Raw genomic sequence first — 56,850 nt, 5'->3', positions numbered from 1 at the left:
TCATCCGCACCCTCGCGGCCTACCTGACCCTTGAGCCCGGTCAGGCTCCGGACGTGCTCCACGAGCAGGGCGAACGGGAGGCGCGGGCCGCGCTGCGGCGGCTCGAGCGCGCGTCGTCGCCGCCGGCAGGTCGCTTGATCAGGTTTCTCGGCAGCCGCGTACGGGGACTCTTCGGCGCCCGGGAGACGCCGAAGTTCGTGCTCGTCCAGTGCCTGGGATTCCTGCGCGAGGCGCTCCTGCGTACGGGCGAGGACCTTGTCGAGCGTGGACGGCTGGAGCGCGCCGAGGACGTGTTCCTGCTCCACCTGGAGGAGTTGCGGGACGCGTTCACGCTGCAGGGACTGGCCGAGCGTGTCGACGAGCGTCGTTCCCTGCGCGCGCTCGAGGAGCGACGGTCCCGGGTCCCGGTCATCATGGTGGGCGATGGGCGCACCTTCTACGACGCCGGCGTGCCCGGCGACGGGGACCTCGCCGGACTGGGCGTCTCGCCGGGCATCGTCGAGGGGCGCGCACGCGTGGTGGAGCATCCCGGCAGCTCGGCGCTGGAGCCGGGGGAGATCCTCGTCTGCCGGGGCACCGACCCGGCTTGGACGCCGCTGTTCCTCACCGCCGCGGGGCTGGTGACGGAGGTGGGCGGGCTCATGACGCACGGCTCGGTGGTGGCGCGCGAGTACGGGCTCCCGGCCGTCGTCGGCGTCGCCAACGCGACGGAGGCGCTGGCACCCGGGCAGCGGATCAGGATCGACGGCACCACGGGCGCCATCACGTTCCTCGACTGAAGCGACGGCGGCGTACCCACAGGAGGGAATACGCCGCCGTCGCTTTCCGGGAGAGGGGGGAGGGTCAGCCCTTGACCGCGCCCTCGGTGATGCCCGCCATGAACTGCTTCGCGCCCAGCGCGAAGATGATCAGCAGCGGGACCACGGCGATGAGCGACGAGGCCATCAGCATGCCGTAGTCGGTGCCGTGGGCGGTCTTCAGCTGGCTGAGCGCCACCTGGAGGGTGAGCTTGCTGGGGTCGGTGAGGACGATCAGCGGCCACATGAAGTCGTTCCACGAGCCGATGAACGTGAACATGCCCAGGAATGCCAGCGCGGGCCGGATGGTGGGAAGGCACACGTGGACGTACTGGCGCCAGAACCCGCACCCGTCGATCGTCGCGGCCTCCAGGAGCTCCTTCGGGATCGCGCTGGTGGCGTACTGGCGCAGCCAGAACACGCCGAACGCGCTCGCCAGGCTGGGGAAGATGAGTGCCTTCAGGTCGCCCACCCAGCCGAGCTCCGCCATCAGCAGGAACTGGGGGATCGTCGCCAGCTGGGACGGGAGAAGGAACGTCGCGAGCACGATGCCGAAGAGGACGTTCTTGCCCGGGAACTCGAACTTCGCGAACGCGAACGCCGCCAGAGAGGCGACGAGCAGGACGAGCACGGTGACCGTCAGCGCGACGACCAGCGTGTTGGACATCGCGCCCCAGATGTTGATCTTCGACAAGATGGAGCCGACGTTGTCGTCGAGCCGGTCGCCGGGCACCATCACCGGCGGGTACTGGTAGATCACTGCCGACGGATGCGTCGAGAGCACGAACATCCAGTAGAACGGGAACAGCGAGATCAGCCCGCCCACAATGAGCAGGACGTGGCGCACCACGTCGGCCGGGCGCAGCTTCCTGCGCCGCTGGGGGCGGCGGCCGCTCGTCTCGATGGCGGCCCCGGCCAGGGCCGCGGGAACGGCGCGTGCGGACATGCTCATCGCGCGATCCTTTCCTTGCGTTCCTTCGTGACGATCCAGTTGATCGCGGAGAAGAACATCACGACGACGAACACGCCCCACGCGATGGTGGCGCCGTACCCGTACCGGTTCTCCTGGAAGGCCACGGAGTAGAAGTAGAGCACCATCGTCAGACCCGAGTTGCCCACGCCGCCCGCGGATGCCGCCCCGGAGGAGAGCGACGAGGTGAGCACCTGCGCCTCGGTGAAGCTCTGCAGGGACCCGATCGTCGACATGAGCGTGATGAACAGGACGATGGGGCGCAGCTGCGGCAGCGTGATGTGGAAGAAGGTCCGCCACCCGCCCGCGCCGTCGAGCGCAGCCGACTCGTACTGGGTCTTGTCGATCGCCTGCAGCCCGGCGAGGATCAGCAACGAGTTGTAGCCGACGAACGACCAGGTTGTGAGCGCCGAGATCGCGATCTTGATGCCCCACTCGTTCTGCAGCCAAGCGATGTTGCCGAATCCGAACAGGTTGACGATGGCGTTGGCGAGGCCGAACTGGCTGGAGAAGAGCGAGCTGAACAGGATGCCCATCGCCACCAGGGAGGTGACGTTCGGGATCAGGTAGATGACCCGGTAGGTCGTGGAGAAGCGCAGCGTGGAGTTGAGCATCAGCGCCACGATCGTCGCGAACGTCAGCGTCGGGACCGTGCCCATGACCCAGAGGATCAGGGTGTTGCCCAGCGCCTTGTAGAAGAGGGGGTCGGTGACGAGGTACCGGAAGTTCTCGATCCCGATGAAGCGGATGTCACCGAGCCCCGACCAGTTGGTGAAGGCGAGCGCCATGGTGAACAGCATGGGCATGGCGCCGAACGTGAAGAAGAGCAGGAAGTACGGCGAGAGTGCTCCGTAGATGGGCAGCGACTTCCTGGCGCGCTGACCGGTCGACAGCGTGCGGAAGCCGTCGACCGGCGGGGAAGCGACGGTCTCGCTTCCCCGCCGAAGTGTCGAAACGCTCATTTCACGGACAGGCCGACCTGCTGGGCAAGCCGCTTCGCGGCCGTGACAGCGTCGTTCCAGGCCTGCTCCGGGTCCTTGCCGGAGGCCTCCACGAGGTCGATCTCGGCGTAGAACGGCGCGTTGACCGTGTTCTCGTTGGGATCCTCGAACAGGGTCTGCACCGTCTCGGCGGCGTGACCGAAGACGTCCGCGGCCACCTGGCCGCCGAGGAACTCGACGGGGCCGGCTACCTCGGGCATGGACCAGGCCTCGGGGGTGGCGGGGAAGTTGCCCTTGTCCTGGAACTCGTGGGCCTGGTTCTGCGGGTTCAGGATGAACTTGATCAGCTCGAACGACGCGGCCGGGTCCTTCGCGCCCTCCGGGATCGCCAGGAACGAGCCGCCGTAGTTGGTCGCCTCGCCCGGGTGCTCGGCGACGTGCCACTTGCCCGCGGTGTCCGGGGCGTCGACCATCAGGTCGGACAGGTGCCAGGAGGCGCCGAAGTCGGCCGGGAGCTTGCCCTCGTTGACGGCCGCGGCCATGTCGGCGGTGTTGGACTGCAGCGTCGCGACGATGCCGGCGTCGAGGCCGCGGATCGCGGTGTCCCAGGCCTGGCGGATGTGGTCCTGGTCGCCGATGAAGGTGCCCGTCTCGTCGATGAAGCCCTTGCCGCCCTGCTTCCACATGATGTCGAACATGCCGCCGGTGTTGCGGATCAGGTAGGTGCCCGGGCGTGCCGCCAGCAGCTCCTTGCCGAGCTCGAAGTACTCGTCCCAGGTGCGGATCGCCGCGGCCAGTTCCTTCGGATCGGACGGGAGGCCCGCCTCCTCGAACACGTCGAAGCGGTAGAAGAGGGCGGTGGGGCCGATGTCGATCGGGATGCCCAGCTGCTTGCCCTCGGAGTCGGTGGCCTGCGCCCACTTCCAGTCGAGGTAGGTGTCCTTGACGTCCGCCGCGCCAACGCTGTTGAGGTCGACGAAATACTTCGACTGGGTCTTGAAGAACGCGATGTCCTCGCCCTTCACGCCGGTGATGTCCGGCAGGCCCGAACCGGCGGTGAACGTCGTGGTCAGCTTCTGCTTGAAGTCACCGCCGATGACGTCCTGGCGCAGCGTGTACTGCGGGAACTGCGACTTCACCGCGTCGAGGACCTCCTGCCCGAAGCCCTCCGGCCAGGTCCACAGGACCATCGAGGTGGCGCCTGCGCTGCCGCCTGCCGAGGCCCCGCCCGCGGGGGTGGGTGCCGTCGTCGAGCACGCCGCGAGGCTGCCCAGTCCGAGCAGGCCAAGGCCGGCTGCGCCGCCCTGCATGAGTGAACGTCGTGAAACCTTCATATCGAACTCCCTTGGTTCGTGTGAGTGGGTTGGTGCTGGAGGGGACCAGCGTTGGACCAGCAAGGTTGATCAAAGTCGAGCGATCGGCTCGCATCCACTGCGAGACGTTCGCTCATCGCCACGTCCCCGCGACGAGGAACCGGGTGACTTGAGGTGGTCGCCCGACGTGCGCCATCGCGCGTCCCATGCATGTTGACTATAGGTTTTCTCATTTGATTGCCTTGACCGTCTGGTCGTAGACGCAAACGTAGCACCACCTCGCCGCTTTGTGAAACAAGTTGATCGAGATGATCGAGAACGAGCAATTTCCGGAAACTTGTTGTACGTTTATCGCGTGTTCAAAGCCGTACGCCACGAGAAGATCCTCCAGTTGCTCCAGGTCCGGGGCCTCGTCGGCATCTCCGAGATCGCCGAGCAGCTCAAAGTGAGCCCGGCCACCATGCGTCGCGACCTCGCCGAACTCGAGGAGCAGGACCTGGTGCATCGTACGTGGGGTGGCGTGCGCCTCGCCGGCGACGTGGACGACCCGTTCCAGGACGCGCTGGCCCGCTCCGGTGCGTCCAAGGCGCGGATCGCGGCCGAGGCTGCCCGGATGGTGCCCGACGGTGCCACCGTGATCCTGGACATCGGCACCACGGTGCACCACCTCGCGATGGAGTTGAAGGACCGCGACGTCACGGTGCTGACCGCCTCCCTCCCGGCGTTCGAGCACCTGCGCTCCGGATCGCACGCCAACCTCATCGTCCTGGGCGGCCACTGGTCCGAGCAGTACCAGTGCTTCGAGGGCATGCCCGTGATCGACGCGCTCCAGCGCCAGCAGGCGGACCTCGCCTTCCTCGGTTGCTCCGGAGTGTCGGAGAGCGGCCGCATCCGCGACACGTCGTACTCGCAGAGCGGGGTCAAGCGCGCCATCCGGGCCGCCGCCACCAAGGCCTTCCTCCTCGCCGACGCCACCAAGTTCCCCGGCAAGGGCGGCAGCTCGCCCTTCGACGTCGAGGCGCTCGACGGTGTGATCACCGACGCCGAAACCCTTGCACCGCAACTCCTGGAGCGGTGCCGCATCAACCAGACAGAGGTCAAGTTCGTATGAAACTCACAATCATGGGTGGCGGAGGCTTCCGCGTTCCGCTCGTCTACAAGGCATTGCTGGCCGACGAGTCGCCGCACCGCGTGACGGAGGTGCGCCTCTACGACACCGACCGCGCCCGGCTCGACGCCATCTCCGGGGTCCTCGCGGAGCTCGCGGACCGTGTCGATGAGGCGCCGCGCCTCGTGGCGACGCAGGACATCGGGGAAGCCCTCTCGGACACCGACTTCGTGTTCTCGGCCATCCGCGTTGGTGGCACCACCGGACGCGCCCTCGACGAGCAGATCTCGCTGCGCCACGGCGTCATCGGGCAGGAGACCGTGGGCGCAGGGGGCATCTCCTATGCGTTGCGCGGCATCCCGGCCGTGCTCGACCTCGTCGAGCAGATCAAGCGCTTCGCGCCAGACGCGTGGGTCATCAACTTCACGAACCCGGCCGGCGTCATCACCGAAGTCATGCAGCGCCACCTCGGGAGCCGGGTGATCGGGATCTGCGACTCGCCGGTGGGCCTGGCCCGCCGCATCATCGACTCCCTGAAGTCGGCCGGCCTGCTGCCCGCCGACCTGCCCACCGTCACCGCCGGCAGCGAGCGGATCCGCCTCCGCTATGCGGGGCTCAACCACCTCGGCTGGCTCACGGGGCTGATCGTCGACGGACGCGACGTGCTTCCGCTGCTGCTCGAGCGCCCGGACGTCATCGAGACCTTCGAGGAGGGACGCCTCTTCGGCGCCGACCTCATCCGGGCGCTCGGCGCGGTGCCGAACGAGTACCTGCACTACTACTACTACGCGCGCGAGGACCTCACGATCGACCAGTCCTCCGACAGCACGCGCGGCGTGTTCCTGGCCGAGCAGCAGAAGGGCTTCTACCAGACGGCCAACAACTCGGCGTCCGGGCTCTACGATCTCTGGGAGCGCACGCGGCTGGAGCGGGAGACCACCTACATGGCCACCAACCGGGAGGCGGCGGGCAGCTTCGAGCGTGACGACGCGGACCTCGAGACCGGCGGCTACGACAAGGTGGCGCTGGCCATCATGCATGCGATCGCCAACGACGTGCCGGCGGAGCTGATCCTCAACGTGGCCAACAACGGCATCCTCCCGGACCTGGACGACGACGCCGTGGTGGAGGTGCCGTGCCGCGTCGACGGCTCGGGCGTGACGCCGTTGCCTGGCGCCAGACTGCCGGAGCACGGGCGTGGGATGGTGGTCAATGCCAAGTACATCGAACGCCGTACGATCGATGCAGCTGTCCACGGGTCCCGACAGGATGCGCTCCTGGCGCTGACGCACCACCCGCTCGTCGACTCCTACGACGTGGCCGAGGCCCTGCTCGACGACCTCATCAAGCACTTCGACGCGCTCGACTACCTGAAGGACACCGCCGATGCATGACGACCGCGAACTCGTCGAGGACCGGATCGAGAAGCTGCGCGAGCGGATCGCGCGGCGGGAGGTCAGCGTCGTCACGAAACTGTCCGCCGAGGCCTGGCGGGCGCCCGGCGAGCCCGTGCCGTTCGACGTGGCGGCCGACGGCGACTACGAGCCCTTCCCGGCCGGCACCTGGTGGGGCCCCGCCTGGAGCACCTGGTGGCTGAAGCTGCGGGGCGAGGTCCCGGCCGAACTCCGCGGCTCGCGCCTCGAGCTCCGGATCGACCTCGGCTTCGTGGGGGACTGGGCCGGCAACCAGTCCGAGGGCATGGTCTTCACCCCCGACGGCACCCCGCTGAAGGCCGTCAACCCGATGAACCGCACCGTTCCGCTCAACTTCGGGCGGCTCGCCGACGATCTCGCCGCGGCCGGTCGGCCGCTCGTCCGGGACGACGGCACCGTGGAGTTCGTCGTGGAGGCCGCGGCCAACCCCGACATGACCCACTACATGGGCACCCCCACCCAGCAGGGCGACCGCCTCACCGCCTCCGACGAGCCCGTCTGGCGCTACGGCGGCGCGGAGGTCGTCGTCCGCGACGCGAACCTCTTCGGTCTCGCACTCGACCTCGACGTCCTCGACGGCCTCATGCGGCAGCTACCCGAGCACTCGACGCGGCGCGCCAAGATCCTGCGTGGCCTCGAGCGCGCCGCCGACGTCGTCGACTCCGGAGACATGGCGCAGACCGCGGGCGCAGCCCGCGACGTGCTGGCCCCGCTGATCGCCGGCGGCGCCAACGCATCGGCCCAGAGGATGACCGCCATCGGCCACGCGCACATCGACTCCGCCTGGCTGTGGCCCATCCGCGAGACGAAGCGCAAGGTGCTGCGCACGTTCTCCAACGTCACCGCCCTGGCCGACGAGTACCCGGACTTCCATTTCGCCTGCACCTCCGCGCAGCACTACCAGTGGCTCAAGGAGGCCTCCCCGGAGGTCTTCGGCCGGGTCCGTGACGCGATCGACCGTGGGCAGTGGCACGCGGTCGGCGGCATGTGGGTCGAGTCCGACACCAACCTGCCCGGCGGGGAGGCGCTGGTGCGCCAGCTCACGTCGGGCCTGCGCTGGATGCGCGACGAACTAGGCGTCCGGCCCGACTGCCTGTGGCTGCCCGACTCGTTCGGCTACACCGGCGCCCTGCCGCAGATCGCCCGCCTCGCCGGCATGCGCTGGTTCTTCACGCAGAAGCTGTCGTGGAACCGGCTGAACAAGCTGCCGCACCACACCTTCTGGTGGGAGGGCATCGACGGCACCCGGATCTGGACCCACTTCCCGCCCGTCGACTGCTACGACAGCATCGTCAGCGCCGAGGAGATCGTGCGCGCGGAGCGGAACTTCAAGGAGAAGGGCGCCACGGCGCACTCCCTCCTCCCATTCGGCTACGGCGACGGTGGCGGCGGTCCCATCCGCGAGATGATGGAGCGGGTGCACCGCTTCGCGGACATGGAGGACGCGCCGGTCGTGACGCCGGGTTCCCCGGACGAGTTCTTCCGCGCGGCCGTGGAGGACTATGCGGAGCCGCCCGTGTGGAGCGGCGAGCTCTACCTCGAGTTCCACCGCGGCGTGTACACGACGCAGGCGGAGCTCAAGCGCGGCAATCGCCGCACGGAGCACGGCCTCGCCGCCGTCGAGTTGCTCGCCAGCATGGCGGTGCGCGCCAACCCGGACTACCGCTACCCGCAGGAGGCGCTCGAGCAGTTGTGGCGGCGGATGCTCCTGCTCCAGTTCCACGACATCCTGCCCGGGAGCAGCACGTCGTGGGTCAACCGCGAGGCCGCTGCGGAGTACCGCGCACTCGCCGGCGAGATCGAGACGCTGCTCGACGAGGCGTGGGTTGCGCTTCGCAGCGACGCCCCATCGCGGTCCCTGCTGAACGCCTCGCCGTTCGACCGGCGCGAGGTGGTGGCCGTCGGGGACGCCCTGACGCTCGTCGAGGTCCCGGCGCTCGCCGTCGCACCGGCAGAGAGCGCCGGCGCCCCGGAGCACCCGGTGACGCTGCGTCGCGACGGCGACGTGACGGTGCTGGACAACGGACTCGTCCGGGTCGGGATCGGCGCCGACGGCACGGTCGTCTCCCTGCGGGACCTCGTCGAGGACCGCGAGGTGCTCCTGCCCGGCGGGCGCGGAAATCTGCTCCGCCTCCACCCGGACCACCCCAGCGCCTTCGACGCCTGGGAACTGGAGGACCACTACGACCACCAGGGGACCGACGTCGACGGTGTGGCCTCGATCGAAGCCACCGTCGTCGACGACCTCCGGGTGCGGGTGGAGGTCACGCGGGAGTTCGGCAAGTCCCGGGCGATCCAGTCCATCTCGCTGGACGCCGATTCCCGCACCGTGGACTTCGGGCTCTGGATCGACTGGAAGGAACGCGAACACGTCCTCAAGGTGGGATTCCCCCTCGACGTGCGGGCGGCCCGGACGTCGTCGGAGATCCAGTTCGGCCACATCGAGCGCCCGATCGCCCCCAACACCTCGTGGGACAAGGCGCGCTTCGAGACGAGCGGCCACCGCTGGATGCTCCTGGAGGAGCCCGGCTACGGCGTCGCGCTGGCCAACGGGTCCAGCTACGGGCACGACGTGCTTCCCGCGGGCGGCTCGTCGGGCGCGCCGACGTCCGGCGTGCACGCGCGGCTCACCCTCCTCCGGGCGCCCCAGGCCCCGGACCCGCTGGCCGACCTCGGCGAGCACAGCATGGACTACAGCCTCACCCTCGGGGCCGACGTGCCCGCCGCCTCCCGGGCGGGTCTTCGCGTCAACCAGCCGCTGCACGTGCTGGAAGGCGCCGCGACCGTCGAGTCCGTGGCCCGCATCCTGCCCGCGGACGCGAAGTCGTTCGCGGTCATCGACTCGGTCAAGCGGGCCTTCGACGACTCGGGCGACCTCGTCGTCCGGCTCCACGAGGCGGCGGGGGCACGCAGCAAGGTGGCGCTCGTTCTGTCCGGCGAGGCGACGAGCATCACGGAGGTCGACCTCCTCGAGGACCCGGTCGACGAGCCGACGCAGGCGCTCCCGGACGGGGGAGTGGCGTCCGGTGAGCGGATCGCGCTGCGGCTGCGGCCGTTCCAGATCCTCACCCTCCGGATGAAGGTCGACCGATGAAGCTCCTGTTCATCTGCCTGGACGGGGTCCGCGTCGACCTCGCCCTTCCCCACGCGGTCGCGGCCGATCCCGCCTTCGCGGCACCGGACCATGCCGCCGATCCGCGCTTCAGCGCGGGAGGCGCCGACGGCACCCTGCCGCCCGAGGAGGCGGCCGACCTCGGGCCGATCGCCCCGACCCTCGCGCGGCTGGCCGCCGGGGACAGCCGCTCGGAGGGGACCATCATCCCGATGTGGATGACGCCACCGACGGACTCGGGTCCTGGCTGGGCGTCGATCCTGACGGGCTCCAGGCACGAGGAGTCCAACGTCTGGTGGAACGAGTTCGTGGGGCACCACCTGGCCAAGCGCCCGGACATCCTGTCCCGGATCTTCTTCGCCAACCCCTCGGCCAGGACGCTCGCGGCCGCCACGTGGGACGCCTTCGTCGCGCCGCACGGGCCAGGGCCGATCATCCACCAGCGGGTGGACCAGCAGCGCACCGGCCAGCACCAGCTGTTCCTGCCTGACCAGAGCCGGGGGATCGACGCTGCGGACGCCGCCGTGTGCCAGTGGGCGACGTGGCGGCTCTCGCACGAGGGCCCGGACGCGGCCGTCGTGTACTTCGAGGGGGTCGACGCCACGGGCCACGAGCACGGCGCCGACTCCGAGCAGTACCGCGAGGCGATCAAGCGGGTCGACGAGTGGACCCGCCACATGGTGAAGGCCGTCTCCGAGCGCCACGAGCAACTCGCCGAGGACTGGCTCATCGTCGTCACCACCGACCACGGCCACAAGGCCGGTGGCGGGCACGGGGAGGACGAGGTGGAGGTCCGCCGCAGCTTCGTCATCGCCCACCGCGTCGGCGGAGCGCTGCCGGAACCCATCCGGGCGGCGCGGTCGCTGCGCAGCCACGAGGTGATGGACCTCCTGCTGGACTCCATCGGCGTGCGTCAGGGCTGGATGGAGGCTCCCGGGGTGGGGGAGCTGCGCGACTTCGACACCACCGGCCCGACGCGCGACCTCCACTTCGAGTGGTGACCGCCGGCGCCGGCTACAGCCCTGTCAGGACGACCACGCCCTGACCCGCGTGACGGTGCCCTGGAACGGGTCGGCGGAGGCGCCCGCGTACTCGCCGGAGCCGACCCGCCACCGCCAAGGCCCCGGCACGAGCGCGTGGCCCAGCCTCGCGTCCCGCCGGCCGACGGGGTCGCCGTCCACCCAGAGCCCGCCGCCGTCGCGGTTGGACAGCACGACGACGACGGACGTTCCCGGCGCGTACTCGTGCGAGGTGGCCCATGTCTCGCCGCCCTCGACGTAGGCCATCCAACCGAGGAAGTTCTCCGTCGAGAGGCTCAGCGCCGCGAGGGGTTCGGGGGACCCGTCGGGCGCCTCGCCCAGGCGCGCCAGCAGCACCTGCCAGGAGTCGTGGAACCGTTCGGGCAGCGTGGCGGTGGCCTCGATGGTGAAGTCCCCGGGCAGCGCCAGCTCGATCTCGCCCGGGCCGCGGTGGTCGGCGACGAGGGTTTGGCCGCGCGCCTGCCACGGCGTGTCCGGGCCTCCACCCAGGGCCGCGGGCAGCGGGAAGGCGAACTGGTCCTCGGGCCTTGCGAGGCCGAGCCGGCGGCGGGCTGCGACGCTGCGGAGCACGTCGGGGTGGCGGAGCGCCGGCGAGAAGGTGATCGCCTGGCAGGTGCCGCTCGGGGGATCGAAGTCGTAGACCCGGGCCGTGCCGGCGCCGCCGAAGGGCAGTTCCTGGTAGTTGATGGCGTGGTACTCGCGCCCAGCAGTGACCACGCGGGTGCTGGGCCAGTGGTGGCCGCCGAGCACGAGGAACACCTGCGAGTGGCCGGCGAGCGCCTCCTCAAGCTGCAGCCCGCGCTGCGTCAGTGCCGAGTCGTGGGCGACGTCGTGGCAGACGACGACGGTGGGGACGGTGGCGTTCCCGGTCAGGGTTTCCGCGGCCCAGCGCCAGCCCGCGTCGGTGGGGTCCCAGTCCAGTGCCAGGACGCCGAGTTCGGACCCGTCGGGGAGGGCCACCCGGCGCCACGACGAGTAGCCGCCGGGGCCGTGCACGACTGCCGACGCGAGATTGGCGCCGCGGAGCAGTTCGGAGGCGGGACCGAAGGCGGCCAGGAACGGCGTCTCCCCGCGGTCGTCGCGCGAGCCGGCCTCGACATCATGATTGCCGGTCGCGATCGTCATGGCCAACTGGCCGAGGATCTCCCGGCCGGCCGCCAGGGCGCGGTACGCGCGGCTGCACTCCTGCGCCCAGCCGTGCTCCGTGACGTCGCCCACGTGGACGACGTGCCGCACCGGGGAGATGGCTCCGCTCGCCTCGAGCCGGGCCACCTCCGCGAACGTCTCGGCGAGCAGGTCGGGCCGGTTGCGATCGCCGTCGAAGAGGTACTGGGTGTCGCCCAAGACCAGCAGCGAGTAGCCCGATGCCATCAGCTGCGCATTCCGCTGGTGAGCAACTCCCGGATGCGGGGCAGCCGGGCGTCCGTCCCGGAGTCGGTCCGCGCGACGAGCTCGTCCAGCGCCGGCGGCCGGGCGGCTCCTTGGGGGCGCTCGAGGATGGAGCCGGCGATGAAGGCGGCCAGGTCGAGGCGGTCGGTGAGCCCCGCGCCGGGCACGAGCCCCGCGTAGGCGAGTGCGGCCAGCGTGGAGTCGCCGGCGCCGGTGAGGTTCAGCGGTTGCACGCGGAAGGCGTCGATGGAGGCCTCCTCCCCGGTGGCGCAGTCGACTCCCACCATGCCCGCCGCGCCACGGGTGACGACCACCATGGGCACCCGGCCGCTCAGCATCCTGGCTGCGGCGACGGGGTCGTCGAGGCCGGTGAAGGCGCGCGCCTCGAGGTCGTTGAGCATCCACACGTCGCAGGTGCCGTCGTCGGCGAGACTCTCCGCGCTCCACTCGCCCGTGGGGTCGAAACCACGCGAGGCGTAGACCTTCGTGCCCCGGGCGCGGGCCCGCTGGAGCCAGCCCATGGCGGGGTCGCGCATGTCGACGATCACGGCGTCGGCGGTGAACGCGGTGTGTTCCAAGTGGTCGGTGACGCCGGCGGGCGGGGGCGCCTCGACGGTGACCATGGCGCGGTCGTCGGAGGTGGAGAGCGCCACGGTGACGGGCAGCGCCCAGCCGGGGTGGCGCGCCGTGAGGCTCGTGTCGACTCCGGCGCGCGCCATGTCGTCGAGCAGGCGCGCGCTCGCCGCGTCGTCGCCCACCGCCGTAGCGAGACCGGTGGCCAGTCCGAGAGCGTTGCAGACGCGGGCCATCGTCGCGACGCCGCCCCAGGTCTCGTGGAGCGCGGAGGCGTAGATCTCCTCGCCCGGTCGGGGCATCGTCTCCAGCCCGGTCATCACCAGGTCGCGGTACGTCATGCCGACCGCCAGTACCTGCACGTGGCGCGGGTTTTCGTCGCTGGTCACTTGCCGCCTCCTTCTCTCGACGAGGCCAGTATGCTCGGAATCGCGCACTGATAGCCAGCCTGCTCCATCAAAGTGAGCAAAGGTGCGCAAACTCAGCCAAATCTGGCTATGCTCTGCGGCATGATTCCAGCCCTGCGCCACCAGAGCATCATGAGCGCATTGCGCGAGCGTGGGGGCCTCTCCGTGGGAGAGCTGGCCCAGGTGCTCGAGGTGAGCCCTTCGACGATCCGGCGGGACCTCAGCCTCATGGAGGACGAGGGCATCCTGCGCCGGACGTTCGGCGGCGCCGTGCTGTCGCCGGAACGCGACGACCCGATCGACGAGGTCCGGCTCGCGAACGCCGACGCGAAGCGACGCATCGCCGTCGCGGCGGCGGATCTGGTCGAGGACGGCATGACCGTCATCCTCGACGTCGGCACCTCGGCCCTCGCCGTGGCGCACGAACTCCTCGGGCGTTCCCTCACGATCGTGACGGCCAGCGTCCCCGTGTTCCTGTTGTTCGCCGAGGAGCCGGCGGCCCGGCTGCTCCTGCTCGGCGGCGGCTACCGCAGCGACTACCGGTGCACGTCGGGGCACATGACGGAGGAGGCGCTGCGGGAGGTGCGCGCCGACCTCTCCTTCATGGGGTGCAGCGGGATCGCCGGCGACGGCATGACCCGCGACACCACGCTCGACCAAGTGAGCGTCAAGCGCGCCATCGCCCAGTCCAGCAGCGCCAACGTGCTGCTCGCCGACGCCACCAAGTTTCCCGGGAAGGGCTCCTACGCCGTCCTCCCGGTCACCACGATGAGCCACATCGTGACGGATCTCGACGACCTGGGCGACCTCACCGAGACGCTCGCCACGGCCGGAACTGGAGTGCTTCACGTATGACCGATTCGCTTGCCCTGCAGACGCTGCCGCCCCGTGCGGCCGCCGTGTTGTTCGACATGGACGACACGCTCGTCGACTCCGAGTTCGCGTGGTTCGCCGCCATCGAGGAGCTTTGGACCGAGGCCGGTGGTGACCCGTCGGGGAGGGGCATGCTCGGCGGCAGCCTCGCCGACCTGACCCGCGAGTACGTGGCCGAGTACCCCTCCGCGGACGAGGCGGCCGTGGAGCGGCGCCTGCGTGAGCTCCTCGCCAAGCATCTCGACGGTGCGGTCCGGCCCATGCCCGGCGCGCCGGAACTGCTCGGGCGGCTGAGCGCCATGATGCCGATCACCATCGCGTCCAACTCCCCGTCCGACATCGTCGCCCAGGTGGTGCGCGCGCTCGGCTGGGCGGGACTCTTCACCGCCGCCCTCGGCACGGAGGACGTGGCGGCGCCGAAGCCGGCCCCGGACCTGTACCTGGCCGCCGCAGCGGCCTGCGGCGTCGACATCGCCGACTGCGTGGTCTTCGAGGACTCGCCGGTGGGGGCCGCCGCCGCAAGGGCTGCGGGGGCCTTCGTCGTCACCGTCGGTCCTGCCGCCGTGGGGCTGGGGGACGTGGCCGTCGGCTCCCTGCTCGACGACGCGGTCGCGGGCTGGCAGCCGGAGGTCATCCGATGAGGCTGCTGCCCACCCCGTCGGTGGTGCGATGGGGGACGGGGGAGTTCGTGCTGCCCGACCCGCTGCCGATCTCGGGGGGCGGGCCCGCCCGCGGTGTCCTCGCCGAGCGACTGCTGGTGGCTGCCGGTGTCCGCTCCGCGGGGGCCGCCGCGGGTGAGCGGGGCGTCCGGTTCGAGGTCGACGCGTCATTGGAGGCGGAGGCGTACCGACTCACGGTGGACGAGCACGGTGTGCGGATCGTCCACGGCGACGATGCCGGCGCGGGCTGGGCGGTGCAGACGCTCCTGCAACTGCTGCCGGTGTTCGTGCACGGGCCGGGGCCGATGGAGGCGGCGGACCTTCGGGTCCCCTTCGTGGAGATCGAGGACCGGCCGAGGTATGCCTGGCGCGGGTCGCTGGTGGACGTCGCCCGGCACTTCCTCCCGATGGAGGGGCTGTTGAAGCACCTCGAGGTGATGGCGATGCACAAGCTCAACGTGTTGCACCTGCACCTCACCGACGACCAGGGCTGGCGTCTGCCCGTCGCCAAGTACCCGTTGCTCACGGAGGTCGGGGGCTGGCGTCCGGGCACCCTGCCCGGCCACCAACCGCCGCCCGACGAGAACGACTGCGACGACTTCCCGCAACACGACGGCCGGCCCCACGGCGGAAGCTACACCGTCGAGGAGATCGGGCGGCTCGTGGCGCGTGCCGGCGAGTTGGGCATCACCGTCGTCCCGGAGGTGGACATGCCCGGCCACATGGAGGCGGCCATCGCGGCGTATCCGTGGCTCGGGGCGTGCGACCACGTGCGGCACCCGCGCACGTGTTGGGGAATCTCGGAGCACGTGCTGCGGCTGTCCGAGGAGACCCTGCAGTTCTGTCGTGACGTGCTCGACGAGGTGATGCGGCTGTTCCCCGGGTCACCGATCCACGTGGGTGGCGACGAGTGCCCCGGCAGCGAGTGGCTGGCCGATCCCGTGTCCCGGGCGACGATGGCGGAGGTCGGTGCCGACGGCCCGGCCGCCGCGCAGGCCTGGTTCGAGCGCGAGGTCTGCCGCCACGTCCTCGACGCGGGGCGCCGCGTCATCGCCTGGGACGAGGTGCTCGACGGTGGCGTCCCCGAGGGCACCACCGTCATGGTGTGGCGCGACCGCCGCTCCATCCAGCGGGCGGCGCGGCTCGGGCACGACGTCATCGCTGCGCCCGGAGACCTCACCTACCTCGACCACAGCCAGTTCGACGGCGACGGCCATCCCCTCGCGATCACCGGACCCACCACCCTCGCCACCGTGGCGGGGCTCTCCGAGGAACTGGACGCGGTCGACGGACCCGAGGCCGCGCGCCTGCTGGGCGGCCAGTTCCAGCTGTGGACCGAGTACATCCACGACTGGCGTCGGCTCGAGTACTTCGCGTGGCCGCGCGGCAGCTCCATCGCGCAGCAGCTCTGGGCCGGCCACCCGGCCGAGAGCGGCCACGTCGACGGCCTCGGCCGCCACCTCGACCGGCTCACCGCCGCGGGCGTGAACTGGTGCCGGCCGCCCCGGCACGAATCCCACTGAATTCCAAGGAGCACTGATCATGCGTCCCATCACCAACCCTGCAGGCGAGCCCCTCCTCGCCGCTCTGGACCTCTGGGCGGCCCGCATCCGCGACGCGGTCGGCGAGACGGCGGCGGAGCGATTCCACAGGATGATGCTCGACACCTGGTGCACGACCATGTCGCGAAACGGCGACGGCATGTTCGTCATCACGGGCGACATCCCGGCCATGTGGCTCCGCGACTCGTCGGCCCAGGTGTGGCCGTTCCTGCGGCTCGTCGACGTGCCGGAGGTGGCAGGGACGCTGCGCGGGATCGTTCGGGAGCAGTGGCGGTGCATCGCCGTCGACGCGTACGCCAATGCCTTCAACGCCGGCCCCACCGGCGCACACTTCGACCCCGAGGACCTCGACCTCGACCCGGGGGTGTGGGAGCGCAAGTACGAGATCGACTCGTTGGCGTTCGCCGTCCAGTTGGCCCACCGGCTCTGGCGCGCCACTGGCGACGCGGGACACCTCGATGAGCAGGTGCACGACGGCTGCCGCGCCATCCTCGAACTCTGGCGGCGCGAGCAGCGGCACTTCGAGCTCTCCGACTACCGCCACGTGCGTGACTCTGAGCCGTGGGACACCCTCGGGGAGGACGGTCGGGGCACACCCGTCGCGGTGACCGGTATGACCTGGAGCGGCTTCCGGCCCTCCGACGACGCCTGCACCTACGGTTACAACATCCCTGCCCAGCTCATGGCCGTCATGGCGCTGCGGCTGGTTGCCGAGTTCGCCGGGCACTGGGGTGACGACCAGCTGGGCTCCGACGCCCGCGCACTCGCGGGCGAGATCAGTGATGGCGTCGAGCGCTTCGGAATGGTCGACGGACGGTTCGCCTACGAGGTGGACGGTCTCGGCGGCGTGTTGGAGATGGACGACGCGAACATGCCGTCGCTCCTGTCGCTCCCACTGACGAGTGACATCCCGGCCGAGGACGCGCGCTACCGTCGCACCCGCGAGTGGGTGCTCAGCGACGAGAACCCCTTCCATCACCGCGGCGCCCATGCCGAAGGCATCGGCAGCCCACACACGCCGTCGGGTTACGTCTGGCACATCGCGCTGGCGGTGCAGGGTCTCACCGGGTCCGTCGAGGAAGGCCGCCGCTGCCTCGAGACGATACTGGCCACCGACGGCGGCACCGGCTGGACACACGAGTCCTTCGATCCCGACGACCCCACGCGGTTCACGCGACCTTGGTTCAGTTGGTCGAACTCGATGGCGTGCGAGCTGATGATGCGGCTCGTCGACGAGCGGGACTGACGTGGAGCTCTTCGCCGGCCTCGTCGACTGGTCGAAGGTCCCGCTCCAGTTCGGGCTCGTCGGTCTGGCGTTCTTCCTCTGCTCCCTCATCGGGATGGAGCGGCAGTTCCAGCACAAGTCGGCGGGCATCCGCACGCACGCGCTGGTGGGGCTGGGCAGTTCCGTGTTCACGCTCATCTCGGTGGAGGGTTTCGTCGGGCTGGCTGAGTACCACGTGACGCGCGACCCGTCGCGCATCTCGGCGCAGATCGTCTCCGGTATCGGTTTCCTCGGCGCTGGCGTGATATTCGTCAACCGCGACGTGGTTCGGGGGCTCACGACTGCGGCGTCCATCTGGCTCGCTGCTGCCATCGGCATGGCCTGTGGCGCGGGGTTGTTGCCGCTGGCGATGTTCGCGACTGTCCTGCACTTCGTCGCAGTGCTGGTCATCGCGCCCCTTGCGCGGTTGATTCCCCGCGCGGGGGAGCGCTCAACAGTCGCCGTCACGTACGAGGACGGTCGCGGTGTTCTCCGGCAGGTGCTCGCCGAGGCCGCGGCGCTCGGCTGCGAGACGACCCTGTCGAGCACGAAGACCGCGACCACCGATGGAACCCGGATGGTGCGGGCAGAAATGCGGTTCCGCTCTGGACCGGCGTTGCGCGACGTGATGGCGCAATTGGCCGACGTGCCGGGCGTGGTGGGTGTGGAGCTCGCCGGGCGGAACGACGAACTCTGACGCTTGAGGCTCCTCCGTGCCTATTGACGGGACCCCACCAGTGGCGCAGTCTTTGCGCATGAGCTGGCTTCCTGAGGACTGGCAACACCCGACTCGACTCGACCTCGAGACGGGGCACCATCTGAGGCCCATCCGCGAGAGCGACGCGGAGGTGGACTACCCGGCCGTCATGGGCTCCCGTGAGCGGCTCTGGGAACGTTATGGCGAGGCCTGGGGCTGGCCGCCGGCGACGATGACGCTAGAGCAGGACCGCGAGGACCTGGCGCACCACGAGCGCGAGATCGAGGCGCACGAGTCCTTCAACTACGCCCTGTTCGGCGACGAGGCGGAGCCCGAGCTGCTGGGCTGCGTCTACATCGACCCGCCGGCGAAGGAGGGTGCGGACGCGGAGATCTCCTGGTGGGTGGTCGACGAGCTGGTGGGCAGCGAGGTGGAGGAGACGCTCGACGAGGCGGTGCCGACGTGGGTCGAGGCAGTGTGGCCGTTCGACAACCCGCGGTACGTCGGCAAGGACATTTCCTGGAAGGAGTGGGTGGCCCTGCCTGACCGGCGGATGACGTGAGGCCTACGAACGCAAACAGCCGGGGAACGTGAAACACGTTCCCCGGCCGCCCGCTGCCGGCGGTGCCGTCCGCTTGCCGGACGTCGCCCACGCGGGCTCGATGCTACGAAGCTAGAAGACTCGACGTCGGGTGCCGCCGATCGGCACGAGATTCAGGATCAGTCCGACGATGATGAGGATGATTCCGATCGTGATGACGATGCTGGGGACGTCGAGCAGTAGTCCGACGAGCAACAGGATTACACCGAGGGTGATCATGCGACTCCTCCTTCTTGTTGGGCCGGCGCCAGCGGACTGTGCCGACGGTCAATAGGTTTTCACCGTAGCCGCCGAGGGGTTCGTTTCGAGCAAGTTCCGTAGCGGGAGTGGGAATCAGCGTGCCGAAAAACGGTTTCCTGAGAGCGGTTCGGGGGCCGGCGTGGTCATGGGAGTGGCCACTCGCGGTCCGGAGGACATCCGGGCTCCCTACGATCCGGCGGCCGCGAGTATGACGTCCTCACCGGAGAGGGATGCGCGGAAGCCATCCCGCTGGACCTCCACGTGGCGCAGTTCCAGGTTGGGGGGCAGCCCCTCGATGGGCTGCTCTATCGTGACCAGCTCGCGCACCAGCGTGCCCAGCGTGCGGGACAGGATCTCCGGCCCGCCTATGTCGATCGACCGCGGTTCGACCACGAGCAGGCCGGCCCGTACTCCCACGCTGCCCGTGGCGACGACGTTGAAGCGGCGGCCGAACGCCTCCACCGACCGTTCCACGGCTGCCTCCCCGTTGTCGGCGGCCCGGACCGTGCTCCCGCCACCGAGCTCGGTCGCGACCTCGTCGAACGGCACCGTGGCCTCGACCTCCAGTCGCTCCACGATGAGCCCGTCCGGGCCCGAGCGTGCGCCCTGGCCCGTCGCCACGACGTCGCGAAGCGTCGAGTCCGGCAGGAGGACCAGATCCGACTGCAGGTCGAGGTCACCGATCCATACCTCGTCGACGTCCAGGTCCTCGGGCGGTGGGGCGGTCCACGTCGCCGACGGGGAGGCCGACGGCGCCGGAGCGGCGTCTTCTCCCGCCGGCTCGGAGACCCACCACAGGAAGGCGACCATGGCGACGACGAGCAGCAGCAGCATGCTCAGGGCGCCGAAGAGCCACCAGACAACGCGTGTTCGAGTCATGGGCTCCAGTGTGCCGGGAGGCGGGGGCCGCTATCGGGTCGCGCGGACAACGTGGTGCCGAAAAGCAATTGGCCCCCGACCTTGCTGGGAAGGTCGGGGGCCAGTTTCGTTGGTACACCACCAGGGACTCGAACCCTGAACCCGCTGATTAAGAGTCAGCTGCTCTGCCAGTTGAGCTAGTGGTGCGCGAGGAGAAACATTACAGCGTTCTGGCTCGGAAGATCAAATCGCGTGACTCGTCAGGGCAGCGCGCATCCATGGCTCCGCTTTCGCGGAGTCAGGCTGCGGCGTTGGTGAGGGTGTGTTGGGCGATGGCCCAGGCGATCAGTTCGGGTTGGAGTGGCTTGTCCCAAGCCGGGTGGTCCGGTGGTGGGTCGGGGCTCCGGTCGGGTTCGTCGGGGCTTCGAGGCGCTCCTTCGTCGCTCCTCAGCCACCTGGGCGGGTCGTCGTCGCTCCTCAGCCACCATGGGTCTCGGGGAAGGGCGCCGATGCGGATGGTGCCGGTGGCGGTGACGAGGTACTCGTAGCCGGCGGGGGAGCGCCAGTGGAACACCCCCGGCTCCGGCTGGGTGAGTCGCCAGCCGCCGTGGGTCTTCGCCCGGTGGCTCCGTCGCGACAGTGGGCCGAGGTTGTGCATGCCGGTCTGGCCGCGGGTGTTGCCGTCGAACCGGTAGGGCTCGGTGTGATCCAGGTCGCAGCCGCGGGCCGGGCGGGTGCCGTAGGGGAACACGTCGACAGGGTTTCGGACCTGCAGGGCGAGGCGCATCGCCGCCGACGGCTCGTACCCGTCCAAGGCGCTCAGCGTGGCGGGGTCGAGGACGGGCCGGACGGTCACCGCCGAGCCATTGAGGAACTCGGGGAGGTAGTCGGTGAGGATGGTGCCCCACCGCTCGATGCGGGCGGCGCCGGTGCCGTGGGTGAGGTCGTTGGCGTCGACGTGCACGATGAGCTCGACCGGGAGGGCGTGCTGGCCGAAGGTTTGGCGGGCGAGGATGCCGGCGGCGGTGGCGCGGCGCTGGTCACGCCGGTACGTGGCTTTGTGGCCGTCGGTGGCGTCTTCGAGCCACTCCGGTAGCTCGGGGGCGGGCAGCGTGGCCGCGATCGAATCCAACGCTTCGTCGAGGGCGATGCCGTCTTCGGCGGCGAGCCGGCCGTTGAGGGTGCAGTGGCCGTCCTCGATCTTGCCGATGTGCATCCCGCGGGACTGGCGCGCGTTGGCTGCTTTGGTGGCGGCGTGGGTGGGGTCGGCGTCGATGATCCACGCGGGGAGGTGGTGCATGATCCGCGTCCAGGGCCACAGCTGCAGGGCGTGGGCGGTGCGGCGGTCGATGACCGCGACGGCCTCGGCGGAGAGGTCGCTGCAGGCTTGGACGATCTTGGCGGCCTGCCAGAACCAGACGGTGCCGGCCAGGAACGCCTCCCACAACGCCGGGTGCCGGTGGCGGAGGTCCAACACCTGCCCGACCTGCCAGAGCGCGGACTCCGGGGAGACACCGAGCAGGCCGGCGAGTTCGTGGGCGAGAAACTCCCCGACCAGCGGGGTGCCGTCGGAGCCGGCTTGGATCTCTTGTTCGGTGACCGCCCAGATCGCGTTCTGGTCGACCTTGTAGAGTTCGGCGGCACGCAGCAGGGCGATCTTCTCCGCGACCTCCGCCGCGCGTCGGTGCTCGTGTGCGTGCGCGACCGCGGCGAACGCGTCTGCGCTGGTCATCGGCACCATCTCGAACATGTGAACAATTCTACGGGCCACCACTGACAAGGGAAGGGTTCGGTGACACCTGTGGATAACTATTTCCCGAGCCCTCTCGACCGCCGGCTCCTGACGCAGAGCGCACCGGATCTTTGGCGGGAATCAGCGAGAGGGCGGACCCGCCTGCCCTAGGGTCGAGGCGTCGACCCCGAGCCCCGAGGAACCATCTTGAAGATCGCCATCGCCGGTCTGGCCAACAGCCACCCGTTCACCGACGCGCAGCACCTGCGCGAACTGCGTGAAGACGTGAGCTTCCTCGTCGCGGATCCTGATCCGGAACGGGTGGAGCGCTTCCTTGCGGAGCAGCCGGGTTCGCTCGCCCTGGCCACGGTCCAAGAGATACTGGAGCACTCGCCGTCGGCTGCAATCGTGACCGTGCCGCCGCCGTCGGTGGGCGACATCGTCGAGGCCTTCCTCGACGCCGGCGTGCCCACCTACGTCTGCAAACCGGCGGCGGTCACGTCGGAGCAGCTCCGACGGCTGGAAGGCCTGGTGCAGGGCCGCGAGCACCTCTTCTTCACCACGTCCATCCTGAGGTACGCGTCGGCGGTCGCGGCGCTGCCCGACGACGTCGGCTTCGCGCACGTCGTGGCCGAGCACCACATCGACTACTGGCGCGAGCCCGCCTCGCGCTGGCAGGACGACCCGCAGGTCGGCGGGGGGTTGGTCCCCATGATGGGCGTCCACGCCTTCGAGCTGCTCGAGCTCCTGCTGGGTCCGACGATGCGCGTCACCTCCTGCATCACCACCCGGATCCGGGACGACGGCGTTCTCGCGAGCCCCGACGTCGCCAACGGCACCGCCGCGAACGACTACGGGCTGCTCGCCTCCTTCGAGGTCGACGGGCTGGCCGAGGGCCAGCGTTACGCCATGGAGCTCAGCACCGACGAGTCCACGGAGCGCGTGCAGCTGGGCGAGGGTGACGACCCCTACGGATCCATCACGGTGGCACGCGCCGTCGCCGCGATGGCGGAGGGCGCGCCGAGCCCCCTGCCGTGGGAGCGCACCAAGGCGGTCCTGCGGGCAGTGGTGGAGGCCAGGGCCTACGCCGAGGCCTGAGGTGGCTCAGGCCAGCAGCAGGACTCCGCCGAGACCCACGGCACCCACGACCGTCGTCGACGCCGCACCCAGCACCAGCGGCTTCGAGCCGACGCGCTTGAAGATCGAGGCCTTGACCCCCGTGCCGAGGGCGAACATCGCCGCGGCCAGCAGCGCGGTCTGGATCCACTTCACGACGTCCAGCACCGGGGCGGGAACGATCTCGACGGACCGCAGCGCCACCATCGCGATGAAGCCCGCGATGAAGAGCGGCACGATGGGCGGCAGCTTGGTCTGCAGCCCGGCCATCGTGCGGCGGCGGCGCCAGCTGAGGACGGCCATCACGGGGGCGAGCATCAGCACCCGGGCCAGCTTCACGACCACCGCGGCGCTCAGTGCGGCCGCGGAGATGCTGCCGCCGATCGCCACCACCTGCGCCACCTCGTGCACGGAGGCGCCGGCCCAGAGGCCCGTCGTCAGGTCGTCCAGCCCGAACAGTCGGCCGAACAGCGGCACGAGCGGGATCACCACGGTGCCGAACAGCACGACCATCGCCAGCGCCGTCGCCACGTCCTCCTCCTCGGCGTCCACGACGCTTCCCGCGGCCGCCACCGCCGCCGCACCGCAGATGGAGAACCCGCTGGCCATCAGCAGCGACTGCATCGCCGTCATGCCCATTCGGCGTCCCATCGCGCAGGTCGCGAACATCCCGATGGTCACGACCGCCACCACCACCACGATGGTCCCGAGCCCGAGCGCGACGATGTCGCCCACCGCCAGCTGCAGGCCGAGCAGGACGATCCCGATCCGCAGCAGCCGCTTCGAGGCGAACTGCAGTCCGGGTGCGAGCGACGCCGGAAGCCGGAGCAGGTTCGCCGCGAGGATCCCGAGCAGGATCGCGACGAGCAACGCGCTCAGGACTGGCACCGCGGCGTTGACCAGCATCGAGACCACCACGGCGAGAGCGGACGCGGCGAGGCCCGGGACGAGGTTCCGCGCCCTCACCGGAAGATCACGGGGAGCGTGTCGTAGCCACCGACCGGCGTGACGGCCCGCTTGGGAGCGCCCGCCAGTTCGATCGTCTCGAACCGGCGCAGCAGCGCCCGGAACAGGACCCGGAGCTCGAGCAGCGACAGCTCCTCACCGGGGCAGTAGTGGGGGCCGACGCCGAACACGAGATTGTCCTCAGCGTGCGCGACCTCGTCGAATTCCTGCCCGAACGTGGCCTCGTCACGGTTGGCCGACGTCCAGTTGAGCCGGACGCGGGCACCCTCGGGGATGTCGACGCCGGCGACGGTGACGGGGCACGTCGTGACCCGGCGGTTCGAGACGAACGGGTTGTCGATGCGCAGCAGTTCGGCGATGATCGCCTCCACCTCGGCGTCGGACCCGCTGCGGATACGCTCCGCGAGCCGCGGCATGCGGACGAGCCCCTCGAGGACGACGCCGATGCACAGCGCCATGGAGCCGAGGTCGCCCCCGGTCCAGTTCCGCAGGATCGACACGAGTTCCGCGTCCTCCAGCGGGCGCCCCAGGAAGTCGTCGCGGACCAGCTCGGCGGTCACGTCGTCGATGGAGGGGTCGGCGCGTCGGGGGGCGATCACGGAGGCGATGATCCCGTCGAAGTCGGCCGCCACCTTCGCGGTCTGCTCGCGGTCGCCGGACGCCGAGGCGTGCTGGTTGTCGATCACCCACTGCACGAGCGTGGGGTGGAGGTCCTCGGGCCAGCCGAGCCACCGGGTCATGGCGCGCACCGCGAAGGTTGCGCCGAGCCCGCGCACCGCGTCGACCGTCTCGTCCGCGGGCAGCTCGGCGACGGTCTGTTCGGCGACCTCCGCCACGAGCGGCTCCAGTTCGACCATGCGGTCGTGCGACAGGTACCGGTCGATCAGCGCACGGAAGCGACGGTGCTCGTCGCCGTCCAGCCCGTTGGGCAGCTGGAGGTGGGCGGAGACCCGGGACGAGAACGTCTCGGGGTCGGTCGCCGCCGCGACGACTTCCTCGTGCCCGAGCAGGATCCATTCGTCCTTCACGTTCCGCACCACCCGGGCGGTCGGTCGAATGGCATCCGTGAACTCCCGGATGTCCTGGTTGTGGGCGTCGTAGCGCGTCTCGGTCATCAAGCCTCCAAAGTTTCCCGGCTCAGCCTACTCACGGTGGTTCCGCGGCGGCCCCCACCCCGGGGTCCCACCACTCGGTCCCGGTTTGGCCCCCGCCGGCCCGCGGGCGAAGATGGTCCATATGCACACCGCCGCCCTGCCTGCCTCTCGCCGTCGGGACTCCCTCGACGTGCTGAGGCTCTCCCTGGGCGGCGGGCTGGGTCTCGTGCCGCTCGGGGTGGCCTTCGGGATGATGGTCGTCCAGGTCGGGATGCCGTGGTGGATGGCTCCGCTGCTGTCGGTCGTGGTCTACGCCGGCTCGGTGGAGATGCTGCTCGTCGGGCTGCTGGCCTCGGCCACCCCGGTCCTGACGATCGTGCTCATGACACTGTTGGTCAACTTCCGGCACGTCTTCTACGCCTTCAGCTTCCCGCTTCGTCTCGTGCGGCACCCGGCCGCCCGCGCCTACAGCATCTACGCACTCACCGACGAGACCTACGCGATCGTGACGGGCCACCCATTGGGCTGGACGCAGCGCCGACTCGTCACGCTGCAGGTGGCGCTCCAGTCGTACTGGGTGCTCGGCGGAATCCTCGGCACCGCGCTCGCGGGGCTGCTCCCCGCCCCGATCGAAGGGCTGGAGTTCGCCCTGGTGGCGCTCTTCACCGTCCTCGCCCTGGACGCCGCCCGCAGCCGGGAGCAGATCCCGTCCGTGGTGCTCGGCGGGCTGAGCCTCGGCATCGGCATCGTCGCGGTCCCGGGGGCCTCGCTGCTCACGGCGCTCGTGCTCTTCAGCCTCGGCCTGTTGGGACGGCACCTCCTGTCGCGTTGGAGGCAGTCGCTTGCCTGAGACGACCTACCTGGTGATGGCACTGCTCGGCGCCGGCGCCGTGACGCTCGCGCTCCGGGCGCTGCCCTTCGCGGCGCTGCGGCCGCTGCGGGAGTCGCCGCTGGTGCGCAACCTCGGCATCTGGATGCCCGCCGGCATCCTCACGATCCTCGCGCTCGCGACGCTGGCCTCCGCCGCGGCGGGGGAGCGGCTCGTCGCCGCCCTCGTGGCGATCGCGGTGACCGTGGCGGTGCACCTAACGCTGCAGCGGCGCTCGCTCCTGAGCATCGCGGCCGGCACGATCACGTACGTCCTTCTCGTCAACTGGGGCTAGCGGCCACAGCGCCCCCGCCAAGGTGTCCATCAGCTGGGAGAATCCGGGCTCCTCGACGGGGAAGTGGCCGGCTCCTTCGAGCATCACCAGACGCTTCTGGCCGCGGACGCGGTCGAGGAAGCGCTCGCTGATCTCGACGGGTGTCCAACGATCCTCTCCGGGATGCACGAGCAGCACGGGTGGCCCGTCGTACTCCTCGGGAGCGACGATGGGGCCCGCGGCCAGGAAGGTGCGGAACCACCCGAGCGGCATCGACCTGCGACCGCCGCGCCGGTCGTGGACGACCTCGGTGGCGAGCCCATCGTCGTTGGCGATCAGTCGCATCGGCGCCACCCACTGCATCGGCAGCGGCACCCATGACAGCGGGCCGCGGGCCAGCTTCAGGAGCCGTCCGGCGATCCTGCCCAGCCAGGGTCGACGCGTGATCGACTCCAGCACGACGGGGTCGGTGGTGTCGAGGAGGCAGGTGGCCACGACCAGCGACCCGACTCCGGTGGAGGCGGCGGTGTCGTAGGCGAGCATCCCGCCCATGCTCGCGCCGAGGAACGCGAGCGGCCGCCCGTCGTCGATGCGGCGGGCGAGGAAGGCGAGCGCCCCCCGCCAGTCGTCGTAGGTGACCCGGCCGTCGTAGGGAGGGATGCTGCGCCCGTAGCCGGGGAGGTCGACGGTCGTGACGTGGGCGCCGAGCGCGGCGACGTGCGCGGCGATCGGCCACATGGCGGCGGCGTTGCCGCCGGCGCCGTGGATGAGGAGGACTCGGACGGGGGCGTGGGGGTCGCCGACGTGCTCGACGTGCAGGCGCCATCGCCTCCACGTGACGGTCTCCGCCACCCGCCGCGTCATGCACGGCAGCGGCGGGACGTACGGCTCGTAGCGTCGGTCCCGAGAGCTGAGGGCCATGGCATCACTCTACGCGGCGCCTCCGGCCCGGTCCGCGGCGGGGCCGCCTACACAATCGAATCTGCGTGCTATTTCCGGCGTGTCCGGCGAGTCGGCTTGACCGGCCGTCGAAATCTGTCAGACCCCGCTGGGAAGCTCTAGTTGGCCACCGGATTGGGGGCCGTTCCTTGGGGGGACGGTCGGGCCCCGGGGACTCGTTTCCCGGGGCCCGATTGTGGACCGGTCGTGCCCCCTCGCGGTGCGGTGCGAGGCGCTGGCGGAGCCGCGACGCACCGGCGTTTTTCGTTCCCGCCCCCTGTTGGGCATCATTGCCTTGCCCGGCGTCCTCGTCGACGCGGTCACCGCCCTTTTCACTCCGCGTACGGATCCTGGAGAACACCTCATGACCACCACCGAAAGCGTCGACCTCGTACGCGAGATCACCATCACCCTCGAGCGCAAGAACCGCCATCTCAGCGGCGAGCCGGCGGAGGGCATCCTGTTCGAGGGCGTGGAGCAGGTTCCGCTGGAGCCGCGGCGGCTGCGTCGGGCCAAGAAGTCCTACAACGCCCGCGAGCTCTGGAACCACCTGAAGGAGACCAACGGCGACGGCTACCACCTCGTCCGCGGCACCGACGTGGAGCCCCAGCCCGGCGACTTCGTCCTCGCGCGCGTCACGACGATCGGCCAGCACAAGCGCCTCGAGTCGCACAGCTCCCGCCGCCGGCACCTGTTCCACGGCGACGAGATCATCGTCGCCTACGGCAACCGCTACGCCCCCGACCAGTTCCTGGCCGAGGTGCCGCGGAACCTCAACTACACCAACCTGGTGGCCGCGGGCGGCATGGCCGGCCGCGTCATCGACAAGCACGCCTCGATCCTGCCCGCGACGGTGATCGAGCCGCTCGGTCTCATCGCCGACTCCGAGGGCATCATCAACATGAAGCGTCTGGCGCCCGCTCGGGTCCGCCCGTGGCGCGACGCGCTGGCGGAGTTCGAGGCATTGGAGCAGCGCCCGACGGTCTTCATGGTCTTCGGGTCGTCGATGAACTCCGGGAAGTCGACGACGGTCGGCTGCCTCGTCAACGGCCTCAGCAACGCCGGCAAGATCGTCAACGCGGGCAAGGCGACGGGCACCGGCGCGGGCAATGACGCCGGCCTGTTCAACGACGCCGGCGCCGACCGGGTCATGGACTTCACCGACTTCGGCCTCGGCTCGACGTTCAAGCTGTCCTTCGAGCAGGTCAAGGACATGGTGTTCTCCATCGTGGCCACCCTGGCCGATGACAGCCCGGACGTCGTCGTCGTGGAGATCGCCGACGGCATCTACCAGGGTGAGACCTCGTCGCTGGTGAACGACGCCGACTTCCGGGCGCTCACCGACAAGGTGCTCTTCGCGTGCGGCGAGGCGCTGAGCGCGGCCGCGGGCACCGCCCTGCTGCGCGAGGCGGAGCTCCCGCTCGTCGCCGTCTCCGGCCGTCTCACGGCGTCGCCGCTGGTCACGTCGGAGGCCCGCGAGGTGGTGGACGTGCCGATCATCCAGACCTACGACCTGTGCCTGCCCGAGGTGGCGTTGGAGGTCCTGGCGTCCTGACGCCGGCTATGGCCCGGCGACGCGGTCCCACAGGAAGCCGTCGTCGGTGGGCCGTGCGCCCTCCGAGGGCGCGTGAGGCCGCTCGCTGCCGTCGGGCATGAGGTGGTGCACGGCGAGGCCGTGGCCGAGGGCCGCGACGTCGGCGATGATCCGTCGGTGGCAGCGCCACCACACCGATTCGGAGCACATGACCGCGACGCGGTGGCCCGACGCCTCACCGACCACCTCGGCCAGGGCGTCGCGGAACTCGTCGGTGCGGGTGTAGGCCGCGTAGGCGCGGAAGGCCTCCACCTGCCACCAAGGGTCGGGCGACTCCTCGCCCTTCGGGAGGCGACGTCGACCGCCCAGCCGCGGCTCCCACCGGTACGCGATGCCCTCCTCGGGCAGCCAAGCTTCCAGGGCCTCGCGCTTGACGTCGGGATTGTTGCGGCTGCCCGGGAACCTGCGCACGTCGACCAGCCGCTCGATGCCGGCGCCCTTCAGGAGCGCGGCGAGGTCCTCCCGTTGCAGCGGGCCGTGGCCCACGGTCAGCAGCGTCACCGTCGCCTCCTCGTCGTCGTCCGGAGAGCCCAGCCTAGGCATGCCCACGGTCACGCCGACGCCGGGCGTTCAGGCGTTCAGGCCAGCGGCTGCCTTCCCGCGGGCTGTGCGGGCTCCCGCAGCAGGGGAGATGGGGCGCGCAGCGGCGCCCGGGCAGGGGAGTCGGGTGCCACCCGCAGGAGGGCGCCGTCCACCACCACGTCGACGGGATCGTCGCCGCGCAGCATGCTGACGGTCGTGCCGTCGCCGGTGGTCTCCACGCGGAGGAGACGCCCCCGCCAGGCCACCCGGAAGCAGGTCCGCGTCAATTCCGACGGCAACAGCGGCGCGAGCTCCAGGTGCTCGGCGTCCTCGCGCAAGCCCCCGAGGCCGGCGCTCAGCGCCAGCCACGTGCCCGCCACCGACGCGATGTGCAGGCCCTCGTCCGTGTCGCCCCGCAGGTCGCGGAGGTCCGCCATGGCGCTCTCCCGCAGGTAGCGATGCGCGAGATCGGGGTGCTGCGCCTTGGCGCAGACCACGGCCTGCACGCTCGCCGAGAGCGACGAGTCGCGCACCGTCCGCGCCTCGTAGTAGGCGAGATCACGGGCGACCTCCTCGTCGGTGAAGTCCTCGCGGCACCACCACAGGGCCTGCACGAGGTCAGCCTGCTTGACGACTTGGCGCCGGTAGAGCTTCGCGTAGTGCTCGTGGTCCTGCAACGGATAGGCATCCGTCCTGTCCTCGAACCGCCACTCCCGGTACGACGTGAAGTTCGAGTTCGCGGGGTGCACTCGTTTCCCGGGGTCCCAGGGGACGTGGGCCGCGGCGGCCGCGTCGCGCCAACGCCCCAGCTCCTCGTCGTCGACGCCCAGCGCGGCGGCCCGATCCGGCTGGCGCTCGCAGGCCTCCGCCGCCCGCACCAGGTTGCGCCGGGCCATGAGGTTGGTGAAGACGTTGTCGTCCACGACGCCCGTGTACTCGTCGGGCCCCGTCACGCCGAAGATGTGCCAGGCGCCGTCGGTGTCGTGGTGGCCGACGGACATCCAGAGCCGCGCCGTCTCGACGAGGATCTCGAGAGCGCCCAGTTCAGGGGCGGTGTCGCCGGTGACGTTCCCGTGCAGCCAGAAGGCGCGGGAGAGGTCCGCGTTGATGTGGATGGCGGCGGTGCCCGCGGGCCAGTACGCGGAGGTCTCCCGACCGTCGATCGTGCGCCAGGCGAAGGCGGCGCCGTCGACCCCGAGGAGTTCGGCCCGTTCGCGGGCGGAGTCCAGCGTGGAGGCCCGCCACCGCAGCAGCCGGCCGGCGGCGTCGGGGAAGAGCAGCAGCAGCGCGGGCACCACGAAGCCCTCGATGTCCCAGAAGGTGTGGCCGCTGTACCCGAGCCCGGTCAGGGCCTTCGCACCCATCGGTGCGTCGGCGATGCAGGCCGAGCTGGTGAACAGCGTGTAGACGCAGTACCGCAGCGCCTGCTGGAGCTCGGGGTCACCGTCCACCTCGACATCGGCGCGGTCCCACAACTCCTGGAGTTCTGACCCCTGGTCGGCCACGAGCCCCTCCCAGCCGCGGTCGACGCCGGAGGCGAGGACGGCCCGCGCCGACTCCAGCAGCGAGTCGGCGTGCCCGTCGCGCGACCAGACCTGCGCGATGAACTTGTCGATCCCGAGCGTCTCGCCGGCCTCGAGGTCGGCGGTCATCGTCGTCACGAGTTGGTCGATGCCGGCCTCGTCGTGGATGTGGCCAGCGCCGACGACCACGTGCCGCACCGCGGCGGCGATGGTGATGCCGGAACGACGGGTGCGCGCGGCCATGGCGCCGCCGGCGTCGTCGCAGCCGACGTCGAGCGTCTCGAACGGCCGCTCGAGCGCCTCACCGACCCGGGGGTCGGCGTTCTCCACCTCGGGGGTGTTCGTGCCGAGGGCCAACTCGGAGCGGACCGCGACGTGGGCGGGCCCGTCGAGGGCGCGCACCTCGTACCGCACGGCGCACAGCGAGCGTTCGCGCAGGGATGCGAGCCGCCGGGACCGCAGCTCCATCGTCGTGCCGGACGGGGTGCGCCATCTCAGTAGCCGGTCGAGGACGCCCTCCCGGAGGTCGAGGGAGCGCTCGTGGGTCTCGGGGCCCAGGGTGCGCACGTCGAGCGGAACCCCGTCGACGACGAGGCGCAGCGGCGTGCCGTCGGCGACGCGGATCATCACTTGGCCCTCGGGAGGGTCGCCGTAGGCCTTCTCCGGGTAGGCCAGCGGGTGGGTCTCGAACACCCCGGACAGGAATGTGCCGCGGGTGCCGTGCGGCTCCACCTCGTCTAGGGTCCCGCGCATGCCGACGCAGCCGTTCGACGTCGTGAAGATCGACTCGCTGACCGGGAGCGCCTCCAGGTCTACGCGGGGCTCGCGGATCACCCAGGGATCGACGACGAAGGTGGGTGCGACCACGCGGAACTCCTCTATCGAGACACGTTGTGAGCCGATGATAGAGCGAGAGCCGATGCACCTGGTCCGGTGCATCGGCTCTCTCTTCGGGGTGAGTAACGGGACTTGAACCCGCGGCCTCCTGGACCACAACCAGGCGCTCTACCAGCTGAGCTATACCCACCATGGCCGCCCGTTCCCGGGCGACTGCAGAACTATAGCGTATGCCCTGACGGGCGCGGAAATCAGGCCTCGGGCGGCAGCTCGGAGGGCTGCTCCTGGCCTCGGGTGAGCGTGCCACCGTGCCGCTTGGCGATCTCGGTGAGCGCCTCGGAGGACGGCCCGGGCTGCGGGACGAAGACCGCCTCCCGGTAGTAGCGCAGCTCCTCGATCGACTCCTGGATGTCGGCCAGTGCGCGGTGGTTGCCGCCCTTCGCGGGCGCCTTGTAGTGGACCCGTGGGTACCAGCGCTTCGCGAGCTCCTTGATGCTGGAGACGTCGACGACGCGGTAGTGCAGCCACTGCTCGAGCTCGGGCATGAACTTCGCGAGGAAGGCGCGGTCCGTGCCGATGCTGTTGCCGGCCAGGGGCACCTTGCGCGCGGTGGGGACGTACTGGCGGACGTACTCGAGGACCTGCCGCTCGGCCTCCTCGACCGCCACCCCGTCGTCGAGGAGCTCGAGGAGGCCGGACTTGGTGTGCATCTCCGTGACGAAGTCGCCCATGTTCGACAGCTGGTCGTTGGTGGGCTTGATCACGATGTCGACGCCGTCGCCGAGGACGTTGAGCTCCCCGTCGGTCACGAGTGCCGCCACCTCGAGGAGCCCGTCGGCCTCGAGGTCGAGGCCGGTCATTTCGCAGTCGATCCACACCAGATAGTCGTTCACGAGAGGCGAGCCTACTCGCCTATCCTTGCCGCATGAAGCTCGCACGCCTGGCCCTCCTCCTCGCAATGCCGCTGGCCCTGACAGCGTGCACGGGCGGCGAGCCCGCACCCTCGCAGTCGTCCACGGACGGAACGACGCCCGCCGCCACCGTGGCGCCGGAGCCGTCGGGCGAGTCCACCTCCGAGACCGCGCCGCCGCCCTCGGAGTCGCCGACGCCGTTCCCGGTGGAGCCGAGCGTCGTCGAATCCATGAACACCGAGAAGGCGTGGGATGACTGGGGCGTCGACGACCCGCTGCCCCCGCCGGGCCCCGAGAACAGCCTCGTCCAGCTCATCCGCATGGACTTCACGAATCCCGAGGCGATCGACGCGCACGTCCGGCTCGGGCTCCCGGAGGCCGTCCTCAACCCGCCCGGCGGCGAGGAGATCACCTTCTGCGAGGAGGGCGACGCCGACGCCAGCGCCATCGGCTTCGGCGGCAACTGGAACGTCGCCCGCAGCGAGCGCGATGGCTACGTGCTGTGCGACACCACGGGCACCTTCCCGCTGTCGGAGTGGGGTGACGACGCGCTGCTCGAGAAGCCGACGCTGGAGAACGGCGTGTGGACCGTCGACTTCCAGCAGTCGTTCATCCCCGAGCAGACCGTCGCCCTCTACCGGTTCCGGATGGAGTTCGGTGGCCCCGTCCTGGAGGCGAGCGAGGGCGGCGTCGTCGACGGCACCGCCGTGACCTGGAACGGGCCCGCGGAGATCCGCGCCGTCGCTGAGTCCGGCGAGTAGCGGCGGCGCTAGAATTCCCCCTCGAGCGCCCGTAGCTCAATGGATAGAGCATCGGCCTTCTAATCCGCAGGTTGCAGGTTCGAGTCCTGCCGGGCGCGCTCGGCCCGCGTGCCTCGCCAGCTTGTACGCTGTGGAGACATGAGCCAGATCGCCGAACGCCAGCGCCGCTTGTCCGGGCTGCCCTCGGCGAAGGCGCGGCCGTGGTGGCAGCGGATGCTGCGGAGCCCGCTGTTCTGGCTGACCCTCGTGCTCGTGCCGCTGTACACCTTCTTCCTGTACGACCAGTGGCAGATGTTCACGACACCGCAGCAGTTCGAGGACGGCACCGAGACCCTGGCGTTCACTCGCGAGACCGTGGAGCGGGCCGCGCTGCTGGCACTGCCGACGGCGCTCGCCTACATCGCGTTGTTCGTGTGGCTGGACCGCTACCGGCCGCAGCGGCCCCTGGTGTGGCTGCTCACCTTCGGGTGGGGCGCGGCCGCGTCGACCTGGTTCTCCATCCACATCAACACGTGGATGGGCCAGCAGATGGCCACCACCGACGCCGACGCCGACATGGGCTCGCGCGCGGCGATCTTCTCCGCGCCGTTCTCCGAGGAGGCCACGAAGGCCACCGTCCTCTTCCTGCTGCTGATCCTGCTGCGCCGCGAGATCGTGTCCCGGCTGGGCGTCGTCATGCTCTCCGGCCTCTCCGCCGTCGGCTTCGCCTTCACCGAGAACATCATCTACTACGGTCGCGTGATCACCTACGCGCTCAACGACATCTCCGTCGCCGACCCCGAGGCCGCGATCCGCGAGATCGTCCTGATGCGCGGCGTCTACACCTCCTTCGGCCATCCCCTGTTCACGATGCTGACCGCGACCGGGCTCGTGGTGGGCATCGCCGCGAGGTCGCGCATCGTCCGCATCGTCGCCCCGCTCGGCGGCTTCCTGCTCTCGGTGGCCGGCCACATGCTGTTCAACGGGCTGGCCTCGACGCGTCCGACGGACGCCCTGCGCGTGCACTGGATCATGGCGCTGATCCTCGTGGGGCTGATCCTCGTCTCGCTCGTGGTGTCGGTGGCGCAGCAGGCGCGGCTGATCCGCCACCGGCTGAGCGACTACGTCGCGGGCGGCTGGCTCTCCGAGCGCGACGTCGAACTGTTCAGCGGCCCGTTCAAGCGGTTCCACTACCTGCTGAAGTCGATGTTCTGGGGGCCGCGGCGCTGGTGGTACACCACCAAGCTCGTGCGTCGCTTCACCGAACTCGCGTACCTGCGCTCCGAGGTCACCCGCGGCACCATGGGCGAGGGTGCCCAGCTCCGCGGCCACGACGTCCTCGCCGAGATCGAGCGGCTCCGTCCCAAGGCGCTGTCCACCGACCCCGGCGTGCGCTGGCTCGGCTGGCGGAAGCCGAGGACGAGGTCCGCGCAACTGCCGCAGGCCGACTACCCGGGCCCCGCCGGGCTGGGAGGGAACTGGCCCGCCCGATGACCGACCTGGCGCTTTCACTGGAGACACTGCTCGAGGCGCTGCCCGAGATCCGTTTCCCGCTCGCCCTGCCGGGCGCGGCGGAGTACGCGGACGCGGCCGCAGCGCTCGCCGGCCAGGTGCGCGACTACCTCCTGCCGAGGGCCGAGACCCTCGACGCGCCGCTGCTGGCCGTCGTCGGCGGGTCCACCGGGGCGGGCAAGTCGACGCTGGTCAACTCGATCCTCCGCCGCAACGTCACCCGCCCGGGCGTCCTGCGGCCCACGACGAAGGCACCCGTCCTCATCTGCCACCGCGACGACGCCGACTGGTTCCGATCGGGCCGCATCCTTCCCGAGCTCACCCGCGGCGACGGGGAGGTCGCCCACACCCGGGCGCTGCAGATCGTCGAGAGCACCGACCTCCCCGCGGGCCTCGCGCTCCTCGACGCGCCCGACGTCGACTCCATCGACGACGAGAACCGGGCGCTCGCCAGACAACTGCTCCTGGCCGCCGACCTCTGGCTCTTCGCCACCTCGGCCGCCCGCTACGCCGACGCCGTCCCGTGGGGCTTCCTCCGCGAGGCGAGCGCCCGCGACCTCGTCCTCGGCATCGTCGTCAACCGGTGCCCGCCCGCCTCCCTCGGCGAGGTTGCGCGCGACCTCGCCCGCCTCCTCCGGCAGGAGGGCCTCGGCGACGCCCCGCTCTTCGCGGTCCCGGAGGGCCCGCTGGTCGACGGCATGATCCCCGACCCGCTCGTGAGCCCCATCCGCGCCTGGCTCGGCGGCATCGCGTCCGAGGCCGAGCACCGCGCCCAGGTGGTGCGGCAGTCCCTCGGCGGGGCGCTGCGGCAACTCGACGTCGAGATCGCGCGTCTCGAACTGGGGCTCGCGGAGCAGGGCGACGCCGCAGCCGACCTGCGGGCGCAGGCCGTGGGGGAGTTCGGGCACGCCGGAGACCGGGTCGCGACGACCGTCGGCGACGGATCCATGCTCCGCAGCGAGATCATCGCCCACTGGCACGACGTGGTGGGCACCGGCTCGCTGTTCCGGGGCCTCGACGAGACCGTCGCCTCGCTCCGGGCCCGCGCCCGCCGATGGGTCAGCGCCGAGCCCAAGGCCGAGCGGATGCAGGAGGCCGTCTCCGACCAGCTGGCGAAGGTCATCGTCGACGCCGCCGAGGTGGCCGTGGACGCGACCGCGCAGGCCTGGGCGCGCACCACCTGGGGCAGGCAGGTGCTCGCCGACGAGCTCCGCTCCCTCTCGCCCGACTTCGAGGCGCGCGCCGTGGCCGCCGTGCGGGGCTGGCAGCAGGACGTCCTGGCGCTCGTGACCGAGCAGGGCAAGGGCAAGCGCCTGCGCGCCCGGCTGCTGGCGCTCGGCACCAACGCCATCGGCGCCACCCTCATGGTGGTGGTCTTCGCGTCCACGGGCGGGGTCACCGGCGCGGAGGCGGGGATCGCCGGCGGCACGTCGCTGCTGGCCCAGCGGCTCCTCGAGTCGGTGTTCGGGGCGGGCGCCGTCGAGCGGCTGGCGCAGGAGTCCCGTTCGCTGCTGGACGCCCGCGTGCGGACGCTCTTCGACGAGGAGGCCTCCCGCTTCACCGGCGCGGTGGACGAGGCCTCGGTGCCCGGCGAGGTGGGCGAGCGGCTCACCCGCGCGGCGTCACGCGTGGCGGAAGCGAGGGCGGGGCTGTGATCGACGAGGCGCTGCGGGAACTGGAGCACTACCTGGCCGAGGCCGACGGACGGCTCGACCCTGCCGTCGAGGCCCGCGCCCGGGAGTTGCTCGGATTCGCCGACGAGCGCCTGCGGGCCGGCGAGCAGACCGTCGTCGCGCTGGCCGGAGCGACGGGCTCCGGCAAGTCCTCGCTGTTCAACGCCATCTCGGGGACCCGGCTCGCCCACGCCAGCCCCAAACGCCCCACGACCGCCAAGACCCTGGCGCTCAGCTTCTCCGCCACCAACGGACCGCTGCTCAACCTCCTCCAGATCACGCGGCGCCACGAGGCCATCCCGCCGACGAGCCAGCTCACCGACGTCGTCCTCCTCGACCTGCCGGACCACGACTCCACGCACCTCGCGCACCGGGAGGAGGTGGACCGGCTCGTGCGTGTGGTGGACCAGTTCGTGTTCGTCGTCGACCCCCAGAAGTACGCCGACGCCGCCCTCCACGTGCGCTACCTGCGCCGGCTCGCGGAGCACCGGGACGTCATCTCCGTGGTCCTCAACCACGCCGACGAGCTGACCGGCGGCGACCCGATCCTCGCCGAGTCGCCGGACAGCCTCGACGACCAGCTCCAGCAGCTGCTGCGCGGCGACCTCCGACTCGACCCCCGGGTGGCGCGCGTCGCCGACCACCTCCGGGGGATCCTCGCCGACGACGGACTCCACGACGTCCCCGTCTTCGTCACCGACGCGATCGACGGCGAGGGTGTCGACCTGTTGCGCCACCACATCGGCCGGGTCGCGACGAACAAGCGCGCCACCCAGGACCGCCTCGCCGCGGACCTGCGCAACCTCGCCGACGAGCTCCGGCGGATCGGCGGTCGGCCCGGGGCGGTGGACGACGGCGCCGTCGCCGAGCTCAACCGCGAGGTCGCCGTCGCCGCCGGGGTGCCGCGGCTCGCCGCCGGCGTCCGCAAGTCCGTCCAGCGGCGCGGGGCCATGCTCCAGGCCAGGCGGGCCGGCGACGTGCCCCAGCTCGAACTGCCGAGCCACCAGGTCGCCTCCGCCGCCGACGACGCCCGCGCCGCCAGCGCCGTGCGCAAGTTCGTCACCGCCTCGACCGTGAACCTTCCCGAGCGCTGGCGCGAGGAGGCCCGTCGACGGATCACCGCCGGCCCCGGCGCGCGCCTGGCCCCCCGCGTCGACGCCGCCATGCGCGCGGTCGACCTCAGCCCGCTCGAGGCGCCGTTCGGGTGGGGGCTCGCCCGCTTGGCCAAGTGGCTCCCCGTCGTCGTGCTCGTCGCGTTCGGCGGGTGGCTCGTCTGGGAGGTCGTGTGGGGCAGCGGCGAGTTCGCGCCCAAGCTGCTCACCATCGTCGCGGCCGCCTTCGCCGGCACGGTGCTGGTGAGCCTGTTCGGCGACTGGATGCTGCGGCTGTCGGCGCGGCGTGCGGAGCGACGCGCGGCCCGGGCACTGGGTGCCGCGGTGGAGACCGAGGTGCAGCAGGTCATCGTCGACGCGGTGCGCGCGGAGCTCGAGGCCCACGCCCGCGCGGAGTCGGCCCTCCAGCGGATGACTGGCATACTGGCTCGCGGCTGAGATTCTTTTCTGGAAGGGACACTGTGGCTGAATTCATCTACACGATGCACAACGTCCGCAAGACGATCGGGGACAAGCTGATCCTCGACAACGTGACTCTGTCGTTCTTCCCCGGTGCCAAGATCGGCGTCGTGGGTCCGAACGGCGCGGGCAAGTCGACGATGCTCAAAATCATGGCGGGCCTCGAGCACGCCAACAACGGCGACGCCAACCTCGCCAAGGGCGCCACCGTCGGCATCCTGCTGCAGGAACCCCCGCTGACCGAGGGCAAGACGGTGCAGGAGAACGTCGAGGAGGCGGTCGCCGACATCAAGGCCAAGCTGCGCCGCTTCGACGAGATCGGGGCCGCGATGGCGGAGCCCGACGCGGACTTCGACGCCCTGCTGGCCGAGATGGGCGAACTGCAGACCGAGCTGGACGCCCACAACGCGTGGGACATCGACGCGCAGCTGGAGCAGGCCATGGACGCGCTGCAGTGCCCGCCGGGTGACCAGGTCGTCGACGTGCTCTCGGGCGGCGAGCGGCGCCGAGTGGCGCTGACGAAGCTGCTCCTGCAGCAGCCCGACCTCCTGCTGCTCGACGAGCCCACCAACCACCTCGACGCGGAGAGCGTGAACTGGCTCGAGGGCCATCTGAAGTCGTACCCCGGCGCCGTGCTCGCCGTCACGCACGACCGCTACTTCCTGGACAACGTCGCTCAGTGGATCTGCGAGGTCGACCGCGGCAAGCTGCACCCCTACGAGGGCAACTACTCCACCTACCTGGAGACAAAGCGCGCGCGGCTCCAGATCGAGGGCAAGAAGGACGCGAAGCGGGCCAAGATCCTGGAGCGCGAGCTCGAGTGGGTCCGGTCGTCGCCCAAGGCCCGCCAGGCGAAGAACAAGGCGCGTCTCGCGCGCTACGAAGAGCTGGCGGCGGAGGCCGAGCGCAACCGCAAGATCGACACCGCGGAGATCAACATCCCGCCGGGTCCCCGTCTGGGCTCCACTGTCCTCGAGGTCTCCAACCTCAAGAAGGGCTTCGGCGACCGGGTCCTCATCGACGACCTGTCCTTCACGCTGCCGCGCGCGGGCATCGTCGGCATCATCGGCCCCAACGGCGTCGGCAAGACCACCCTGTTCAAGACGATCACGGGTCAGGAGGAGCCGGATGCCGGCACCGTCCGGATCGGCGAGACCGTCAGCTTCAGCTACGTCGACCAGAACCGCTCCGGGATCAACCCCGACGACAACGTCTGGCAGGTCGTCTCCGACGGGCTGGACTACATCAAGGTGGGCAGCTTCGAGATGCCGTCGCGCGCCTACGTGGCGAGCTTCGGGTTCAAGGGGCCCGACCAGCAGAAGAAGGCGGGGGTGCTCTCCGGCGGTGAGCGCAACCGCCTCAACCTGGCGCTGACGCTCAAGCAGGGCGGCAACGTCCTCCTGCTCGACGAGCCCACCAACGACCTGGACGTGGAGACCCTCTCGAGCCTGGAGGACGCCCTGCTCGAGTTCCCGGGCTGCGCCGTCGTGATCTCCCACGACCGCTGGTTCCTGGACCGGGTCGCCACCCACATGCTGGCCTGGGAAGGGCTGGACGAGAACGGTGTCCCGCAGTGGTTCTGGTTCGAGGGCAACTTCCAGGACTACGAGGCGAACAAGCTCGAGCGCCTCGGCCCGGAGGCCGCGCGCCCCAGCCGCTCGACGCACCGCCGCCTGACGCGCTGACGCAGAGCGAGAAGAGGGAGGGACACCACCAGGGTGTCCCTCCCTCTTCGCATGTCCTCAGATCGTGGCGACGATGACCACCGCGATGACGACGGTGAACACCGGGATCAACAGGTGGTTGGCCCACGACAGCCACGACCAGCCGTGCTTCTCCGGGGACGCGAGCGGCGCGCGGATCGGATCGTCGTCGGTGCGCTTCAGGTCGCGTGAGAGCCCCACCACCGTGGCGGCCAGCAGCAGCGTCACGCCGATCCCCACCACGGACCAGGCCCAGATCGACGTGACGGTGCCCGGGATGAACATGGCAGCGACCACCGACGCCAGCAGGGCGCCGCTGAGCAGGATCGCGAGGACCGGACGATCCAGGATGAGGCGGAGCATCGGGGTCGAGCGCCACACCATGAGGCTGAACACCAGGCCGAGCAACGTGACGGAGACGAGCATGCCCACCGTGATCTCGAACGGTGCGCCGACGAGTGCGTCCGGGAGCGCGTTGAGTGCGGCCATCATCCCGATGGTCTGCGCCGCCGCGGGGAGCACGCTCCAGACCGCGCTGCGCGACGGCGCGGCCGAGGTCTCGGCCAGCCCGGCGGCGTATGCGCGGGGGTCGCCGAACGCCGACCGGGCGGTCTCCCCGGACTCCCGGACGTGGGAGTCGATCTCCGCCAAGGCCTCCCCGATCTCGGCGCCCGGCACGTCGAGCAGACGTGCCTCGATGATGAATTCCTCGCTCCATTCCGGCTCCACGGAGGGAGCCAGTCTGAGCTCCAGCTCGTACTTCGAGGGAGACTTGTTCATGCTGGTGTCCTTTGCTGTTCGGCGTTGACGATGCGGGTGATGGTCGAGGAGAAGCGCTCCCATGCCTCCGAGAGTTCCCGGAGCCTGGCATGGCCGCGCTCGTTGAGTTTGTAGAACTTGCGCCCGGGGCCGGATTCCCCGGGCCGCCACTCGATGTCCACTTCCTCGGCGGACTCGAGACGCTTCAGGAGCGGGTACAGGGTCCCGCCCTTGACCTCGCCCAACCCTGCGTCCGTGAGGCGGGAAGCGAGTTCGTACCCGTAGGTGGGTCCGTCGGACAACAGGCGCATGACGCAGAGATCGAGGATCCCCCGCTGCCAGTCGGCCGGCCAGATGTTTGGTGCCATGACTAGAAGGTATCGCACACTAGTCTGCCTGTCTAGCTAGTTCGCTCATCCGCTGTGTCCCACCGACGAGAGAGGGAGGGATACCACTCGGTGTCCCTCCCTCTGATCGTCGGTCGCTGCTCACTGCACGAGCTGCTCCAGCATCGCCTGGGCGTTGGCCGCCAGGGTGCACTGGCCCATGTCGGGGTCGCCGGCCTCGACGATGCAGTTGTTGTCCTGGCCCTCGAAGGCGTTGGTGACGTAGAGCACCCGCTCGTCGGCCTGCAGGATGAACACCTCGGTCCAGAGCCCGGTCTCCGGGGTCTCGGGCGGGTTGCCCACTGCGGTGATGTAGCCGGTGCGGACCTCGGTGGCGTCCACGGCGGAGGCATCCACCGGGACCGCCTCGCTGGCGACCTCGACGCGGACGTTGGTGTAGTCCTTCGACTCGTAGACGGTTGCGCACTCGACGCCCGCGGTGTGCAGGATGTCGAAGGCCTCGGCGGCCGCCTCGTCGGAGTCGTAGCCGAGCACCACGGCGCTGACGCTGGTGGGGTAGCCCTGGACGCCGTACTCACGGGTGAGGATCGACGTGGGCATCCCGTAGTCGCCCGGGTCGCAGAAGCTCTTCGCGGCCTGGCCGACGCCCTCGTACTCCTCGCGGATCTCGACGGGCAGCGGCCCGCCCATGACCTGCTCGCCGACCGGCAGGTTGTCGAACGTCGGCGGCACGACCGTCACCGGCACCTGCGTGGGCGACGGGGACTCCGTCGGGCTCTGGGTCGGGTCGGCCGGGAGCGGGACGGCGGTGCTGTCGCGCAGGGCCTGGACGATGGGGGACTGCCAGACGCCGAAGCCGGCCACGAGGGTGAGCGCCAGCGCGCCGGCGGTGATGCCCGTGTGGCGCACGGCGCGGCGCCGGGAGCCGCGGCGGCGGACTTCACTGGGGGGCAGCATGGGAGCCTCCTTGGCTCGGGTGAGGAACTGGTCCAGCTCGGGGATGCGATCAGGCATGACGGAACTCCTTCTCAGAGTGCAGTAGACGGGCGAGCTGCTCGCGCCCCCTGGCGAGGCGGGCCTTCACGGTCCCGCTGGGTGCACCGATCTCGGCGGCGACGTCCTCGACGGACATGTCGCACAGGTGGTGCAGGATGATCACGCGGCGCTGCTGTTCGGGCAGCTTCGCAAGGGCTTCGTCGATGAGGATGCGGTCGGGGCCCGGTTCGACGGACCCACGGGACTCCAGCGCGCGATCGGGTTGACGTCGCGCCCTGCTGGACTTCCTCCAGTTGCTGACGGCCAGGCGGTAGGCCGTCGTCCTCACCCAGGCTTCGGGGCCGAGATCCTTGTCGAGTTTCCGACGGTGGTCCCAGGCGCGGATGAACGCCTCCTGGACGGCCTCCTGAGCCTCGGCCAGGTTCCCGCACATCGCGTAGATCTGACCGACGAGTTTGTTGAATGACGCTCGATAAAACGCGTCGAACTCGTTCGCGTCCATCTGGGCCTCCTGGCTCGGGGTTGTTACACCCTCACTACGTCTCGGCGTTGGAGTCAGGTTGCACCCAAAATGATCAGTGAGTGGCCAATAGCTCCGCGAGCGACATCGAGTCCCGGTCCGCGAGCGACCGCAGCTGCGTCTGGCACGAGAACCCGTCGGCCAGCACGATCGCATCCGGGTGCGCCTCCACCGCCGGGCCGAGATCGTGCTCGAACACCTTCACGCTCACCTCGTGGTGGCCGCGCTCGACGCCGAAGTTGCCCGCCAGCCCGCAGCAGCCGCCCACCGCGACGAGCGTCGCCCCGGTGCGCTCCAGCAGCGCCCGGTCCGCCTGCCAGCCGATCACCGACGTGTGGTGGCAGTGGGGCTGCGCGACGATGGTGTGGCCGCTCAGGTCCGGGGGCGTGAAGTCCGCGTCACGCGACAGGAACTCGGCGAGCGTGAGCACCGTGCCGTTGAGTGCGGCGACGTTGGCGTCGTCCGGCAGCAGCTCGGGGGCGTCGCTGCGCCAGACCGCGGTGCAGCTCGGCTCCAGCCCGACGATCGGCACGCCGTCGGCGACGTACGGGGCCAGCACCGACGCGGCGGCCGACAGCTGGCGGCGGGCGCCGTCGAGCTGGCCGGTGGAGATCCAGGTGAGCCCGCAGCAGGCGTTGTTGCTGAGCACCTCGGGCTCGTAGCCGAGCTCGAGCATGACGTGGACCATCGCGGCGAACGTGTTGGACTCGAAGCAGTCGCTGAAGGAGTCCACCCACAGCAGGACCCGGCCCTTGGTCCTGGGCCGGTTGTCGTGCCGGGCGACGAGCGCCGCCAGCTGCGACTTGGCGGAACGCTTGGCGAACCGCGGGATCTGCCGTCGCCCGTCGACGCCGGCGCCGAACTTCAGTGCGTTGCCCAGGACCGGTGACGCGCCGACGGCGTTCACCGCGCCCGCGAGGCCGGGGACCTTCGTGATGAGCCGGCCCCAGCGTGGGAGCCAGCCGAGGGCGTAGTGGCTGCGGGGCCGGAGCCGGCCCTTGTACGTCTCGTGGATCACGCGCGCCTTGTAGGCGGCCATGTCGACCCCGGTGGGGCAGTCGCGGGCGCAGCCCTTGCAGGAGAGGCAGAGGTCGAGCGCCTGGTGCACCTCGGGGGAGCGCCAGCCCTTGCTCACCAGCGAGCCGTTCACCATCTCCTGCAGCACACGTGCGCGACCGCGGGTGGAGTCCTTCTCGTAGCGGGTGGCCTGGTAGCTGGGGCACATCACGCCGCCGGTGCCGGTGTTGTCGGCGATGCACTTGCCCACGCCCTGGCACTGGTGGACGGCCGCGACGAACTCGGGGTCGGAGATGTTGAGCGGGGACTTCGAGGCGGCGACGAAGCGGGCGTCGGCCTCGACGGGGACGGGGTCGACGAGGATGCCCGGGTTGAGCAAGTTCTTGGGGTCGAAGAGCTCCTTCACCTGGCCGAACAGCTTCAGCGCCTCGTCGGAGTACATGTGGCGGAGCAGCGCCGACCGGGCGCGCCCGTCGCCGTGCTCGCCGCTCATGGAGCCGCCGTACGAGGCGACGAGCCTAGCCGCGTCCTCGACGAAGGCCCGGTACCGCTGGGGGCCGTCGGGGTCGTCGAGGGGGAAGTCAATCCGGCAGTGGACGCACCCGTCGCCGAAGTGGCCGTAGGGGAGGCCCTCCAGTCCGTGCTGGTCGAGCAGCGCCTCGAAGTCGCGCAGGTAGGCGCCGAGGTGCTTCGGCGGGACGGCCGAGTCCTCCCAGCCCGGGTAGGCCGGCTTCGCCAGCGACACGCCGGCGAGCCCGGCGCCGTCGGCGCGGATCTGCCAGAGCTTCGCCGCGGCCGCGGGATCCTCGACGATCCAGCCGTCCACCGCGTTCGCCGCAGCCAGCAGCAGCCCGGCGCGCTCGTGGACCTCGGCCGGGTCGTCGCCGACCAGTTCGATGAACATCCACCCGTCGCCCTTCGGCAGGCCCCCCACGGAGTCGGGGCCCTTCTTGGCGTTGACCACGTCGACGATGCGCCGCCCGAGGCCCTCGCAGGCGGTGGGCCGGAACTGGAGGAGGTTGGCGATGTCGTCGCCGGCGTCGGCCATGGTGGGGTAGCCGAGCGCCACCATCAGCCGGTGGGGCGCGTCGGCCACGAGCCGGACCGTGGCGCGGGTGATGATGCCGAGCGTGCCCTCGGTGCCTGCGAAGAACTTGGCCACGTCGAACTTCTTCTCGGGCAGCAGGTGCTCGAGGGAGTAGCCGGAGACCTGCCGGGTGAAGCGGCCGAACTCGGTCCGGATCGTGCCGAGGTTGGAGGCGACGAGCGAGCGCAGCTCGGGGAAGTCGTCGCGGCCGAGGACGCGGAGGTTGCCGTGGCCGTCGATGATCTCGAGTTCGACGACGTTGTCGGCCATCCGCCCGTAGCCCAGCGCGCGGGGGCCGCAGGCGTTGTTGCCGATCATGCCGCCGACCGTGCACCGCGTGGACGTCGACGGGTCCGGGCCGAGCCGGAGGCCGTACGGCCTCGCGGCCTGCTGCAGTTGCTCCTGGATGACCCCGGGGTCGATGACGGCGGTCCGGGTCTCGGGGTCGATGGAGTGGATCTTGTTGAGGTGCCGGGAGACGTCGATCACCAGGCCCGCGCCGACGGCGTTGCCGGCGCAGGAGGTGCCCGCGCCGCGGGCGGTGATCGGGATCTGCTGCTCAAGGGCCCAACGCACGGCGTCGATGAGCTCCTCGCGGTCCTTGGGGAACGCGACTCCGGTGGGCTCGACCCGGTACAGGGAGCCGTCGGAGGTGTAGAGCGCTCGGGTGAGGGTGGAGGAGTCGACGGAGATCACGCCCCCCATTAAAGCAAGCCCTATTTGGCCTCGGCGGCCTCGTCCGCGTAGCTCAGCACGGCCTGCATGGCGCGGCCGAGCGATTTGTAGTCGTCGGGGCCGATGGCGTCGACGAACACCTCGCGCACGGAGTCGACGTGGGAGGGGGCCGCGCGCTTGAGGAGTTCGTAGCCCTCGTCGGTCAGGACGGCCTGCACGCCGCGGCCGTCGGAGGAGCACGCCTCGCGGCGGACCAGACCCTGCTTCTCCATGCGCGCGACGGTGTGGGTGAGACGGGAGCGCGAGTGGCGTACGCTGGAGGCCAGCTCACCCATGCGAAGGGTGTGGTCCTCGGCCTCGGAGAGGCGGACCAGCAGCTCGTACTCGTCGAGGCTCAGGCCGTACGCGGCCAGCGCCGCATCGAGGTAGTCATCGATGCGGGTCTTGGCGAGCAGGTAGCTCCGCCAGATCCGTTGTTGGTCGGCGTCGAGCCAGCCCAGGCGTGGTTCCGTCATGCCACAAGATTATACAATATGATTTAGCATTCAACTACATCGGGTTGACTTAATCATCCGCGGGCAACGGGGCTGATCGCGGTAGGCTGTCCTTCAACAATTTGATCGAAGGGAGCCCTCGTGACTTCGCCGGTAGACATGCTAGCCAACGCCCCGACGAGTTTCGGAGCCTACTTCCGCAAGCGCGTCCAGGACACGCCGAACGACACCGCGTACAGCGAGCCGGACCGCGCGCCCGAGGGGCCGAACACCTGGCGCACCTACAGCTGGCAGGAGACCCGGGAGGTCGTCGACGACCTCGCCGCCGGACTGCTGCGTCGCGGGCTGAAGCAGGAGGAGCGGGTGTCCATCTGCTCGTCCACCCGCGTCGAGTGGATCTTCCTCGACTTCGCGATCGCCTGCGCCGGCGGCGCCACCACCACCGTCTACCCGAACACCGGTGCCGACGAGGTGGACTACATCGTCTCGGACTCCGACTCGGTCGTCTTCATCGCCGAGGACAAGACCCAGGTCGACAAGGTCGTCGGCTACGAGGGGCTGCGCGAGCAGGTCCACACCATCGTGGTCATCGACCCGACCGGCGTCGCCCTGGACGACCGCGTCGTCAGCTACGAGCAGCTCCGCGAGATCGGCCGCGCCCACCTGGAGGAGCACCCGGAGGTCGTAGACGAGGCCATCGCCGCCACGACGCTCGACCACCTCTCCACGCTCATCTACACCTCCGGCACCACCGGCCGCCCCAAGGGCGTGCGACTCCCGCACCGCTGCTGGGTCTACGAGGCCGAGGCCATCAAGGCCCGCAACCTCCTCGGCCCCAACGAGGTCATGTACCTCTGGCTGCCGCTCAGCCACGTGTTCGGCAAGGCGCTCCTGGCGGCGCAGCTGTCGTACAACTACCACGCCGCCGTCGACGGCCGGATCGACCGCATCGTCGCGGGCCTGGGCGAGGTCAAGCCCACCGTGATGTGCGGCGCGCCACGAGTCTTCGAGAAGGTCCGGGCTGCGGTCCTCACGGGCAGCGGGCTCAAGGGCAAGATTTCCCACTGGGCGTTCGCCGTCGGCCGCGACGCGGCGGAGGCGCGCCGCAAGGGCGCCCTCACCGGGCCGCTGAAGCTCAAGCACGCCATCGCCGACAAGCTGGTGTTCGCCAAGCTGCGCGACAAGCTCGGCGGCAACATCAAGTTCATGATCTCCGGGTCGGCCAAGCTCAACCCGCAGGTCCAGGCGTGGTTCCACAACGCCGGCATCATCGTCGTCGAGGGCTACGGCTCCACCGAGTCCTCCGCCATCGCCACCGTCGACGAGCCGTCGAGCCCCACGTTCGGCACCGTCGGCCTGCCCGTGCCGGGGCTCGAGACGAAGATCGCCGAGGACGGCGAGCTGCTGCTGCGCGGCCCGTCGATCTTCGAGGGATACCACAAGCTGCTCGAGCGCACGGCGGAGGTCCTCACCGACGACGGCTGGTACCACACCGGCGACATCGCCGAGATCGACGCCGACGGCAAGGTGCGCATCACCGACCGCAAGAAGGACCTCTTCAAGACGTCGGGCGGCAAGTACGTCTCGCCGCAGAAGGTCGAGGCCGCCATCACCGCGAACATCCCCTACGTGTCGCAGGCGATCGCGGTGGGCGACGGCCAGAAGTACGTCTCGGCGCTGGTGGTCATGGACCCGGCCCTCCTCCAGAAGTGGGCCGAGAAGCGCAACCTCGGGCACCTGAGCTACGCCGAGCTGACGCAGCGCCCGGAGATCCACGACTCCGTCGAGCGGCAGATGGAACGGGTGAACGCCCGCCTCGAGCGCTGGGAGACGGTCAAGAAGTTCGCGATCCTCGACCACGAGCTCACGGTCGAGAGCGGCGGCACGACCGCCAACATGAAGATCCGCCGCTCGGTGGTGTCGCAGCAGTACCAGGACATCGTCGACGGGTTCTACCCGAAGGAAGACTGACTTGCCGCACGTCGAGGTGCCCCTGCGCTGGTCCGACATGGACGTGCAGGGGCACGTGAACAACGCCCGCATCGCCGACTACCTGCAGGAGGCGCGCGTCCAGCTCTTCGCCGAGTCGGGCCTGCTGGAGCACGGCGTCGTCGTCGTGCGCCAGCAGATGCAGTTCCGGCGCCCCATCGAGTACTCCGAGACGCCGGTCCAGGTGGAGATGGGCGTGACGCGGCTCGGCGGGGCGCAGGTGGAGATCGGGTACGTCCTGACGCAGTTCGACCAGGTGGTGGCCGAGGCGCGCACGCTGCTCGCCGCGTTCGACTTCGACGAGCAGCGCCCGGCCCGGCTGTCGCCCAGCATGCGCCGACACCTCGAACCGCACCTGGTGGACTGGGAACCTTTCACCCCGCTCACCGCGCCCCCGCTCGACGGGCGCGGCACGCGGACGCTGCACCCCACCCGCTGGACCGACCTCGACCGTTACGCGCACGTCAACAACGTCATGGCGTTCGAGTACCTCCAGCAGGCCCGCATCGAGGTGTCCCCGAAGTGGGACCCGACGCTCGCGCGCACCGGCACCGGTGAGAGCCTCCACCTCTGGCTCGTGGTGCGGCAGGACATCGACTACATCGCCCAGATCGAGCACTCGCTGCAGCCGCTGGTCGTGCACACCGCGCCGGTGGCGCTGGGGCGCACGTCGATCACGTCGGCGGCGGAGATCATGGCCCCGGACGGGGCGCTCCTCGCGCGTGGCCGGACGGTGGTGGTGTGCGCGGACCTGAAGGGGCGGCCCACCGAGCTCCCCAACCGGTCGCGGCTCGAGGGCTTCCTCGTCAAACCCTGACGTAGGCCTGCAGGAAGCCGAGCGTCCGCTCCCAGGCGGCCGCCGCCGCGGCCGGGTCGAACTTCTCCGCGTTCTGCTCGTTGGCGAAGCCGTGACGGGCGTCGTAGGTGTACACCTCCACCTCGGCGATCCCCAGGAGCCGGTCGCGGAACCGCTCCGCCGGGGCGCCGCGGTCGTCGACGTCGTCGTAGCCCTGCTGGAACAGCACCGGCACCCGCACCTCGAGGTCCTCGTGCAGCGGGCGGCCGTAGTGCGCGACGACGCCGGCCACGTCGTCGCTGGTGCCGGCATACTCCAGCGCGAGCGCGGACCCCATCGAGAAGCCCACGAGCCCGACGCTCGGGCTGCCCTCGGCGAGCCCGGCGCGGACGGTGTCGTCGATGATCCGGAGCGCGCCGGGGACGTCGCGGTAGCGGGCGCGCAGCAACTGCACGGCCTTCTGCGGATCGGTGGTGCGGCGGCCGCCGTGGAGTTCGGGGACCGCGACGTGGTAGCCCTCGGCCGCCACGCGCTCCGCGTACTCGTCCAGCCAGGGCAGTCGTCCCATGTAGTCGTGCAGCAGGACCACCAAAGGTGCGCCCGTGGTGCCGAACCAGCGGGTGGCGAGGTCGTCCGTCGTCTCGATGCTCATTCGTGCCTCCTCGTCCACCATTCAACCAGCCCGGGCTTTGGCACACTGGGCCCGTGACGATCTCGCCCGACGACCGCCCCGCCCGTTCCTCCGACGCCCCCCTCCAAGACGAGGGGCTTGCCTGCCTCGTGCTGGCGGCCGGCCTCGGGACGCGCATGCGGCCCTTCACCGACCACGTGCCCAAGCCGCTGCTCACCGTAGACAACGAACCGCTCCTGGCGAGGTCGCTGCGGCTCGCCCGCCGCTTCACGTACGCCGTGGCCGTGAACAGCCACCACCTGGCGGACCAGGTGGAGCGTTTCGTCGAGCCGTGGGGCGTTCGCGTCTCGCACGAGGAGCGGCTGCTGGGGACGGCCGGCGCGGTGGGCAACCTCGCTGCGTGGCTGGACGGGCGCGACGTCCTCATCCTGAACAGCGACACCTGGCTGGAGTACATCCCCGACGACTTCGTCGCGGGTTGGGACCGGCGGTCGGCGCGCCTGCTGGTGCGTGAGGTCGGCCGGCCGAGCGACTTCGGGACGCGCCGCTTCGTCGGCGCCAGCCTGCTCCCCGGTGGTGTCGCCGCCTCGCTGCCCGCCGAGCCGGCCGGCTTGTACGAGACGGTCTGGGCTCCCGCCGGGGAGCGGCTGCAGCTCGTCGAGACCGATGCCCGCGCCTTCGACTGCGGCACGCCCGACGAGTTCATCCGAGCCAACCTCGAGGTCAGCGGCGCGAAGGCCGTCGTGCACCCGACGGCGCGGCCGGGGGGCCCGGTCGTGGGGTCCGTGTTCCTCGAGGGGGCGACGAGTCCGCCCGGCGTCGCGTCGGTGGGAGAGATCCGCGACCGGTTCGGCAATGTCTACGTCGCCGACCCGGTCCAGGGGACTGTCGGTGCGGCCTGACAGGATGGGGCCATGGCGCGAATAGTGATCTTGACCGGTGCGGGCATCTCTGCGGAATCCGGGATCCGCACGTTCCGCGCGGCCGACGGGCTGTGGGAGGAGCATCGCGTCGAGGACGTCGCCACCCCCGAGGCGTTCGAACGCGATCCCGCGTTGGTGCACCGCTTCTACAACATGCGGCGTCGGCAGCTGCTCTCCGAGGGGGTGCAGCCCAACGACGCCCACCGGGCGCTGGCCCGGCTCGAGCGGGAGCTGCCCGGTCAGGTGCTGGTCGTGACGCAGAACATCGACGACCTCCACGAGCGCGGCGGCTCGTCCGACGTGATCCACATGCACGGCGAGCTGCTCACGTCGCGCTGCCTCGCCTGCGGGTTGGCGGTCGAGACGCGCGGCGACGTGGACGGCAGCACCGCGTGCCCGGTGTGCGGCGTGGCGGGACGGCTGCGGCCCAACGTGGTGTGGTTCGGCGAGGTGCCGCTGCAGATGGACCGCATCCAGGAGGAACTGGCCGGCTGCGAGCTGTTCGCCGCCATCGGCACGTCGGGCAACGTCTACCCGGCCGCGGGGTTCGTGCACTTCGCCGACTCGATGGGCGCCCGCACCGTCGAACTGAACCTCGAGCCGTCGCGCTCGCTCTTCTCGGAGGTCCGGGAGGGCCCCGCGACGAGGACCGTCCCCGAGTGGGTGGAGGAGCTGCTCAGCGGACGCTGACCTGCTGGAGCCGTGTGGCGCCGAGCTCCTGGGTGAGCGCGAGGTAGAGCTCCCCGCACGCGAGGGCGTCGCTCAGGGCGTTGTGCGCCCGGTACCGCGGCAGCCCGAACTGCGAGCGCAGCGCGTCGAGCCGGAGCCGCCCGGGGGGCACGTCCTCGTCGCCCGGCGCCAGGAGTTCGCGGCCCAGCAGGACGGTGTCGACGGCGACGAACAAGGGCCGCGCGCCGAACGCGCGCTCGCAGGCGCGGGCCAGGAAGCCGGTCTCGATGGCGGCATGGTGCGCCAGCAGCACCCTGCCCTCCAGCGCGCGCAGGGTCGCGGCCAGCGCGTCGGTGAGGGGCACGCCGGCCGCGACGACGTCGTCGGTGAGGCCGTGCACCGTGGCACTGTCGCCCACACCCTCGCCCGAGCCCGCCCGCACCACGATCTCCCGGGCCCCGCCGAGGCGGATCTCCCGCCCGTCGACGGGAACGAACCCGATGCTGAGGATGCGGTCGGATTCCGCGTCGAGGCCGGTCGTCTCGAGGTCGATGGCCAGCAGCGGCAGGTCGCCCAGGGGGGTGCGTGGCGAGGGCGCGGGGACCGCCAGGAAGTCGCGCACCGGTCCCTCGGGGGCCCGATCGAGCCCGTGGCGACGTCGGCGTTCGTGCGATCCGCGGAAGAGGGCCATGTCAGTTCATCAGGTGGGTCTGCCACTGGTACTGGATCGTCTGCTGGATCTGTCGCACCGCAGTGAAGGCGTAGCGCAGGTGACGGCGCTCGGCGGTGCTCAGCTGGTCGGGGGCGATGAAGTTGTTCGCGGGCTCGTTCCTCGCCATCAGCTCGGCCTGGTGGCGCAGACGGAGGAAGCTGATGAACTCGAACGCATCGCTCAGCTCCGCCGCCGTGTCGTCGTTGAGCCTTCCTGCCGCGCGCAGCGCCTCGATCCGTGTCAGCGTCGCGGGCTCGGTGACGCCCGCGGCGAGGGCGAGCACCCGTACCGATTCGATGATGGCGTGCAGGCCGCCCGCCTTGATGTCGAACTGGTCCTTGTGCGCACCCGAGTTCTCCAGGACGAAGCCGCGGAAGAACGTCAGCGGGGGTTCCCGTCGCACGGCCATGGCCGCGAGGTGCCCGAGGAAGCGCTGCGCGTGCTGGGCCCCGGAGACGACCCCGCCCACCAACTCGTCGAAGAGGGTGAAGTCACCGTGCACGGGGCGGGCGTCGAAGAAGATCTGCGCGTGGAGGACGGCCTTCGACTCGGGCTCGTTGACCCACTGGGCGAACTGCCTGCGCCACTCCCGCGAGCGCAGGTGCCAGTTGGTGGCCATCGCGCCGCCGGGGCAACGCTTGAGCCCGGCGAGTTCCAGGCCCGCCACCACGCGCTCGGCGGCCTCCTCGTACCAGCTCAGGTCGGTGGCCTCGTCGGCGATGACCATCGCGTGGTCCTGGTCCGACGCGAAGCCGAGCTCATGACGTGCTTGCGAACCCAGCGTGACCCAGCACCACGGGTGGGGTGCGGGGCCGCGGTCGATCTCCACCAACTGGATCAGCCGGCCGGTGATCGCGTCGGCGATGGCCGTGAGGACGTGGGAGACGTCGTCGGCGTTCGCGCCCTGGTCGAGCAGCTGCGCGGCGAGCCTCGGCGCCTGCCGGGCGACCTCCGCGATGCCCTCGGGGTCGTTCCTGCGGCCGATCTCGCCGATCAGGACCACGGGGTTGGAGCTCTCCAGTCGCATCAGGTCGCCGGCCGAGACCAGGCCGAGGGCCCTGCCGTCGCGCACGACCGGCAGGTGGTGGATCTTCTTCGAGGTCATCACCATGAGCAGCTCGAACGCCTTCATCTCCGGCGACACGCGGACCGGGTTGCGCGTCATCACCGAGGAGACGGGTTCGGTGTTCGGGACCCCCTGGAGGACGACCCTCGACCGCAGGTCGCGGTCGGTGAGGATCCCGACGAGCTGGTCGCCCTCGTTGATCAGCAGCGCAGAGACGCGCTCGCGCGTCATGATCTCGGCCGCCTCACGGATGCTGGTGGACGGCGGCGCGGCGATGGGCGCCCGCACGATCATGTCGCCCGCGTCGAGGCGCAGGATGGAGTCGTCGGACTTCTGGAGCTCGCGGGCCAACTGGCTGAGGCGCCCGCGCTGCCGCGGGGTGTAGAAGTCCCGCACAGGATCCGACTCGCGCATCAGTTGCTGGAAGCGGTGGCCGGGCAGGACGTAGGCGAGGGTGTCCTCGACGGCCGTGGCCCGGTATCGCGACGGGCTGCGGCTGAGCAGCGACGAGCTGCCGAAGGAGTCGCCGGGCTCGTCGCGGTCGACCAGGTCCTGGCCGCCCTCGGCGATGTCGACGGCGCCGGACCGGATGATGTAGAGCGAGTGGTTCGGGGCGCCCGACTCGATGACCACCGTGCCCCGTCGGAAGTAGCGGATGCTGAGCTCCTTCGCCAGCGCCCGTCGCTCCGCGCCGGTCAGCTCGCTGAACGGCGCGTGCTGTGCGAGGAAATCAACGACCTCGGCGACTTCGACATCCATGTGCACCATCGTCGCGCACCGCGACCCGTCGGGGGCAGGATACGGCCGGTTCGGCCGAGGCACCGGCACGCTGTGCGGCGGACTCGACGTACCGGGAGCACCTGCCGTCTGTGCGTCTGCGGTACCTGCCGCCTGCGCGGCGGACTCCTGTCAGCCCCGCTGGTACGTGACCTTGCCCCGCCACATGGTCAGCTGCACGGGGTCGGGCAGCTCGAGGCCGTGGTAGGGGTTGTTGCGACTGAGCGACGATGAGGCGGCGCGGTCGACGACCGCGCGGGAGGCCGGGTCGACGAGCACCAGGCTCGCGGGCTCGCCCACGGACAGCGGACGTCCCTGTGCGACGAGGCCGGCCAGCTTCGCCGGTGCGTGGCTCATCCGGTCGGCGACCCCCTCCCAGCCGAGTTCGTCGAGCAGCACCTCCATGACGACGGCGAGCGCCTGCTCCAGCCCGAGCATCCCGGGCCGGGCGTCGACGAACGCGTGGTCCTTGTCCTGCGGCGCGTGGGGGGCGTGGTCGGTGCCGACCATGTCGATGGTGCCGTCGGCGAGCGCCTCCCGCACGGCCGTGATGTGCTCGGACGTGCGCAGCGGGGGATTGACCTTGAACGTCGTGTCGTAGCCCTCCACCCTCTCGGTGCCGAGCAGCAGGTGGTGCGGCGTCACCTCCGCGGTCACCCGGATGCCGCGCGACTTCGCCCAGCGCACCACCTCCACGCCCTCGGCGGTGGAGATGTGGCAGACGTGCAGCCGCGACCCGGTGGCCTCGGCGAGCATCACGTCGCGGGCGATGATCGCCGCCTCGGCGACGGGCGGCCACGGGTCGAGGCCCAGCCGGCCGGAGATCTCCGACTCGTGGCAGCAGGCGCTCGCCCCGGCGAGGTTGGTGTCCTGGGAGTGCTGCGCGATCACGCCGCCGAACGGCTTGACCCACTCGAGCGCGCGACGCATCAGCTGGGCGTCCATCAGGCACGCGCCGTCGTCGGAGAACATGTTGACCTTCGCGCGCGACCGGTGCATCAGGGCCAGTTCGGCCAGCTCGGCACCGGCCAGCCCCTTCGTGATCGCACCGATGGGCGCGACCTCCACCAGCCCGGCGGACACGCCCAGGTCGAAGACGTGCTCCGCCTTCTCCGCGGTGTCGGTGACGGGCCGCGTGTTCGCCATGGCGCACACGGCGGTGTAGCCGCCGCGGGCGGCGGCCGCCGACCCGGACGCCACCGTCTCCGCGTCCTCCCGCCCCGGCTCGCGGAGGTGGGTGTGCGGGTCGACCAGGCCCGGGAGGACCACCAGGCCCTCGGCGTCGATGCGTTCCGCGCCCGCGGGCGCCTCGTCGACGAGCACCCCGTCGCGGACGAACAGGTCGGTGCGGGTGCCGTCGGGCAACGCGGCCCCGCTGATCACGTGGTTCATGACTCTCCTGCCAAGAGGTGGTACAGCACGCTCATCCGCACGGCGACACCGGCCGACACCTGGTTGAGCACGATCGAGCGCGCATCGTCCGCCGCCGACGAGGAGATCTCCAGTCCGCGGTTCATCGGCCCGGGGTGGGCGATCTTCGCGTCCGGCTTGAGCCTCGCCAGCCGCGACGGGGTGAGCCCGTAGAGGGCGATGTACTCGCGCTCGCTGGGGAAGAAGCCGCCTTGCATCCGCTCGCGCTGGACCCGGAGCATCATGCACACGTCCACGTCGGGGAGGACGGCGTCGAAGTCGTGCGAGATCTCGGCGGCCCAGTGCTCCACGCCGGGCGGCATCAGCGTCGGCGGCGCGACGAGCACCACCTTCGCGCCCAGCTTCTCCAGCAGCAGCACGTTCGACCGGACCACGCGGGAGTGGAGGAGATCGCCGGTGATCGACACCAGCTTCCCCTCCAGGTCGGTGCCCATGGAGTAGGCGTCGAGCAGCGCCTGCGTCGGGTGCTCGTGGGTGCCGTCGCCGGCGTTGATCATCGAGGCGCGCACCCACCCCCTCGCCTGGTGCACGGAGCCCGACCCGGCGTGCCGCATGACGATCGCGTCGATCCCCATGGCGTCGAGCGTGAGGAGCGTGTCCCGCAGCGACTCGCCCTTGCTGACGCTCGAGCCCTTCGCGGAGATGTTGATCGAGTCCGCGGAGAGCCACTTGGCGGCGAGTTCGAAGGACGAGCGGGTCCTCGTCGAGTCCTCGAAGAAGAGGTTGATGATGGTGCGGCCGCGCAGGGCCGGCAGCTTCTTGACCTCACGGTTCTGCACGTCGTGCATCTCCGTGGCCAGCTCGAGGATCGACAACGCGTCGTCCCGCGTCAGGTCGTTGATGCTGGTCAGGTGCTTCACCGGTGCTCCGATTCGATCAGGACCGCGTCCTCGCCGTCGAGCTCCTCGAGGTGCACGACGATCCGTTCGTTCTTGGCCGTCGGAATCCTACGCCCGACGATGTCCGCCTGGATCGGGAGTTCACGGTGGCCACGATCGATGAGCGACATCAGCTCGATGCGCCTGGGTCGGCCGACGTCGGCCAGCGCGAGCAGCGCGGCCTGCACCGTCCGGCCCGAGTAGAGCACGTCGTCGACGAGGACCACGACCCGGTCGTCGATGGGCGGCAGCTTGGAGCGCTGCGCACGGCGTGTGGGCTGGGACCGGAGGTCGTCGCGGTACATGGTGATGTCGAGCTCACCGACCTCCACCCCCAGTTGGTGTCCGATGCGGTGGGCGAGGGGCACGCCGCGCGTGATGATGCCCAGCAGCAGGAAGTTCCGGCCCCGGTTCAGCTCCACGAGCTCGTGCGTCATACGGGTCAGTGCGAGACTGACCTCCTCATCGTTCATCAGGTAGGCTGCTCGCATGATCCTCCTCGAGACCTTGCCTGGCTGGCCGGAAGCCCCGCAGATGTCGGAGCTGGCTTACCTCTTGCTGTTGGTTGTGGGGCCCCTAGCGGCCTTCGCTCTCATCACGGTGCTGGTGCTCGCTCGGGGTTGGTCCCGCCGCGACGACTAGGCTCTTCTGCTGCGCGCGCAGCGCCCTCCTCGCGTCGTCCAGACGCTCGGTGACGATGCGGCGCACCTGCTGGCTGGGCTCATTGTCCCGCACCCAGCCATCGATCCGGTCCACCAGTTCGGGGGTGACCTGCGGCGAGGGGAACAACCAGCGCACGGCCGCGGAGATGGCGGCGTAGCCACGCTCGGCCCACGAGCCCTCCTTGCGGCTGATCTCGCCGAGGAGATCCAGGTAGCGGCGCGTGAAGTGGAAGTCCTGGCCGTACTGCCAGAACCCGGCGCAGACCTTGCGGTGCGTCTCGTTCGGCACGTCCGGGTCGGCGGTGGCGAGGTGCCAGGCGCGTTCCTTCTCCTCGAGCACCGGTAGCGCGGCGCGCGCCCCGGCGGCCTGCTCGGCACCGGCGGACGTGTTGTCGTGCTCCGTGCGCTCCGCCTCGATCTCGTCGGCGCTGATGGCGCCCAGCCGAGCCAGCGTGCCGACGATGGCCCAGCGCATGGCCGTGTCGATGGCCAGGCCCGCGGGGACCTCCTCGTCGTGCAGCCAGCCCTTGATCAACTCGACGGCGGTGGGCGACTGGCTCACCGCGATGAGCGCCTTGGCGAGCATGACCTGCTTGTCGGAGCCGGGCTCCGCCTCCTTGAGGAGGCGCGCGAGGCCGGCGACGAAGGACTTGTTGACCGAGTCCCGCAGCTCGGGGGCCGTGTAGGCGGTGGACGCGGCGCCCGCCTGGTTCAGCAGCGCGGACACGGCCGCCATGTCGTGCTCGGTGGGCAGCCCGGCGAGCACCAGCTCGATGTAGTCCTGCGGCGCGAGTTCGCCGTCGCGGGTCATGTCCCACAGGGCGGTCCAGGTGACGGCGCGCGCCAAGGGGTCGGCCAGCGGCGTGCGCAGGGCGGCGAGGGACTCGTCGTCCAGCCGGACCTTCGCGAAGGTGAGGTCGCCGTCGTTGACGAGGACGATGTCGTGGCGCTTCTTGCCGACGAGCGCCTCGATCGGCGTCCGCTCCCCGGTGACGTCGGCCTCGACGTA

Annotated in this window: 50 protein-coding genes, 3 tRNA genes and 1 pseudogene (2 of these 54 running past the window's edge); 25 read left to right on the top strand and 29 right to left on the bottom strand. The window is 70.5% G+C overall.

Translation table 11 applies throughout. The features are described 5' to 3' along the window. A protein-coding gene (locus BLR46_RS06045; protein ID WP_093249950.1) for a PEP/pyruvate-binding domain-containing protein crosses the window boundary here: on the top strand, positions 1-779 show its end. It extends 1,750 nt beyond the left edge of the window; only the last 779 of its 2,529 coding nucleotides appear in the window; its start codon lies off the left edge, out of view; the stop codon is at positions 777-779. Positions 780-843: 64 nt separating this feature from the next. Here the strand turns inward: BLR46_RS06045 and BLR46_RS06040 are convergent, their stop codons facing one another. From BLR46_RS06040 to BLR46_RS06030, 3 genes are read right to left on the bottom strand one after another with little or no spacing between them, the layout of a single operon-like run. Continuing rightward, positions 844-1,749: a carbohydrate ABC transporter permease gene (locus tag BLR46_RS06040; RefSeq protein WP_245701546.1), complete on the bottom strand. Its 906-nt coding sequence runs from the start codon at positions 1,747-1,749 to the stop codon at positions 844-846. Beyond that, entirely contained in the window at positions 1,746-2,729 is a 984-nt protein-coding gene (locus tag BLR46_RS06035; RefSeq protein ID WP_093249949.1) for a carbohydrate ABC transporter permease, read from the bottom strand. Before BLR46_RS06035 ends, BLR46_RS06040 begins: the two co-directional genes overlap by 4 nt. Next, on the bottom strand, positions 2,726-4,042 hold the full coding sequence (locus BLR46_RS06030; protein ID WP_093249945.1) for an extracellular solute-binding protein: 1,317 nt from the start codon (positions 4,040-4,042) through the stop codon (positions 2,726-2,728). Before BLR46_RS06030 ends, BLR46_RS06035 begins: the two co-directional genes overlap by 4 nt. 334 nt (positions 4,043-4,376) lie before the next feature. On the opposite strand from BLR46_RS06030, the gene BLR46_RS06025 reads away from it, so the two are divergent. Genes BLR46_RS06025 through BLR46_RS06010 form a run of 4 tightly spaced genes read left to right on the top strand, consistent with a single transcriptional unit; the run spans position 4,377 to position 10,675 of the window. Then, on the top strand, positions 4,377-5,132 hold the full coding sequence (locus BLR46_RS06025) for a DeoR/GlpR family DNA-binding transcription regulator (RefSeq protein ID WP_143008229.1): 756 nt from the start codon (positions 4,377-4,379) through the stop codon (positions 5,130-5,132). Then, positions 5,129-6,523, top strand: a complete 1,395-nt coding sequence (locus BLR46_RS06020) for a 6-phospho-beta-glucosidase (protein ID WP_093249941.1) — start codon at positions 5,129-5,131, stop codon at positions 6,521-6,523. Before BLR46_RS06025 ends, BLR46_RS06020 begins: the two co-directional genes overlap by 4 nt. After that, entirely contained in the window at positions 6,516-9,656 is a 3,141-nt protein-coding gene (locus BLR46_RS06015; protein ID WP_093249937.1) for an alpha-mannosidase, read from the top strand. Before BLR46_RS06020 ends, BLR46_RS06015 begins: the two co-directional genes overlap by 8 nt. Continuing rightward, positions 9,653-10,675: an alkaline phosphatase family protein gene (locus BLR46_RS06010; RefSeq protein WP_093249936.1), complete on the top strand. Its 1,023-nt coding sequence runs from the start codon at positions 9,653-9,655 to the stop codon at positions 10,673-10,675. Before BLR46_RS06015 ends, BLR46_RS06010 begins: the two co-directional genes overlap by 4 nt. A gap of 24 nt (positions 10,676-10,699) precedes the next feature. Here BLR46_RS06010 and BLR46_RS06005 read toward each other — a convergent pair whose 3' ends face one another. Next, entirely contained in the window at positions 10,700-12,085 is a 1,386-nt protein-coding gene (locus tag BLR46_RS06005; RefSeq protein WP_093249935.1) for a metallophosphoesterase family protein, read from the bottom strand. Continuing rightward, complete coding sequence (locus BLR46_RS06000; protein WP_093249934.1) at positions 12,085-13,065, bottom strand: carbohydrate kinase family protein; 981 nt, start codon at positions 13,063-13,065, stop codon at positions 12,085-12,087. Before BLR46_RS06000 ends, BLR46_RS06005 begins: the two co-directional genes overlap by 1 nt. Positions 13,066-13,185: 120 nt before the next feature. On the opposite strand from BLR46_RS06000, the gene BLR46_RS05995 reads away from it, so the two are divergent. From BLR46_RS05995 to BLR46_RS05970, 6 genes are read left to right on the top strand one after another with little or no spacing between them, the layout of a single operon-like run. After that, a complete protein-coding gene (locus tag BLR46_RS05995) occupies positions 13,186-13,938 on the top strand; it encodes a DeoR/GlpR family DNA-binding transcription regulator (protein WP_176761685.1) in 753 nt (250 codons plus the stop codon). Continuing rightward, the gene (locus BLR46_RS05990; protein WP_093249932.1) at positions 13,935-14,597 is read left to right on the top strand and encodes an HAD family hydrolase; all 663 of its coding nucleotides are present in this window, start codon (positions 13,935-13,937) and stop codon (positions 14,595-14,597) included. Before BLR46_RS05995 ends, BLR46_RS05990 begins: the two co-directional genes overlap by 4 nt. Further along, positions 14,594-16,138 carry a beta-N-acetylhexosaminidase gene (locus BLR46_RS05985; protein ID WP_093249931.1) on the top strand — a complete coding sequence of 515 codons (1,545 nt, stop codon included), beginning with the start codon at positions 14,594-14,596 and terminating at the stop codon, positions 16,136-16,138. Before BLR46_RS05990 ends, BLR46_RS05985 begins: the two co-directional genes overlap by 4 nt. A gap of 19 nt (positions 16,139-16,157) precedes the next feature. Next, positions 16,158-17,423, top strand: a complete 1,266-nt coding sequence (locus BLR46_RS05980) for a glycoside hydrolase family 125 protein (RefSeq protein WP_093249929.1) — start codon at positions 16,158-16,160, stop codon at positions 17,421-17,423. A gap of 1 nt (position 17,424) precedes the next feature. Next, positions 17,425-18,138 carry an MgtC/SapB family protein gene (locus BLR46_RS05975; protein WP_218118367.1) on the top strand — a complete coding sequence of 238 codons (714 nt, stop codon included), beginning with the start codon at positions 17,425-17,427 and terminating at the stop codon, positions 18,136-18,138. 58 nt (positions 18,139-18,196) lie between these two features. After that, positions 18,197-18,700 (top strand): GNAT family N-acetyltransferase, encoded by a 504-nt coding sequence (locus tag BLR46_RS05970; protein WP_093249926.1) that lies wholly within the window; start codon positions 18,197-18,199, stop codon positions 18,698-18,700. Positions 18,701-18,811: 111 nt separating this feature from the next. On the opposite strand, the gene BLR46_RS15055 is transcribed toward BLR46_RS05970, so the two are convergent. From BLR46_RS15055 to BLR46_RS05955, 4 genes are all read right to left on the bottom strand, one after another. Then, positions 18,812-18,958, bottom strand: a complete 147-nt coding sequence (locus tag BLR46_RS15055) for a hypothetical protein (protein WP_176761684.1) — start codon at positions 18,956-18,958, stop codon at positions 18,812-18,814. Between the two features lie 207 nt (positions 18,959-19,165). Next, positions 19,166-19,858, bottom strand: a complete 693-nt coding sequence (locus tag BLR46_RS05965; RefSeq protein ID WP_218118366.1) for an LmeA family phospholipid-binding protein — start codon at positions 19,856-19,858, stop codon at positions 19,166-19,168. 110 nt (positions 19,859-19,968) lie between these two features. Then, positions 19,969-20,044: transfer RNA gene (locus BLR46_RS05960), tRNA-Lys, on the bottom strand. A gap of 91 nt (positions 20,045-20,135) precedes the next feature. Beyond that, positions 20,136-21,587: a DUF222 domain-containing protein gene (locus tag BLR46_RS05955; RefSeq protein ID WP_093249923.1), complete on the bottom strand. Its 1,452-nt coding sequence runs from the start codon at positions 21,585-21,587 to the stop codon at positions 20,136-20,138. Positions 21,588-21,776: 189 nt separating this feature from the next. Between BLR46_RS05955 and BLR46_RS05950 the strand changes: the two genes are divergently transcribed. After that, positions 21,777-22,667: a Gfo/Idh/MocA family protein gene (locus tag BLR46_RS05950; RefSeq protein WP_093249921.1), complete on the top strand. Its 891-nt coding sequence runs from the start codon at positions 21,777-21,779 to the stop codon at positions 22,665-22,667. Between the two features lie 6 nt (positions 22,668-22,673). On the opposite strand, the gene BLR46_RS05945 is transcribed toward BLR46_RS05950, so the two are convergent. Both BLR46_RS05945 and BLR46_RS05940 read right to left on the bottom strand, forming a co-directional pair. After that, positions 22,674-23,651 carry a YeiH family protein gene (locus tag BLR46_RS05945; RefSeq protein ID WP_218118365.1) on the bottom strand — a complete coding sequence of 326 codons (978 nt, stop codon included), beginning with the start codon at positions 23,649-23,651 and terminating at the stop codon, positions 22,674-22,676. Next, positions 23,648-24,766, bottom strand: a complete 1,119-nt coding sequence (locus BLR46_RS05940) for a cytochrome P450 (protein ID WP_093249919.1) — start codon at positions 24,764-24,766, stop codon at positions 23,648-23,650. Before BLR46_RS05940 ends, BLR46_RS05945 begins: the two co-directional genes overlap by 4 nt. Before the next feature lie 121 nt (positions 24,767-24,887). Between BLR46_RS05940 and BLR46_RS05935 the strand changes: the two genes are divergently transcribed. Together BLR46_RS05935 and BLR46_RS05930 are read left to right on the top strand one after the other, a co-directional pair. Next, complete coding sequence (locus tag BLR46_RS05935) at positions 24,888-25,595, top strand: AzlC family ABC transporter permease (protein ID WP_093249917.1); 708 nt, start codon at positions 24,888-24,890, stop codon at positions 25,593-25,595. After that, a complete protein-coding gene (locus BLR46_RS05930) occupies positions 25,588-25,908 on the top strand; it encodes a branched-chain amino acid transporter permease (protein WP_245701545.1) in 321 nt (106 codons plus the stop codon). Before BLR46_RS05935 ends, BLR46_RS05930 begins: the two co-directional genes overlap by 8 nt. Here the strand turns inward: BLR46_RS05930 and BLR46_RS05925 are convergent. Beyond that, entirely contained in the window at positions 25,831-26,808 is a 978-nt protein-coding gene (locus BLR46_RS05925) for an alpha/beta hydrolase (RefSeq protein ID WP_218118363.1), read from the bottom strand. The two genes, BLR46_RS05930 and BLR46_RS05925, sit on opposite strands and share 78 nt — an antisense overlap. Positions 26,809-27,190: 382 nt before the next feature. Here BLR46_RS05925 and BLR46_RS05920 point away from each other — a divergent pair, with 382 nt between their 5' ends. Then, the gene (locus tag BLR46_RS05920) at positions 27,191-28,381 is read left to right on the top strand and encodes a DUF1611 domain-containing protein (protein WP_093249915.1); all 1,191 of its coding nucleotides are present in this window, start codon (positions 27,191-27,193) and stop codon (positions 28,379-28,381) included. Positions 28,382-28,387: 6 nt separating this feature from the next. Here BLR46_RS05920 and BLR46_RS05915 read toward each other — a convergent pair whose 3' ends face one another. The 4 genes from BLR46_RS05915 to orn all read right to left on the bottom strand — a co-directional run bounded on the left by BLR46_RS05915 (position 28,388) and on the right by orn (position 32,195). After that, positions 28,388-28,963, bottom strand: a complete 576-nt coding sequence (locus BLR46_RS05915; RefSeq protein ID WP_093250739.1) for a DUF488 domain-containing protein — start codon at positions 28,961-28,963, stop codon at positions 28,388-28,390. Between the two features lie 35 nt (positions 28,964-28,998). After that, on the bottom strand, positions 28,999-31,332 hold the full coding sequence (locus tag BLR46_RS05910) for a glycoside hydrolase family 65 protein (protein WP_218118362.1): 2,334 nt from the start codon (positions 31,330-31,332) through the stop codon (positions 28,999-29,001). An 87-nt stretch (positions 31,333-31,419) separates the two neighbouring features. Further along, positions 31,420-31,492 (bottom strand) — tRNA-His (locus tag BLR46_RS05905). A 61-nt stretch (positions 31,493-31,553) separates the two neighbouring features. After that, positions 31,554-32,195 (bottom strand): oligoribonuclease, encoded by a 642-nt coding sequence (orn, locus tag BLR46_RS05900; RefSeq protein WP_093249910.1) that lies wholly within the window; start codon positions 32,193-32,195, stop codon positions 31,554-31,556. A 32-nt stretch (positions 32,196-32,227) separates the two neighbouring features. Between orn and BLR46_RS05895 the strand changes: the two genes are divergently transcribed. The 6 genes and pseudogenes from BLR46_RS05895 to ettA all read left to right on the top strand — a co-directional run bounded on the left by BLR46_RS05895 (position 32,228) and on the right by ettA (position 39,394). Beyond that, the gene (locus BLR46_RS05895) at positions 32,228-32,974 is read left to right on the top strand and encodes a hypothetical protein (protein ID WP_093249908.1); all 747 of its coding nucleotides are present in this window, start codon (positions 32,228-32,230) and stop codon (positions 32,972-32,974) included. 25 nt (positions 32,975-32,999) lie between these two features. After that, positions 33,000-33,072, top strand: a tRNA-Arg gene (locus tag BLR46_RS05890). Positions 33,073-33,112: 40 nt separating this feature from the next. After that, a complete protein-coding gene (locus tag BLR46_RS05885; RefSeq protein ID WP_093249907.1) occupies positions 33,113-34,447 on the top strand; it encodes a PrsW family intramembrane metalloprotease in 1,335 nt (444 codons plus the stop codon). After that, positions 34,444-34,980 (top strand): annotated as a pseudogene (locus BLR46_RS15575) (GTPase domain-containing protein); the annotation flags it as partial. The gene BLR46_RS05885 and the pseudogene BLR46_RS15575, both read left to right, overlap by 4 nt. 1,136 nt (positions 34,981-36,116) lie before the next feature. Next, positions 36,117-37,688: a GTPase gene (locus BLR46_RS05880; protein ID WP_176761682.1), complete on the top strand. Its 1,572-nt coding sequence runs from the start codon at positions 36,117-36,119 to the stop codon at positions 37,686-37,688. Positions 37,689-37,711: 23 nt separating this feature from the next. Further along, positions 37,712-39,394: an energy-dependent translational throttle protein EttA gene (gene ettA / locus BLR46_RS05875; RefSeq protein WP_093249904.1), complete on the top strand. Its 1,683-nt coding sequence runs from the start codon at positions 37,712-37,714 to the stop codon at positions 39,392-39,394. A gap of 57 nt (positions 39,395-39,451) precedes the next feature. On the opposite strand, the gene BLR46_RS05870 is transcribed toward ettA, so the two are convergent. The 6 genes from BLR46_RS05870 to BLR46_RS05845 all read right to left on the bottom strand — a co-directional run bounded on the left by BLR46_RS05870 (position 39,452) and on the right by BLR46_RS05845 (position 45,328). Then, positions 39,452-40,192 carry an HAAS signaling domain-containing protein gene (locus tag BLR46_RS05870; RefSeq protein WP_093249901.1) on the bottom strand — a complete coding sequence of 247 codons (741 nt, stop codon included), beginning with the start codon at positions 40,190-40,192 and terminating at the stop codon, positions 39,452-39,454. Next, a complete protein-coding gene (locus BLR46_RS05865; RefSeq protein WP_093249899.1) occupies positions 40,189-40,539 on the bottom strand; it encodes a PadR family transcriptional regulator in 351 nt (116 codons plus the stop codon). Before BLR46_RS05865 ends, BLR46_RS05870 begins: the two co-directional genes overlap by 4 nt. 120 nt (positions 40,540-40,659) lie before the next feature. Then, positions 40,660-41,532, bottom strand: a complete 873-nt coding sequence (locus BLR46_RS05860) for a hypothetical protein (protein ID WP_093249897.1) — start codon at positions 41,530-41,532, stop codon at positions 40,660-40,662. Then, the gene (locus BLR46_RS05855; protein WP_093249895.1) at positions 41,525-42,016 is read right to left on the bottom strand and encodes an RNA polymerase sigma factor; all 492 of its coding nucleotides are present in this window, start codon (positions 42,014-42,016) and stop codon (positions 41,525-41,527) included. Before BLR46_RS05855 ends, BLR46_RS05860 begins: the two co-directional genes overlap by 8 nt. 73 nt (positions 42,017-42,089) lie before the next feature. Continuing rightward, positions 42,090-44,843 (bottom strand): FAD-binding and (Fe-S)-binding domain-containing protein, encoded by a 2,754-nt coding sequence (locus BLR46_RS05850; RefSeq protein ID WP_093249892.1) that lies wholly within the window; start codon positions 44,841-44,843, stop codon positions 42,090-42,092. An 11-nt stretch (positions 44,844-44,854) separates the two neighbouring features. Continuing rightward, the gene (locus BLR46_RS05845) at positions 44,855-45,328 is read right to left on the bottom strand and encodes a MarR family winged helix-turn-helix transcriptional regulator (RefSeq protein WP_093249889.1); all 474 of its coding nucleotides are present in this window, start codon (positions 45,326-45,328) and stop codon (positions 44,855-44,857) included. A gap of 120 nt (positions 45,329-45,448) precedes the next feature. Here BLR46_RS05845 and BLR46_RS05840 point away from each other — a divergent pair, with 120 nt between their 5' ends. Together BLR46_RS05840 and BLR46_RS05835 are read left to right on the top strand one after the other, a co-directional pair. Further along, on the top strand, positions 45,449-47,278 hold the full coding sequence (locus BLR46_RS05840; protein WP_245701544.1) for an AMP-dependent synthetase/ligase: 1,830 nt from the start codon (positions 45,449-45,451) through the stop codon (positions 47,276-47,278). Between the two features lies 1 nt (position 47,279). Continuing rightward, positions 47,280-48,113: an acyl-CoA thioesterase gene (locus BLR46_RS05835; RefSeq protein ID WP_093249885.1), complete on the top strand. Its 834-nt coding sequence runs from the start codon at positions 47,280-47,282 to the stop codon at positions 48,111-48,113. Here the strand turns inward: BLR46_RS05835 and BLR46_RS05830 are convergent. Then, positions 48,103-48,744: a dienelactone hydrolase family protein gene (locus BLR46_RS05830; RefSeq protein WP_176761681.1), complete on the bottom strand. Its 642-nt coding sequence runs from the start codon at positions 48,742-48,744 to the stop codon at positions 48,103-48,105. The two genes, BLR46_RS05835 and BLR46_RS05830, sit on opposite strands and share 11 nt — an antisense overlap. A gap of 53 nt (positions 48,745-48,797) precedes the next feature. Between BLR46_RS05830 and BLR46_RS05825 the strand changes: the two genes are divergently transcribed. Both BLR46_RS05825 and cobB read left to right on the top strand, forming a co-directional pair. Further along, positions 48,798-49,625: a nucleotidyltransferase family protein gene (locus BLR46_RS05825; protein WP_093249880.1), complete on the top strand. Its 828-nt coding sequence runs from the start codon at positions 48,798-48,800 to the stop codon at positions 49,623-49,625. Positions 49,626-49,637: 12 nt separating this feature from the next. Beyond that, positions 49,638-50,336 carry a Sir2 family NAD+-dependent deacetylase gene (gene cobB / locus BLR46_RS05820; RefSeq protein ID WP_093249878.1) on the top strand — a complete coding sequence of 233 codons (699 nt, stop codon included), beginning with the start codon at positions 49,638-49,640 and terminating at the stop codon, positions 50,334-50,336. Here the strand turns inward: cobB and BLR46_RS05815 are convergent. From BLR46_RS05815 to pepN, 6 genes are all read right to left on the bottom strand, one after another. Continuing rightward, positions 50,323-51,006, bottom strand: a complete 684-nt coding sequence (locus BLR46_RS05815) for an exonuclease domain-containing protein (protein ID WP_093249875.1) — start codon at positions 51,004-51,006, stop codon at positions 50,323-50,325. The genes cobB and BLR46_RS05815 overlap by 14 nt on opposite strands. A gap of 1 nt (position 51,007) precedes the next feature. Continuing rightward, entirely contained in the window at positions 51,008-52,852 is a 1,845-nt protein-coding gene (locus tag BLR46_RS05810) for a putative nucleotidyltransferase substrate binding domain-containing protein (protein WP_176761680.1), read from the bottom strand. A 150-nt stretch (positions 52,853-53,002) separates the two neighbouring features. Next, positions 53,003-54,262 carry a dihydroorotase gene (locus BLR46_RS05805; protein WP_093249870.1) on the bottom strand — a complete coding sequence of 420 codons (1,260 nt, stop codon included), beginning with the start codon at positions 54,260-54,262 and terminating at the stop codon, positions 53,003-53,005. Beyond that, positions 54,259-55,161: an aspartate carbamoyltransferase catalytic subunit gene (locus BLR46_RS05800; RefSeq protein WP_093249869.1), complete on the bottom strand. Its 903-nt coding sequence runs from the start codon at positions 55,159-55,161 to the stop codon at positions 54,259-54,261. Before BLR46_RS05800 ends, BLR46_RS05805 begins: the two co-directional genes overlap by 4 nt. Then, a complete protein-coding gene (pyrR, locus tag BLR46_RS05795) occupies positions 55,158-55,670 on the bottom strand; it encodes a bifunctional pyr operon transcriptional regulator/uracil phosphoribosyltransferase PyrR (RefSeq protein ID WP_093249867.1) in 513 nt (170 codons plus the stop codon). The genes BLR46_RS05800 and pyrR overlap by 4 nt, the downstream gene beginning before the upstream one ends. A gap of 85 nt (positions 55,671-55,755) precedes the next feature. Beyond that, positions 55,756-56,850: the 3' portion of an aminopeptidase N gene (pepN, locus tag BLR46_RS05790; protein WP_093249866.1), read on the bottom strand. The gene runs 1,515 nt beyond the window's last position; 1,095 of the gene's 2,610 nt are visible here — the last part of the coding sequence; its start codon lies off the right edge, out of view; the stop codon is at positions 55,756-55,758.

It is taken from the genome of Tessaracoccus oleiagri, assembly GCF_900103275.1.
Classification (GTDB): Bacteria; Actinomycetota; Actinomycetes; order Propionibacteriales; family Propionibacteriaceae; genus Arachnia; species Arachnia oleiagri.
Note: the sequence above shows the minus strand (reverse complement) of the source record. Positions and strands in the feature narration are given on the sequence as shown.

Coding starts and splice junctions, on each gene's coding strand:
- BLR46_RS06040 (WP_245701546.1), bottom strand. CDS start 1,749: ATGAGCATGTCCGCACGCGCCGTTCCCGCGGCCCTGGCCGGGGCCGCC.
- BLR46_RS06035 (WP_093249949.1), bottom strand. CDS start 2,729: ATGAGCGTTTCGACACTTCGGCGGGGAAGCGAGACCGTCGCTTCCCCG.
- BLR46_RS06030 (WP_093249945.1), bottom strand. CDS start 4,042: ATGAAGGTTTCACGACGTTCACTCATGCAGGGCGGCGCAGCCGGCCTT.
- BLR46_RS06020 (WP_093249941.1), top strand. CDS start 5,129: ATGAAACTCACAATCATGGGTGGCGGAGGCTTCCGCGTTCCGCTCGTC.
- BLR46_RS06015 (WP_093249937.1), top strand. CDS start 6,516: ATGCATGACGACCGCGAACTCGTCGAGGACCGGATCGAGAAGCTGCGC.
- BLR46_RS06010 (WP_093249936.1), top strand. CDS start 9,653: ATGAAGCTCCTGTTCATCTGCCTGGACGGGGTCCGCGTCGACCTCGCC.
- BLR46_RS06005 (WP_093249935.1), bottom strand. CDS start 12,085: ATGGCATCGGGCTACTCGCTGCTGGTCTTGGGCGACACCCAGTACCTC.
- BLR46_RS05995 (WP_176761685.1), top strand. CDS start 13,186: ATGATTCCAGCCCTGCGCCACCAGAGCATCATGAGCGCATTGCGCGAG.
- BLR46_RS05990 (WP_093249932.1), top strand. CDS start 13,935: ATGACCGATTCGCTTGCCCTGCAGACGCTGCCGCCCCGTGCGGCCGCC.
- BLR46_RS05985 (WP_093249931.1), top strand. CDS start 14,594: ATGAGGCTGCTGCCCACCCCGTCGGTGGTGCGATGGGGGACGGGGGAG.
- BLR46_RS05980 (WP_093249929.1), top strand. CDS start 16,158: ATGCGTCCCATCACCAACCCTGCAGGCGAGCCCCTCCTCGCCGCTCTG.
- BLR46_RS05970 (WP_093249926.1), top strand. CDS start 18,197: ATGAGCTGGCTTCCTGAGGACTGGCAACACCCGACTCGACTCGACCTC.
- BLR46_RS15055 (WP_176761684.1), bottom strand. CDS start 18,958: ATGATCACCCTCGGTGTAATCCTGTTGCTCGTCGGACTACTGCTCGAC.
- BLR46_RS05965 (WP_218118366.1), bottom strand. CDS start 19,858: ATGACTCGAACACGCGTTGTCTGGTGGCTCTTCGGCGCCCTGAGCATG.
- BLR46_RS05955 (WP_093249923.1), bottom strand. CDS start 21,587: ATGTTCGAGATGGTGCCGATGACCAGCGCAGACGCGTTCGCCGCGGTC.
- BLR46_RS05940 (WP_093249919.1), bottom strand. CDS start 24,766: ATGACCGAGACGCGCTACGACGCCCACAACCAGGACATCCGGGAGTTC.
- BLR46_RS05935 (WP_093249917.1), top strand. CDS start 24,888: ATGCACACCGCCGCCCTGCCTGCCTCTCGCCGTCGGGACTCCCTCGAC.
- BLR46_RS05925 (WP_218118363.1), bottom strand. CDS start 26,808: ATGGCCCTCAGCTCTCGGGACCGACGCTACGAGCCGTACGTCCCGCCG.
- BLR46_RS05920 (WP_093249915.1), top strand. CDS start 27,191: ATGACCACCACCGAAAGCGTCGACCTCGTACGCGAGATCACCATCACC.
- BLR46_RS05915 (WP_093250739.1), bottom strand. CDS start 28,963: ATGCCTAGGCTGGGCTCTCCGGACGACGACGAGGAGGCGACGGTGACG.
- BLR46_RS05895 (WP_093249908.1), top strand. CDS start 32,228: ATGAAGCTCGCACGCCTGGCCCTCCTCCTCGCAATGCCGCTGGCCCTG.
- BLR46_RS05885 (WP_093249907.1), top strand. CDS start 33,113: ATGAGCCAGATCGCCGAACGCCAGCGCCGCTTGTCCGGGCTGCCCTCG.
- BLR46_RS05870 (WP_093249901.1), bottom strand. CDS start 40,192: ATGAACAAGTCTCCCTCGAAGTACGAGCTGGAGCTCAGACTGGCTCCC.
- BLR46_RS05865 (WP_093249899.1), bottom strand. CDS start 40,539: ATGGCACCAAACATCTGGCCGGCCGACTGGCAGCGGGGGATCCTCGAT.
- BLR46_RS05860 (WP_093249897.1), bottom strand. CDS start 41,532: ATGCCTGATCGCATCCCCGAGCTGGACCAGTTCCTCACCCGAGCCAAG.
- BLR46_RS05855 (WP_093249895.1), bottom strand. CDS start 42,016: ATGGACGCGAACGAGTTCGACGCGTTTTATCGAGCGTCATTCAACAAA.
- BLR46_RS05850 (WP_093249892.1), bottom strand. CDS start 44,843: ATGGGGGGCGTGATCTCCGTCGACTCCTCCACCCTCACCCGAGCGCTC.
- BLR46_RS05845 (WP_093249889.1), bottom strand. CDS start 45,328: ATGACGGAACCACGCCTGGGCTGGCTCGACGCCGACCAACAACGGATC.
- BLR46_RS05830 (WP_176761681.1), bottom strand. CDS start 48,744: ATGAGCATCGAGACGACGGACGACCTCGCCACCCGCTGGTTCGGCACC.
- cobB (WP_093249878.1), top strand. CDS start 49,638: ATGGCGCGAATAGTGATCTTGACCGGTGCGGGCATCTCTGCGGAATCC.
- BLR46_RS05815 (WP_093249875.1), bottom strand. CDS start 51,006: ATGGCCCTCTTCCGCGGATCGCACGAACGCCGACGTCGCCACGGGCTC.
- BLR46_RS05810 (WP_176761680.1), bottom strand. CDS start 52,852: ATGGATGTCGAAGTCGCCGAGGTCGTTGATTTCCTCGCACAGCACGCG.
- BLR46_RS05805 (WP_093249870.1), bottom strand. CDS start 54,262: ATGAACCACGTGATCAGCGGGGCCGCGTTGCCCGACGGCACCCGCACC.
- pyrR (WP_093249867.1), bottom strand. CDS start 55,670: ATGCGAGCAGCCTACCTGATGAACGATGAGGAGGTCAGTCTCGCACTG.